This window comes from Dyella dinghuensis (assembly GCF_003977615.1).
In the GTDB taxonomy this organism is placed as follows: Bacteria; Pseudomonadota; Gammaproteobacteria; order Xanthomonadales; family Rhodanobacteraceae; genus Dyella_B; species Dyella_B dinghuensis.
Genome location: NZ_RYZR01000002.1, coordinates 345,862 through 403,532 on the forward strand (window position 1 = coordinate 345,862; position 57,671 = coordinate 403,532).

49 protein-coding genes and 3 tRNA genes (2 of these 52 only partly in view) are annotated in these 57,671 nt (G+C 59.2%); 33 read left to right on the plus strand and 19 right to left on the minus strand.

Going from position 1 to position 57,671, the window contains the following annotated elements; all coding sequences use genetic code 11:
* Both acnB and EKH79_RS02630 read left to right on the plus strand, forming a co-directional pair.
* Positions 1-2,155 carry the 3' portion of a bifunctional aconitate hydratase 2/2-methylisocitrate dehydratase gene (acnB, locus tag EKH79_RS02625; protein ID WP_126672228.1) on the plus strand. Its footprint begins 452 nt before the window's first position, so 2,155 of the gene's 2,607 nt are visible here — the last part of the coding sequence; the start codon falls outside the window, past its left edge; the stop codon is at positions 2,153-2,155.
* Positions 2,156-2,375: 220 nt separating this feature from the next.
* Positions 2,376-3,278, plus strand: coding sequence for a LysR family transcriptional regulator (locus tag EKH79_RS02630; protein WP_126672229.1), 903 nt, complete (start codon positions 2,376-2,378; stop codon positions 3,276-3,278).
* 1 nt (position 3,279) lies between these two features.
* On the opposite strand, the gene hflD is transcribed toward EKH79_RS02630, so the two are convergent.
* Genes hflD through EKH79_RS02645 form a run of 3 tightly spaced genes read right to left on the minus strand, consistent with a single transcriptional unit; the run spans position 3,280 to position 5,526 of the window.
* Positions 3,280-3,903, minus strand: a complete 624-nt coding sequence (gene hflD / locus EKH79_RS02635) for a high frequency lysogenization protein HflD (RefSeq protein WP_126672354.1) — start codon at positions 3,901-3,903, stop codon at positions 3,280-3,282.
* 10 nt (positions 3,904-3,913) lie between these two features.
* A complete protein-coding gene (mnmA, locus tag EKH79_RS02640) occupies positions 3,914-5,038 on the minus strand; it encodes a tRNA 2-thiouridine(34) synthase MnmA (protein ID WP_126672230.1) in 1,125 nt (374 codons plus the stop codon).
* Positions 5,035-5,526, minus strand: coding sequence for an NUDIX hydrolase (locus tag EKH79_RS02645; RefSeq protein ID WP_126672231.1), 492 nt, complete (start codon positions 5,524-5,526; stop codon positions 5,035-5,037). Before EKH79_RS02645 ends, mnmA begins: the two co-directional genes overlap by 4 nt.
* Before the next feature lie 127 nt (positions 5,527-5,653).
* Here EKH79_RS02645 and clpS point away from each other — a divergent pair, with 127 nt between their 5' ends.
* On the plus strand, positions 5,654-5,983 hold the full coding sequence (gene clpS / locus EKH79_RS02650; RefSeq protein WP_126672232.1) for an ATP-dependent Clp protease adapter ClpS: 330 nt from the start codon (positions 5,654-5,656) through the stop codon (positions 5,981-5,983).
* A 109-nt stretch (positions 5,984-6,092) separates the two neighbouring features.
* Entirely contained in the window at positions 6,093-8,363 is a 2,271-nt protein-coding gene (clpA, locus tag EKH79_RS02655; protein WP_126672233.1) for an ATP-dependent Clp protease ATP-binding subunit ClpA, read from the plus strand.
* A gap of 74 nt (positions 8,364-8,437) precedes the next feature.
* Here clpA and infA read toward each other — a convergent pair whose 3' ends face one another.
* Entirely contained in the window at positions 8,438-8,656 is a 219-nt protein-coding gene (gene infA, locus EKH79_RS02660) for a translation initiation factor IF-1 (protein WP_115476254.1), read from the minus strand.
* Positions 8,657-8,737: 81 nt separating this feature from the next.
* Positions 8,738-9,013 carry a polyhydroxyalkanoic acid system family protein gene (locus EKH79_RS02665; RefSeq protein ID WP_126672234.1) on the minus strand — a complete coding sequence of 92 codons (276 nt, stop codon included), beginning with the start codon at positions 9,011-9,013 and terminating at the stop codon, positions 8,738-8,740.
* Positions 9,014-9,112: 99 nt separating this feature from the next.
* Here EKH79_RS02665 and EKH79_RS02670 point away from each other — a divergent pair, with 99 nt between their 5' ends.
* The 11 genes from EKH79_RS02670 to EKH79_RS02720 all read left to right on the plus strand — a co-directional run bounded on the left by EKH79_RS02670 (position 9,113) and on the right by EKH79_RS02720 (position 17,891).
* Positions 9,113-9,883, plus strand: coding sequence for an FHA domain-containing protein (locus tag EKH79_RS02670; protein WP_126672235.1), 771 nt, complete (start codon positions 9,113-9,115; stop codon positions 9,881-9,883).
* A 90-nt stretch (positions 9,884-9,973) separates the two neighbouring features.
* The gene (gene serC / locus EKH79_RS02675; RefSeq protein ID WP_126672236.1) at positions 9,974-11,059 is read left to right on the plus strand and encodes a 3-phosphoserine/phosphohydroxythreonine transaminase; all 1,086 of its coding nucleotides are present in this window, start codon (positions 9,974-9,976) and stop codon (positions 11,057-11,059) included.
* Between the two features lie 91 nt (positions 11,060-11,150).
* Positions 11,151-12,239: a prephenate dehydratase gene (pheA, locus tag EKH79_RS02680; RefSeq protein ID WP_126672237.1), complete on the plus strand. Its 1,089-nt coding sequence runs from the start codon at positions 11,151-11,153 to the stop codon at positions 12,237-12,239.
* The gene (gene aroA, locus EKH79_RS02685) at positions 12,236-13,552 is read left to right on the plus strand and encodes a 3-phosphoshikimate 1-carboxyvinyltransferase (RefSeq protein WP_126672238.1); all 1,317 of its coding nucleotides are present in this window, start codon (positions 12,236-12,238) and stop codon (positions 13,550-13,552) included. Before pheA ends, aroA begins: the two co-directional genes overlap by 4 nt.
* Positions 13,553-13,607: 55 nt before the next feature.
* Positions 13,608-14,387 (plus strand): 3-deoxy-manno-octulosonate cytidylyltransferase, encoded by a 780-nt coding sequence (gene kdsB, locus EKH79_RS02690; protein ID WP_126672239.1) that lies wholly within the window; start codon positions 13,608-13,610, stop codon positions 14,385-14,387.
* Positions 14,384-14,848, plus strand: a complete 465-nt coding sequence (locus EKH79_RS02695) for a low molecular weight protein-tyrosine-phosphatase (RefSeq protein ID WP_233590145.1) — start codon at positions 14,384-14,386, stop codon at positions 14,846-14,848. The genes kdsB and EKH79_RS02695 overlap by 4 nt, the downstream gene beginning before the upstream one ends.
* 54 nt (positions 14,849-14,902) lie before the next feature.
* Positions 14,903-16,729 carry an excinuclease ABC subunit UvrC gene (gene uvrC / locus EKH79_RS02700; protein ID WP_126672240.1) on the plus strand — a complete coding sequence of 609 codons (1,827 nt, stop codon included), beginning with the start codon at positions 14,903-14,905 and terminating at the stop codon, positions 16,727-16,729.
* A gap of 57 nt (positions 16,730-16,786) precedes the next feature.
* On the plus strand, positions 16,787-17,401 hold the full coding sequence (pgsA, locus tag EKH79_RS02705; protein WP_126672241.1) for a CDP-diacylglycerol--glycerol-3-phosphate 3-phosphatidyltransferase: 615 nt from the start codon (positions 16,787-16,789) through the stop codon (positions 17,399-17,401).
* A 37-nt stretch (positions 17,402-17,438) separates the two neighbouring features.
* Positions 17,439-17,514, plus strand: a tRNA-Gly gene (locus EKH79_RS02710).
* Positions 17,515-17,661: 147 nt separating this feature from the next.
* A tRNA-Gly gene (locus EKH79_RS02715) sits at positions 17,662-17,737 on the plus strand.
* 80 nt (positions 17,738-17,817) lie between these two features.
* Positions 17,818-17,891 (plus strand) — tRNA-Cys (locus EKH79_RS02720).
* A gap of 63 nt (positions 17,892-17,954) precedes the next feature.
* Here the strand turns inward: EKH79_RS02720 and EKH79_RS02725 are convergent.
* Positions 17,955-18,788 (minus strand): helix-turn-helix domain-containing protein, encoded by an 834-nt coding sequence (locus tag EKH79_RS02725; protein WP_126672242.1) that lies wholly within the window; start codon positions 18,786-18,788, stop codon positions 17,955-17,957.
* A 137-nt stretch (positions 18,789-18,925) separates the two neighbouring features.
* Positions 18,926-19,483, minus strand: coding sequence for a carboxymuconolactone decarboxylase family protein (locus EKH79_RS02730; protein WP_126672243.1), 558 nt, complete (start codon positions 19,481-19,483; stop codon positions 18,926-18,928).
* A gap of 278 nt (positions 19,484-19,761) precedes the next feature.
* Here EKH79_RS02730 and EKH79_RS02735 point away from each other — a divergent pair, with 278 nt between their 5' ends.
* Both EKH79_RS02735 and EKH79_RS02740 read left to right on the plus strand, forming a co-directional pair.
* Positions 19,762-20,514 (plus strand): 3-keto-disaccharide hydrolase, encoded by a 753-nt coding sequence (locus EKH79_RS02735; protein WP_126672244.1) that lies wholly within the window; start codon positions 19,762-19,764, stop codon positions 20,512-20,514.
* A gap of 110 nt (positions 20,515-20,624) precedes the next feature.
* Positions 20,625-21,086 (plus strand): cupin domain-containing protein, encoded by a 462-nt coding sequence (locus EKH79_RS02740; RefSeq protein ID WP_199754097.1) that lies wholly within the window; start codon positions 20,625-20,627, stop codon positions 21,084-21,086.
* Between the two features lie 63 nt (positions 21,087-21,149).
* Here EKH79_RS02740 and EKH79_RS02745 read toward each other — a convergent pair whose 3' ends face one another.
* The 3 genes from EKH79_RS02745 to EKH79_RS02755 all read right to left on the minus strand — a co-directional run bounded on the left by EKH79_RS02745 (position 21,150) and on the right by EKH79_RS02755 (position 23,600).
* Positions 21,150-21,695: a cytochrome P460 family protein gene (locus EKH79_RS02745; protein ID WP_126672245.1), complete on the minus strand. Its 546-nt coding sequence runs from the start codon at positions 21,693-21,695 to the stop codon at positions 21,150-21,152.
* A 141-nt stretch (positions 21,696-21,836) separates the two neighbouring features.
* Positions 21,837-22,631 carry an SDR family NAD(P)-dependent oxidoreductase gene (locus EKH79_RS02750; RefSeq protein WP_126672246.1) on the minus strand — a complete coding sequence of 265 codons (795 nt, stop codon included), beginning with the start codon at positions 22,629-22,631 and terminating at the stop codon, positions 21,837-21,839.
* A 219-nt stretch (positions 22,632-22,850) separates the two neighbouring features.
* A complete protein-coding gene (locus EKH79_RS02755; protein ID WP_126672247.1) occupies positions 22,851-23,600 on the minus strand; it encodes an SDR family oxidoreductase in 750 nt (249 codons plus the stop codon).
* A 103-nt stretch (positions 23,601-23,703) separates the two neighbouring features.
* On the opposite strand from EKH79_RS02755, the gene EKH79_RS02760 reads away from it, so the two are divergent.
* The 5 genes from EKH79_RS02760 (at position 23,704) to EKH79_RS02780 (ending at position 31,823) form a co-directional block, all read left to right on the plus strand.
* Positions 23,704-24,621, plus strand: a complete 918-nt coding sequence (locus EKH79_RS02760) for a LysR family transcriptional regulator (RefSeq protein WP_126672248.1) — start codon at positions 23,704-23,706, stop codon at positions 24,619-24,621.
* Between the two features lie 242 nt (positions 24,622-24,863).
* Positions 24,864-26,216, plus strand: coding sequence for a TolC family protein (locus tag EKH79_RS02765; RefSeq protein WP_126672249.1), 1,353 nt, complete (start codon positions 24,864-24,866; stop codon positions 26,214-26,216).
* Complete coding sequence (locus EKH79_RS02770) at positions 26,213-27,289, plus strand: efflux RND transporter periplasmic adaptor subunit (protein ID WP_126672250.1); 1,077 nt, start codon at positions 26,213-26,215, stop codon at positions 27,287-27,289. The genes EKH79_RS02765 and EKH79_RS02770 overlap by 4 nt, the downstream gene beginning before the upstream one ends.
* Complete coding sequence (locus EKH79_RS02775; protein ID WP_126672251.1) at positions 27,286-30,339, plus strand: efflux RND transporter permease subunit; 3,054 nt, start codon at positions 27,286-27,288, stop codon at positions 30,337-30,339. Before EKH79_RS02770 ends, EKH79_RS02775 begins: the two co-directional genes overlap by 4 nt.
* A gap of 68 nt (positions 30,340-30,407) precedes the next feature.
* Positions 30,408-31,823 carry a cryptochrome/photolyase family protein gene (locus EKH79_RS02780; protein WP_126672252.1) on the plus strand — a complete coding sequence of 472 codons (1,416 nt, stop codon included), beginning with the start codon at positions 30,408-30,410 and terminating at the stop codon, positions 31,821-31,823.
* Here EKH79_RS02780 and EKH79_RS02785 read toward each other — a convergent pair.
* Together EKH79_RS02785 and EKH79_RS02790 are read right to left on the minus strand one after the other, a co-directional pair.
* A complete protein-coding gene (locus EKH79_RS02785; protein ID WP_126672253.1) occupies positions 31,805-33,004 on the minus strand; it encodes a cation:proton antiporter in 1,200 nt (399 codons plus the stop codon). The two genes, EKH79_RS02780 and EKH79_RS02785, sit on opposite strands and share 19 nt — an antisense overlap.
* Before the next feature lie 44 nt (positions 33,005-33,048).
* On the minus strand, positions 33,049-34,560 hold the full coding sequence (locus tag EKH79_RS02790) for an MFS transporter (RefSeq protein ID WP_233590147.1): 1,512 nt from the start codon (positions 34,558-34,560) through the stop codon (positions 33,049-33,051).
* Between the two features lie 118 nt (positions 34,561-34,678).
* Here EKH79_RS02790 and ligA point away from each other — a divergent pair, with 118 nt between their 5' ends.
* Entirely contained in the window at positions 34,679-37,069 is a 2,391-nt protein-coding gene (gene ligA, locus EKH79_RS02795) for an NAD-dependent DNA ligase LigA (RefSeq protein WP_126672255.1), read from the plus strand.
* Positions 37,070-37,071: 2 nt separating this feature from the next.
* Complete coding sequence (gene epmA / locus EKH79_RS02800) at positions 37,072-38,043, plus strand: EF-P lysine aminoacylase EpmA (protein ID WP_126672256.1); 972 nt, start codon at positions 37,072-37,074, stop codon at positions 38,041-38,043.
* 157 nt (positions 38,044-38,200) lie between these two features.
* On the opposite strand, the gene EKH79_RS02805 is transcribed toward epmA, so the two are convergent.
* Positions 38,201-38,851, minus strand: coding sequence for a response regulator (locus tag EKH79_RS02805; protein WP_126672257.1), 651 nt, complete (start codon positions 38,849-38,851; stop codon positions 38,201-38,203).
* A gap of 161 nt (positions 38,852-39,012) precedes the next feature.
* Here EKH79_RS02805 and EKH79_RS02810 point away from each other — a divergent pair, with 161 nt between their 5' ends.
* The 3 genes from EKH79_RS02810 (at position 39,013) to EKH79_RS02820 (ending at position 44,119) form a co-directional block, all read left to right on the plus strand.
* Complete coding sequence (locus EKH79_RS02810) at positions 39,013-39,714, plus strand: response regulator (protein ID WP_126672258.1); 702 nt, start codon at positions 39,013-39,015, stop codon at positions 39,712-39,714.
* Positions 39,715-39,840: 126 nt separating this feature from the next.
* A complete protein-coding gene (locus EKH79_RS02815; protein ID WP_126672259.1) occupies positions 39,841-40,098 on the plus strand; it encodes a hypothetical protein in 258 nt (85 codons plus the stop codon).
* Positions 40,099-40,378: 280 nt separating this feature from the next.
* A complete protein-coding gene (locus EKH79_RS02820) occupies positions 40,379-44,119 on the plus strand; it encodes an ESPR-type extended signal peptide-containing protein (protein ID WP_126672260.1) in 3,741 nt (1,246 codons plus the stop codon).
* A gap of 89 nt (positions 44,120-44,208) precedes the next feature.
* Here EKH79_RS02820 and EKH79_RS02825 read toward each other — a convergent pair whose 3' ends face one another.
* From EKH79_RS02825 to EKH79_RS02850, 6 genes are all read right to left on the minus strand, one after another.
* Complete coding sequence (locus EKH79_RS02825; RefSeq protein ID WP_233590149.1) at positions 44,209-45,216, minus strand: NAD(P)H-quinone oxidoreductase; 1,008 nt, start codon at positions 45,214-45,216, stop codon at positions 44,209-44,211.
* Positions 45,217-45,236: 20 nt separating this feature from the next.
* The gene (locus EKH79_RS02830; protein WP_126672261.1) at positions 45,237-45,938 is read right to left on the minus strand and encodes a pirin family protein; all 702 of its coding nucleotides are present in this window, start codon (positions 45,936-45,938) and stop codon (positions 45,237-45,239) included.
* A 97-nt stretch (positions 45,939-46,035) separates the two neighbouring features.
* Positions 46,036-47,439 carry an MFS transporter gene (locus tag EKH79_RS02835; RefSeq protein ID WP_126672358.1) on the minus strand — a complete coding sequence of 468 codons (1,404 nt, stop codon included), beginning with the start codon at positions 47,437-47,439 and terminating at the stop codon, positions 46,036-46,038.
* Positions 47,440-47,755: 316 nt separating this feature from the next.
* Positions 47,756-48,961: an acetyl-CoA C-acyltransferase gene (locus tag EKH79_RS02840; RefSeq protein WP_126672262.1), complete on the minus strand. Its 1,206-nt coding sequence runs from the start codon at positions 48,959-48,961 to the stop codon at positions 47,756-47,758.
* A gap of 159 nt (positions 48,962-49,120) precedes the next feature.
* Positions 49,121-51,508: a 3-hydroxyacyl-CoA dehydrogenase/enoyl-CoA hydratase family protein gene (locus tag EKH79_RS02845; RefSeq protein WP_126672263.1), complete on the minus strand. Its 2,388-nt coding sequence runs from the start codon at positions 51,506-51,508 to the stop codon at positions 49,121-49,123.
* 79 nt (positions 51,509-51,587) lie between these two features.
* A complete protein-coding gene (locus EKH79_RS02850) occupies positions 51,588-52,202 on the minus strand; it encodes a TetR/AcrR family transcriptional regulator (RefSeq protein ID WP_126672264.1) in 615 nt (204 codons plus the stop codon).
* 231 nt (positions 52,203-52,433) lie between these two features.
* Between EKH79_RS02850 and ndk the strand changes: the two genes are divergently transcribed.
* From ndk to bamB, 6 genes are all read left to right on the plus strand, one after another.
* On the plus strand, positions 52,434-52,859 hold the full coding sequence (ndk, locus tag EKH79_RS02855; protein WP_126672265.1) for a nucleoside-diphosphate kinase: 426 nt from the start codon (positions 52,434-52,436) through the stop codon (positions 52,857-52,859).
* A gap of 12 nt (positions 52,860-52,871) precedes the next feature.
* Positions 52,872-53,990, plus strand: a complete 1,119-nt coding sequence (gene rlmN, locus EKH79_RS02860; RefSeq protein WP_126672266.1) for a dual-specificity RNA methyltransferase RlmN — start codon at positions 52,872-52,874, stop codon at positions 53,988-53,990.
* The gene (gene pilW, locus EKH79_RS02865) at positions 53,980-54,780 is read left to right on the plus strand and encodes a type IV pilus biogenesis/stability protein PilW (protein ID WP_233590150.1); all 801 of its coding nucleotides are present in this window, start codon (positions 53,980-53,982) and stop codon (positions 54,778-54,780) included. The genes rlmN and pilW overlap by 11 nt, the downstream gene beginning before the upstream one ends.
* Before the next feature lie 71 nt (positions 54,781-54,851).
* A complete protein-coding gene (locus EKH79_RS02870; protein WP_126672267.1) occupies positions 54,852-55,832 on the plus strand; it encodes a RodZ domain-containing protein in 981 nt (326 codons plus the stop codon).
* 153 nt (positions 55,833-55,985) lie between these two features.
* Positions 55,986-56,636 carry a YfgM family protein gene (locus EKH79_RS02875; protein ID WP_126672268.1) on the plus strand — a complete coding sequence of 217 codons (651 nt, stop codon included), beginning with the start codon at positions 55,986-55,988 and terminating at the stop codon, positions 56,634-56,636.
* Positions 56,633-57,671, plus strand: the 5' portion of a protein-coding gene (gene bamB / locus EKH79_RS02880) for an outer membrane protein assembly factor BamB (protein WP_126672269.1). The gene runs 161 nt beyond the window's last position; the window shows 1,039 of its 1,200 coding nt (coding positions 1-1,039); its start codon is at positions 56,633-56,635; the stop codon falls past the right edge of the window. The genes EKH79_RS02875 and bamB overlap by 4 nt, the downstream gene beginning before the upstream one ends.

Below are 57,671 nucleotides of genomic sequence, written 5' to 3' on the forward strand. Positions count from 1 at the left end.
GCTGCAAAGCTGGGCCGATGCCGAATGGTTCACCAGCCGTCCGGAAGTGCCGCAGAGCCTCACCGTCACCGTGTTCAAGGTGCCGGGCGAAACCAACACCGACGATCTGTCTCCGGCGCCCGACGCCACCACGCGCCCGGACATTCCGCTGCACGCCTTGGCCATGCTGAAGAACAAGCGCGACGGCGCGCCGTTCCAGCCGGAAGAAGACGGCAAGCGCGGCCCGATCCAGCAGATTCTCGATCTGAAGAACGCCGGTCACCTCGTTGCCTATGTGGGCGACGTCGTCGGCACCGGCTCCAGCCGCAAGTCCGCCACCAACTCCGTGCTGTGGTGGACGGGCGAAGATATTCCGTTCATTCCGAACAAGCGCTTCGGCGGCGTCTGTCTGGGCAGCAAGATCGCGCCGATCTTCTACAACACGATGGAGGATGCCGGTGCGCTGCCGATCGAACTCGACGTTTCCGCGATGGAAATGGGCGACGTGATCGAATTGCGCCCATACGAAGGCAAGGCACTGAAGAACGGCAAGGTCGTCGCCGAATTCCAGGTGAAGTCCGACGTGCTGTTCGACGAAGTGCGTGCCGGTGGCCGCATTCCGTTGATCATCGGCCGTGGTCTGACGGGCAAGGCGCGTGAAGCGCTCGGTTTGCCGCCGTCGAATCTGTTCCGCCTGCCGCAGAGTCCGGCCGATACCGGCAAGGGCTACACACTGGCGCAGAAGATGGTCGGCCGCGCATGCGGTCTGCCGGAAGGCAAGGGCGTTCGCCCGGGCACGTATTGCGAACCGAAGATGACGTCGGTGGGTTCGCAGGATACGACTGGCCCGATGACGCGCGATGAGCTGAAGGATCTCGCATGCCTTGGCTTTTCCGCCGATCTCGTCATGCAGTCGTTCTGCCACACCGCTGCTTATCCGAAGCCGGTGGACGTGAAGACGCATCACGATTTGCCTGCGTTTATCTCTACGCGCGGCGGTATCAGCCTGCGCCCGGGTGACGGCGTGATCCACTCGTGGCTTAACCGCATGCTGCTGCCCGATACCGTCGGTACCGGCGGCGATAGCCATACGCGTTTCCCGATCGGCATTTCGTTCCCGGCCGGTTCCGGTCTGGTGGCGTTTGCCGCTGCTACGGGTGTGATGCCGCTGGATATGCCCGAGTCGGTGCTGGTTCGCTTCAAGGGCGAATTGCAGCCGGGCGTCACGCTGCGCGATCTCGTCAATGCGATTCCGCTCTACGCGATCAAGCAGGATCTGCTCACCGTTGCGAAGCAAGGCAAGAAGAACATCTTCTCCGGCCGCATTCTGGAAATCGAAGGCTTGCCGAATCTGAAGGTGGAGCAGGCATTCGAACTTTCCGATGCGTCTGCGGAACGCTCGGCGGCCGGTTGCACCGTGCATCTCAACAAGGAACCGATCATCGAGTACCTCAACTCGAACATCACCTTGCTGAAATACATGATCGCGCAGGGCTATCAGGATGCACGCAGCCTGCATCGCCGCATCAAGGCGATGGAAGCATGGCTCGCCAGCCCGCAATTGATGGAGCGCGATGCGGATGCCGAATACGCCGCCGTGATCGAGATCGATCTGGCCGACGTGCATGAGCCGATCGTGGCCTGCCCGAACGATCCGGACGACGTGAAGACGCTGTCAGACGTCGCCGGTGCGGCGATCGACGAAGTGTTCATCGGTTCGTGCATGACCAACATCGGTCACTTCCGCGCCGCGTCGAAACTGCTGGAAGGCAAGCGCGATATCCCGACGCGCCTGTGGGTGGCTCCGCCGACCAAGATGGACCAGAAGCAGCTTACCGAGGAAGGTCATTACGGCGTACTCGGTACGGCCGGTGCGCGGATGGAAATGCCGGGCTGCTCGCTGTGCATGGGCAACCAGGCGCAGGCGCGCGAAGGTGCGACGGTGTTCTCGACCTCGACCCGCAACTTCCCGAACCGTCTGGGCAAGAACACCAACGTGTACCTGGGTTCGGCCGAACTGGCTGCCATCTGCTCGCGTCTTGGCCGCATTCCGAGCAAGCAGGAGTACATGACCGACATCGGCGTGATCAATGCCAATGGCGACAAGATTTATCAGTACATGAACTTCGACAAGATCCAGGACTTCAAGCAAGTCGCCGATACCGTCGAAGCATAAGCACGCGCCTTTTCCCCTCTCCCGTTGGGAGAGGGGTAGAGGTGAGGGTTCGGGCGAAGCGCGATGTTGAGTTCTCACGCAAGCTTGTGTTGGTACGCTCCGATCGTACCCTCACCCCAAACCCCGCTCCCAATGGGAGAGGGGCTTAAAAAACGAAGCCCGGCCTTGTGCCGGGCTTCGTCGTTTATGCTTGGCGAAAGCGGCAATGGCAGGCACACGGATGATTTCCACCCACTTATCGGTAGTTTCGCTACGCGACCTGATTTTGGTGCAGGCCGTGCGCCGGTATGGGAGCTTCAACAGTGCGGCGCGGGCGATGCATATCAGTCCGTCGGGTTTGTCGCATCAAGTGCAGAAAGTGGAGCAGGCGCTCGGCGCACCTTTGTTCGAGCGCGGCGGCCGCCGCGTTGTACCGACGGCGGGCGGTCAGCGTTTGCTGGAACAGATCGATGCCGTGCTGCTGGCTGCCGAACATCTGCAGCAAGCGGCGCGTGCCGGCGAAACGGCGTTTGGCGGCGAGTTGCGATTAGGCGTGCTCGCGACGTTGGGCCCTTATCTCTTGCCTCATCTCATTGCACCGTTCCCGCAGCATTTTCCCGGTGCGAAGCTGAGTCTTTCCGAAGGAAAGCCACGCGGCTTGTTGCGCCGTCTGCAGGAAGGCGAGCTCGATGCGGTGCTCGCACCGCCAACGACTGCAGTCAGCGGCATCGCCGTGCGCCCGTTGTTCTTTGAACCTTGGGAAGTCATGTTGCGTGCAGATCATCCACTCGCCGGTAAACGCACGATTTCGCTGGATCAGCTCGACGATGGCGAAGCCATTCTCATGGCGGAAAGTCACGCCGATGAAAAAGGCTATGTGCAGGACGTGAGTCTGGAAAGTCTCGCCGCGCTGGTGACGCTGCGCGGCGGCCACGCGTTATTTCCCGCGCTTGCGCATGACCGGCTCGCCTCGATGCCGAATATCGTGCTCGCAAAGGTCAAAGGCGAAGCAACCGGGCGCGAGATCGCGCTCTATTGGCGCGAGGCGTCACCTTGGCACGTCGAGCTGCAGGCTTTTGCCGATCTGCTGCGCCGCCTGGCACGCCAACGGCCGGGCCTGCGTGTGATCGACGTGGGAAAGTAAATCAGCGATTGTCGAGCGTGGTGCCAGTGAGCAATCCGCGCGCCAGCATGCTGCATTGACGACGATGCATCAGCAGTTGCCACTGACGGCCACCGACCTGTCGCCACAACACGGCAGAGCGCACCGCCGCCAACAACGCGGTGCGCACGCGTTCCACGAGTGCCGGTTGCTGCAACCATTGCGGATTGCCCGTCACCATCACGCGCGGGCGCAATGTCGAGAGCGTGCCCGCATAAAGTTCAGCCATGCGACTAAAGACTTGTGGTGAGTTTTGACCGAAGTGGTCTACCTGACGCTTCGCAGCCACGATGCCTTGCTGCAATTCTTCAAGCAGGTCCTTGTGGCGCCCCAAGCTACGCTCCAGGCGCATCACCGTTACAACCATGCGTGTTATCGCCATGTCGCGGCTGTTCTCGTCCAGTTGCGCGATCAGCGTGCGCAGGCCCAGGCGGACGCCGGAGACGCTGCCGTACACGCCTACGACCGATGGTGAGTCGATGCGAAACACGCTCGCCATGCTGGCGTCGAGCGCCAACTCATCGCAGCGCCCTTCGTTGGCAAGCTGATGGGCCAGGGCGGATGCCTGGAACAATCCGGCGAGTGCCAGAACGCGTTCTTCATTGATCGCAAAAGCTTCAAACACGTGCTGTCACTCTAGTTGCCTCGTTGTGTAAACCGCCAAAGGCGGCATCGGTCGCGGAGATCACGGCACCGCCGAGACACTCCTGTCCGTCGTAGAACACGACGGACTGTCCCGGCGTCACCGCGCGCTGCGGATCGTCAAACCGCACTTCTACCTGATCTTTGTGTAAGGAGACCACGCAAGCCTGATCGGGCTGGCGATAACGGGTCTTGGCGGTACAGCGGAATTCTGTGGCTGGCGCCTTTCCGCTGATCCACGTGGACGATTCGGCGACCAGCCGCTGCGAATGCAGCCATTGGTTCTCGCCGCCCTGCGCAACATACAGCACGTTAGTGGCGACATCCTTCCCCACCACGTACCACGGTTCGCCGCCTGCGTCCGTACGACCGCCGATGCCGAGCCCGTTGCGCTGGCCCAGCGTGTAATACATCACGCCCTGATGCTCACCGATCAAACGGCCATCGGGACTGCGCATGTCGCCCGGCCGGGCAGGGATGTACTGCGACAGAAATTCCCGGAAATCGCGCTCACCGATGAAGCAGATGCCGGTGGAATCTTTTTTCGCATGCGTCGGCAATGCTGCGTCACGCGCGATCTCGCGCACGCGTGTTTTTTCGATTTCGCCGACCGGAAACAGCGTGGATGCAAGCTGCTGCTGACCGATCGCGTGCAGGAAATAGGTTTGATCCTTGCTCGTGTCGACAGCACGAAGCAGGCGGAAGCGTCCATCGAACTCGTCCACGCGCGCGTAATGACCGGTGGCGATTTTCTCCGCACCCAGCGCGCGGGCTTCATCCAGAAATGTCTTGAACTTGATCTCGCGATTGCACAGCACATCCGGATTAGGCGTGCGGCCAGCGCGATATTCGGCGAGGAAGTGCTCGAACACACCATCCCAGTACTCAGCCGCGAAGTTGCGGGAGTAGAACGGAATGCCCAGCCGGCCGCAGACGGCCACGGCATCTTTGCGGTCCGTGTCGGTCGTGCAGGGGCCGCTGCGGTCGTCCTCCTCCCAGTTCTGCATGAACAGGCCTTCGACCTCATGACCGGCCTGCTGCAGGAGCAGGGCGGCGACCGAGGAGTCGACGCCCCCGGAAACGCCCAGCATCACTTTCATGGCACGCCGCCGTCCGGCATCAGGTTGCCGACGATCGACAGCGGCAGCCGTTGGCCGGCCAGCCAGTCGTCGATGCTCATCAGCACCATGGGGCTGCGCAGGCGCTCGCCCAGGTCCGCAATCTCGCGGCGAGTGAGCCAGAGCGCCCGGCGAACGCCCGAATCCAGCGGTTGGCCCGGATCGTGGCTGACCGGATTCGCGGCGTAGGTAAAGCGGACCACCACGTCGCCATGTTCGCTGCTGCGCCACTGGTGCACGCCCACCAGGTGGGTCAGGGCCACCGTCCAGCCGGTCTCCTCGCGCGTTTCGCGCACGGCGGCATGTTCCAGGCTTTCCAGGTCATCCAGGTGCCCGGCTGGCTGGTTGTAGGCGAGGCGGCCGCTGACCTCCTCTTCAACCATGAGGTAACGGTCGCCGTCGGCGACCACACACGCCACGGTGACGTGCGGGCGCCAAACATCATTCTTGGAGTCGGAAGCTTTTGTCATGAAACGATCACGGCCCGGGGTTGGGCACTGGAAATGGCGGTATTGTGCCATTACCTCAAGCGCAGCCGCCCGAGAGCCGAATCTGCCTCGGCGTATAATCAAGTTGAACGAGCGCGAAACGGAACGCATGGCGAACGAAAACGAACAAGAACAGCACGGCGGTGGACATGGTCTAACCGTCGAAGTATCCAAGCCTGAAGTGGCACGGCCGCCGCTATTTCAGGTTTTGTTGCTAAATGACGATTTCACACCTATGGACTTCGTGGTCGAGGTATTGCGTAGTTTCTTCGGCATGGACCAGGAGAAAGCCGTACAGATCATGTTGCACGTACATACCCGCGGTAAGGGCGTGTGCGGGGTGTTTACCCGGGAAGTGGCCGAGACAAAGGTCACCCAGGTAAACGAATATTCACGTGCCCACCAGCATCCTCTGTTATGCACGATGGAAAAGGTTTGAAGAGTCTGCTAAACGCTATATCGCAAGGAGATATTGATCAGACTTTTTTGGCCCCCATCTTGCATTCAACGCGGTAAGCCGCCCAACAATTGCAGTGGAGTAGGTCCGGATGTTCAGCAAGGATCTCGAAGTCACCATAGGCCAGTGCTACAAGCAGGCCCGAGAACAACGCCATGAGTTCATGACGGTCGAGCATTTGTTGCTCGCCCTCACCGAGAACCAGTCGGCGCTTGGAGCCCTGCGAGCCTGCGGAGCGGATCTTCCGCGTCTGACGCATGAGCTGGAAAAAATCATCGCCGAAACCGTGCCGGTACTTCCGCACGGCGACGAGCGCGATACCCAGCCAACTCTAGGTTTCCAGCGCGTGCTTCAACGCGCCGTGTATCACGTACAGTCTTCCGGTCGCAAAGAAGTGACGGGCGCGAACGTGCTTGTCGCGATCTTCGGCGAAAAGGATTCACACGCCGTGTATTTCCTGCATCAGCAGGAGATCACGCGCCTGGACGTGGTCAATTACATCTCCCATGGCATCGCCAAGATCGGCGATGAACCTTCGTCTGGCATTTCCGGCGGCGACCGCGAGTCGGAAGAGAGCGGCGAAGGCAAGGGCAATCCGCTCAGCGAATACGCCTCCAACCTCAACGAACTCGCCCTCGAGGGCAAGATCGATCCGCTGATCGGCCGCCAGGACGAAATCGAACGCACCATCCAGGTGCTCTGCCGCCGTCGCAAGAACAATCCGCTCTATGTCGGTGAAGCAGGCGTCGGTAAAACGGCGCTGGCTGAAGGCTTGGCGAAGCGCATTGTTGACGGTGAAGTGCCTGAAGTGCTGGAAAACGCGACGATCTGGGCGCTCGATCTGGGTGCGCTGGTCGCCGGTACCAAATATCGCGGCGACTTCGAGAAGCGCCTCAAAGCAGTGATCGGGCAGCTGAAGAAGCAGCCTGGCGCGATTCTGTTTATCGACGAGATCCACACCATCATCGGTGCGGGTTCTGCATCGGGCGGCACAATGGATGCCAGCAACCTCATCAAGCCGATGCTCGCATCGGGTGAGTTGCGCTGCATCGGCTCCACCACGTTCCAGGAATTCCGCGGCATCTTCGAGAAGGATCGCGCGCTGGCTCGCCGCTTCCAGAAGATCGACGTCGTCGAGCCGACCGTGGCCGAGAGTTTCGAGATTCTCAAAGGCCTGAAGTCGCGCTTCGAAGAGCATCACAGTGTCATCTACACATCCGAAGCCTTGAAGGCTGCGGTGGATCTGTCGGTGAAGCACATTCCCGATCGTCTGCTGCCCGACAAGGCTATCGACGTGATCGACGAAGCGGGCGCGCGTCAGCGTCTGCTGCCTGTCGATCAGCGCACCGGCAAGGTCGACGTGCCGGAAGTGGAATACATCGTCGCCAAGATGGCGCGTATTCCGGCCAAGCAGGTGTCGGCGTCGGACCGCGATGTGCTCAAGAATCTGGAGCGCAACCTCAAGATGGTGGTGTTCGGTCAGGACGCGGCCATCGAGGCGCTCGCGGCGTCGATCAAGATGGCGCGTTCGGGTCTTGCCGATCCGTCCAAGCCGATCGGCTGCTTCCTGCTTGCCGGCCCCACGGGCGTGGGCAAGACGGAAGTCACCAAGCAGCTTGGGATGCAGCTGGGTATCGAGATGATTCGCTTCGACATGTCCGAGTACATGGAAGCGCATTCGGTCTCGCGTCTGGTTGGCGCACCTCCGGGCTATGTCGGTTTCGATCAGGGTGGGCTGCTGACGGAAGCGGTCACCAAGCATCCGCATGCGGTACTGCTGCTGGATGAAATCGAAAAAGCGCACCCGGATGTGTTCAACATCCTGCTGCAGGTGATGGATCGCGGTGTGCTTACCGATACCAATGGCCGCGAAGCCAACTTCAAGAACGTGGTGGTAGTGATGACTACCAACGCGGGCGCGCAGCAGGCATCGCGTCGCGGTATCGGCTTCGTGAAGCAGAATCATCAGATGGACGCGATGGAAGTGATCCGCCGTTCCTTCACACCGGAGTTTCGCAACCGTCTGGACGCAATCATCCAGTTCAACGCGCTGGACTTCGACCACATTCTCCGCGTGGTGGACAAGTTCCTGATCGAGCTGGAATCGCAGCTCAGCGAGAAGCATGTGGCGCTGGATGTCCACGCCGATGCTCGCCGCTGGCTGGCCGAGCATGGTTTCGATCCGCAGATGGGTGCGCGTCCCATGGCTCGCGTCATCCAGGAGAAGGTGAAGCGTGTGCTGGCCGACGAGTTGCTGTTCGGCAAGCTGGCCGATGGTGGCAAGGTCATGCTGACCGTCCGCGAAGGCGAGCTGCAGGTCGATACCGAGGCTGCCGAGCCGGTGCCGGCGGCGGTCTCCTGAGCTCGCCAGGGAGTGAGCAAACAAAAAGCCGCGCTTGAAGCGCGGCTTTTTTCATACCTTACACGCGAGGCAATTTACTTCATGCGGTAGGTGATGCGGCCCTTGGTCAGGTCGTAAGGCGTCATCTCCACCTTGACCTTGTCGCCGGTGAGAATACGGATGTAGTGCTTGCGCATGCGGCCCGAAATATGGGCAATCACAATGTGGCCGTTTTCCAGCTGCACGCGAAACATGGTGTTAGGCAGGGTCTCGACCACCGTGCCTTCCATTTCAATGACGTCGTCTTTGGCCATGCGATCCGGGTTAGCGCGCAAGCCACCATGGCCGCGTAAGCCCTCGATTATGCCACGGATTGGGGTGGGGTCAAAGAAAAGTTAAGCGAAGTGCTCGTCCAGCTTGCGTCGAATTTCCTGTTCGATCATGCCCTTGAGCGGGGAAAACAGCATTCCGAGCTGGGCTGTGACGTGAATTTCATCGGGTCCCACGGCGATCTTTCCGCTGATTCCCGGCCGTTCGAAGGCCAGCGTCTCGTTCTGCCACTCTGTCTTCACCTCGAACTTTTCGCGCATGCGCGCGGCGACCCGATCGATCAGGGCATGTGCCTGGTCATGGGAAAGTTGATGAGGGCGGCGGATATCGATGCTCGGCATGGTCGAACTCGTGCGGCGGGCTGAACATGATAAAGCCTTACTGCTGCCGATAGTTCCTGCGCTCTGTTAGAGTCGCGCCGTCACGTCGTCGGTCACTACATGCGCATCGAGTTTCCCCAATCCAGCCGCGCGGGTTTCCCATGGAACCAGGCGCAGTTGCGCGTTGGAAGCGAGCCCGATAACGACTTGGTACTCGCTGCGGGACAGGCTGCTGCCCATCACCTTCGCATCGCGATCGATCGTCGCGGTTGGGTGCTTGAAGTATTGCCAGATGCTACGCGCGTCTACGTCAACGCACGGCCCGTGCGTGAGCGAGCGATTCTGCGTCCGGGCGACATGCTCAGCGTTGGCGATTGCCGCATGTTGCTGTGCGCGGACGAGGCGCCAGAAGGCCGCTCGTCTCCGGAAATGCCTGAGCAGGAGCGTTGCACGGTCGCGTTGCGTGCGGTCGCTGGCCCGCTTTCGGGGCATGTGCTGTCGATTGCCGATCGTCTCGAACTGGGTCCTCACGGGCGCATGCCGCTTGATTTACCGCAAGGTGAGACGGCGACACTCGCCATCGTCTGGCGCGATGGAAAACTCTGCCTGGAAACCGATCAAACGATCGATGCGCGTTATCCGGCGCGCGTCAACGGAACGGTGGTGCAGCAAACGGTGCTGTTACCTGGCGATCAGATCGGCATCGGCATCCACCGTTTCCTCATCGATGCCCCGGGACTCGAACCCGAGCCCGAATTCGTTATGCCAGAACCGCCACCCGAGCCGTTGCCGGAAGATGCTGCCGGTCCGCGCGGCGAAGTATGGTGGCTGATTGCCACGGCTGCTGTGCTGGCGCTGGGTATTGCCGTGCTCCTGTTCGTGCATTTCTGACAAATACGAGGCAATCGTTTTGCATCCCGTTGACGATGTGTTGCTGCGGCGCGGCATAATGCATCGGTCATCCAAGATGGGAAGCGGCGCGTGAGCAGGGTATGGAATTTCAGCGCAGGTCCGGCGGCACTTCCGTTGCCGGTGCTTGAACGTGCGCAGCGCGAGCTGCTCGACTGGAACGGCAGCGGTGCCTCGGTGATGGAGCAATCGCATCGCGGCAAGCGATTTATCGCGATGGCCGCGCAAGTCGAAGCGGATTTGCGCGAGCTGATGAACATTCCATCCGATTACGCCGTGCTGTTCGAGCAGGGCGGGGCGACGCAGCACTTCGCACAAATACCCATGAATCTTGCGGGCGAGGGCGACACCGCCGATTACATCGTCACCGGGCACTGGAGTGAAAAAGCCGCAAGCGAAGCCGCAACGTATGTGGGCGTGAACATCGCCGCCAACAGCAAATCCGAAAACTATCTGCGCATGCCGCCGCGCGAGTGGTGGAAGCTGAATCCCGGCGCGGCTTATGTGCATATCGCTACAAATGAAACCATCCACGGCGTGGAGTTTCAGGACGCGCCCGATGTCGGCAGCGTCCCGCTGGTCGCGGACATGTCGTCCGACATTCTTTCTTGTCCTATCGATGTCAGCCGCTTTGGTTTGATTTACGCCGGCGCGCAGAAAAATATCGGGCCGTCCGGCTTGGTGCTGATCATCATCCGCCGAGACTTACTTGAACGGCCCGTTCGGCCAATGGCTCGCATCTTTCGTTACGCCGAACACGCGGCGAACGATTCCATGCTCAACACACCCAATACGTGGGGTTGGTATCTCGCCGGCCTCACGTTCGAATGGTTGAAGGAGCGTGGCGGCTTGAGCGCCATGGCTGAGGAAAACCGCAAGAAATCCAGCGCGCTGTATGCGGCTATCGATAACTCCGGCGGCTTCTACAGTAATCCCATCGATACTCCCGTACGTTCGCGTATGAATGTGCCGTTTACACTGCATGACAGCGCTCTCGATGCCGCGTTTTTGCAGGAATCGGAAGCCGCCGGCCTGATGGCATTGAAAGGGCACAAGGCAATCGGTGGCATGCGGGCCTCGCTCTACAACGCCGTACCTTACGAAGCCGTCGAAGCGCTTATTGCATTCATGCGCGACTTTTCCCAGCGACACGGCTGACCCGCAACTCCCGCCAGATACGGACTTTCTGGCCGATTTCAGGCACTATGCCGTTTGAAATCAGACTTCTTTACGCTTGGACATCCAAATCATGAACGACCCCAAGTCATCGCTGACGCAGGTGCGTGACCGCATCGACAGCATCGACCGGCAGATCCAGGAACTGATCTCCGAACGCGCCAACTGGGCACGCGAAGTGGCCCGCGTGAAAGGCGAGGGGCTTTCAGCCATCGATTACTATCGACCCGAGCGCGAAGCACATGTGCTTCGCATGGTGGTCGACCGCAACCACGGTCCGCTTTCGGATACGGAAATGGTGCGATTGTTCCGCGAAATCATGTCGTCCTGTCTCGCGCAAGAAGATCCACTCAAGGTCGGTTACCTCGGTCCGGAAGGCACGTTCAGCGAGCAGGCCGTGCGCAAGCACTTCGGTCATGCCGCTTATGGCTTGCCTCTTGGCAGCATCGAAGAAGTGTTTCAGGAAGTCGCTGCAGGTCACGCCGACTTTGGCGTCGTGCCGGTGGAAAATTCCGGACAAGGCATGATCCAGATCACGCTGGATTTGTTCCTTACCTCCGAAGCGCGCATCTGCGGCGAAGTAGAGCTGCGCGTCCATCAATGCCTGCTATCGCAGCGCGAATCGCTGGAAGGCATCAAGCGCGTCTATGGTCACGCGCAATCGCTGCAACAGTGCAAGACATGGCTGCGCGTCAATTTGCCGAGTGCCGAATGCATTGCGGTAAGCAGCAATGCGGAAGGTGCACGTCTGGCGCGTCATACCGATGATGCCGCCGCTATTGCAGGCGCCGCTGCCGGAAAGGTCTACGGCCTTAAGACTGTGGCTGATGCGATTGAAGATCGCGCCGATAATACGACGCGCTTTCTCGTCATCGGGCGCTCGCTGTTCCCGCCTTCGGGCAACGATCGCACATCGTTGCTGATCACCGTGAACGACAAACCTGGCGCGCTTTACGATGTGTTGAGTCCCTTTGCCAAACGCAATGTCAGCATGAACCGCATCGAATCGCGCCCTGCGCACACCGGTAAGTGGCAGTACGCGTTCTTTATCGATGTCTCCGGCCATATCGACGATGAGTCGCTGCAGGCCGCGCTGAAAGACATGGGGCCTGTCGCAGAGCAAGTGCGTGTTCTCGGTTCCTACCCGGTAGCTTTGCCGTGAGCGGTGTGCAACGTTTGGATTGGATCAGCCACCCCGCCGGTGCGCTTCATGGCGATGTCGTCGTGCCGGGCGACAAGTCGGTGTCCCATCGTTCGATGATGCTGTCGGCTATCGCCGAAGGCACGTCGCACATCCGCGGATTTCTTGAAGGCGAAGACACTCGCGCAACGGCTGCCGTGCTCGCGCAGTTAGGCGTTTCCATCGAATCGCCCTCGGCCGGTGAACGCGTGGTACGTGGTGTCGGTTTGCATGGCTTGCGCGGCTCTTCCAAGCCGCTCGATTGTGGCAACGCGGGAACGGGCATGCGCTTGCTTACCGGCTTGCTTGCAGGTCAGGCATTTGACAGCACCCTGATTGGCGACGAATCGCTATCCAAGCGTCCGATGCGCCGCGTTACCGATCCGCTGACCAAGATGGGCGCGCAGATCGACACGCTCGATGGCTTGCCACCGCTGCACGTCCATGGCGGCAAGACATTGCATGGCATCCGCTATGAATTGCCAGTGGCCAGCGCGCAGATCAAATCGGCGTTGCTGCTCGCGGGCTTGTACGCAAAAGGCATTACCGAAGTCATCGAGCCTCATCCCACTCGCGATTACACCGAACGCATGCTCGCGGCATTTGGCTGGCCGATCGAGTTTTCACCCGGACGTGCGAAGCTGGAAGGCGGTCATCGTCTGAAGGCGACAGGCGTAGTGGTGCCGGCCGACTTTTCCTCGGCGGCATTTTTTCTGGTCGCAGCTAGCATCGTTCCCGGCTCGATCGTGCGTCTGCCCGCAGTCGGTCTCAATCCACGGCGTACGGGATTGCTTGAGGCCCTGCGTTTGATGGGCGCCGATATCCAGATCGAAAAGCAAAGCGAGAGCGGCGGCGAGAAGGTGGGCGACATCGTCGTGCGTCACGCGCCATTGCACGGCATCGAATTGCCCGAAACGCTGGTGCCGGACATGATCGATGAATTTCCCGCGCTGTTCGTCGCAGCGGCTATCGCCAAGGGGCGCACGATCGTCCGCGGTGCAGCGGAGCTGCGCGTCAAGGAGTCCGATCGCATCGCCACGATGGCAGCAGGCCTTCGGGCGTTGGGGGTGCGTATCGAAGAAACGCCGGATGGCGCGATCATCGACGGCGGCGCGATCGAGGCCGGAGCGGTCGATAGCCACGGCGATCACCGTATCGCCATGAGCTTCGCCGCCGCTGGGTTAGTCGCCAAAGGCGAGGTGGTTATTCGCGATTGCGCCAACGTCGCGACATCCTTTCCAGGGTTCCTGGAACTGGCCAATAGCTGCGGATTTGCGTTAGGGCTGGCACCCTGACTCGTCTGCGGACGCCGTAACAGGTACGCTTGCGCGCGTCCGCATCGAGGCCGCCATGTCAGCCACTCCGCCCAGTTTCATCGTCGCCATTCCCGCGCGTTACGGTTCGACGCGTCTGCCTGCCAAGCCGTTGCGTTCCATCGGCGGCATTCCGATGGTCGTGCGTGTCGCGCAGCGAGCGTTGATGGCAGGAGCGTCGCAAGTGGTGGTGGCGGTCGACGATCAGCGCATTGCCGATGCCTTGCAGGGGCAGGGCGTCGACGTGTGCATGACGCGCGGCGATCACGCATCCGGCAGCGATCGTCTCGCCGAATGCGCCGCGCACTACGGCTGGGCCGCCGATGCCATCGTCGTCAACCTGCAAGGTGACGAACCCTTTGCTCCGCCTGCAGGCATTCGCGAAGTCGCACGCGCGCTGGCTGAGGACGATGCGCCCATGGCGACACTCGCCACACCGATCACCGATGCATACGAACTCTTCGACCCCAACGTCGTGAAGCTTGTGCGTGCATCGAACGGTCGCGCACTATATTTCAGCCGCTCGCCACTCCCTTGGGCGCGCGATGCATTCGCTACCAGCAAAGACGCGCTGCCTGCAGGGCTGCCGTTTCTTCGGCACATCGGCATCTATGCCTATCGCGCGGGATTCCTGCAGACCTACACCGGTTTGTCGCGCACGCCACTGGAACAAGCCGAATCGCTCGAACAACTGCGCGTGCTGGAACACGGCTATCCCATTGCCGCGCGCCTCACACCCGAGCCTTTCCCGCCAGGCATCGATACCGAAGACGATGTTCACCGCGCCGAAGCTTGGTTGAATCAGCAGCACCTATGATTCAGACCATTTTGTTCGTGTGCATGGGCAATATCTGCCGCTCGCCATTGGTCGAGGCGGTGGCGCGCAAGCATCTCGCTGATGCGGGATTGCAGGTCGAGGTTGCATCATGCGGCACGGGTGGCTGGCATGCGGGTGAAGCGGCCGATCCACGCATGCGGGAGGCCGCCGCATCCGCGGGTTACAACCTCGATCGTCATCGCGCCCGACAACTGCGGTCGACGGATTTTGACCGCTACGATCTTCTGCTCGCCATGGATCGGGACAATCTCAGCGAGATGCAGCGTGTATCCGGCTCGGCTTCCAGCGACCGCTCGGCCTTGTTTCTGGAATGGTCCGGTCTGCCGTCGCCGCTGGAATTTCCCGATCCATACTATGGCGAACGCGCCGGTTTCGCCGATTCGGTCATCCTCGCGGAGCAGGGCGTGCAGGGCTTGATCGAACGCCTGCGCCACGGCTGAATACGCGCCCGCCCAAGGGCATAAGAATCGCACCAAACGGGCTAGAATTACCTCATGCAGCCCGCTCCTTCGCAGGCCTTCGATGGCAAGGCCTTTGTTCGCACACTCACCACGTCGCCTGGCGTCTATCGTTACTTCGACGAGGCCGGCGAGTTGTTGTACGTCGGCAAGGCCGGCAATCTAAAAAAGCGCGTCAGCAGTTATTTCCTCAAGCCCCGCATGGAGCCGCGCATTGCGGCCATGGTGGCGCAGATTGCGCGCTGCGAGATCACCATCACGCGTACCGAAGGTGAGGCGCTGCTGCTGGAATCGCAGCTCATCAAGGCGCTCAAGCCGCGCTACAACATTCTGCTGCGCGACGACAAAAGCTATCCGTACATTTACCTCTCGGGTAACGAAGAATATCCGCGGCTCGCCTTTCATCGCGGCGCCCGCAATCAGCCGGGGCGTTACTTCGGGCCATTCCCTAGCGCCTTTGCCGTGCGTGAAAGCCTCAATCTCATGCAGAAGCTCTTTAAGGTGCGGCAGTGCGAGGACAGCTTTTTTCGCAATCGCTCGCGTCCGTGCCTGCAATACCAGATCGGCCGCTGCACGGGACCCTGTGTCGGATTGATCACGACGGACGATTATCGTAGTGACGTGCGCCATGTCGAGATGTTTCTGGAAGGCCGCAGCGGCGCAGTGATCGATGAGCTCGTCACATCGATGGAGCAGGCCAGCGCATCGCTGAATTTCGAACGCGCCGCGGCCGTGCGCGATCAGGTGGCGACGTTGCGCAAGCTGCACGCGCAAAACCACGTGCAGGGCGCCACGGCAGATATGGACGTCGTCGCGTGCCGCATCGAATCGGGCATCGCGTGCGTCAGCGTGCTGTTCTTCCGCAACGGCATCAGTCTGGGTACACGCGATTTCTTCCCGCGTCTTCCGCTCGACGCCGAGCCTGCCGACGTACTCGCGCAGTTCATCGCGCAGTACTACCTTGATCGCCCCGTGCCGCGCGAAATCATTCTCGGCGAAGACATTGCCGATATGGGCATTCTCGGCGAAATGCTCGCGCAGCAATCGGGCCACGCCGTCGATATCAAAACCCGAGTACGCGGTGAGCGTGCACAGTTCCTGCAGATGGCTGAGCGCAACGCGCAGGCGTCGCTGACATCGCGCATTGCCAGCCGTCAAACCTTGGGCACGCGCTTTGAGGATCTGCAAAACCTGCTGGGCCTCGACGAACCGCCGCGCCGCATCGAATGCTTCGACATCAGCCACACCCGCGGTGAAGCTACTGTGGCCTCATGCGTGGTCTTCGGTCCGGAAGGTCCGGAAAAATCGCACTACCGCCGCTTCAATATCGCGGGCATCACGCCCGGCGACGATTACGCAGCGATGCATCAGGCGCTCACTCGCCGTTTCCGCAAGGTGGCGGAAGGCGAGGGCGTACGCCCGGATGTTCTGCTCATTGATGGTGGCACCGGCCAAGTTAATCAGGCGCTCGATGTGCTGCGCGATCTGGGTATCACGGGCATCGAAATAATTGGCGTCGCCAAGGGCCCGGGGCGTCGCGCCGGCGAAGAAACGCTGATCCTGGTCAGCGCCGGTCGCGAGATACATCCCGGATCCACCTCCCCGGCATTGCATCTGGTGGCTGCCGTTCGCGACGAATCGCACCGGTTCGCCATCAGCGGTCACCGCAAGCGCCGCGAAAAGGCCCGTGAGCGCAGTGTGCTGGAAGACGTGCAGGGCGTTGGCGCGCGTCGCCGCACGGCACTCCTCAAGGCATTCGGCGGTTTGGCCGGGGTCGAGGCTGCGGGTGTCGAAGAATTAATGCAGGTCAAAGGGATTGATCGCGGGCTGGCCGAACGCATCTATGACGCACTGCACGCCTGATCGCGATTGATCAGAACATCCCTTCTCATGCGACACTGACGAAAACGGAAGAGGTTCATGCGCCGTATCAACCTGCCCACGTGGCTGACGCTGTTCCGCGTAGCGTTGCTGCCGGTGATGGTGCTGGTTTTCTACTTGCCGTTCAAAGGCCATAACCTCACCGCTGCCGTGGTGTTTGCCCTTGCTGGCGTCACCGACTGGCTCGATGGTTATCTGGCCCGCCGCCTGAACCTGACCTCAAAATTCGGCGCCTTTCTCGATCCGGTCGCGGACAAGCTGATGGTGGCCGTGACGCTCTTCATGCTGGTGGCCGATCACAAGGGGGATTGGTCGGGCATCGTTATGGCCATCACGTCGGCAGTCATTGTCGGACGTGAAATCAGCATTTCCGCGCTGCGCGAGTGGATGGCCGAAATCGGAATGCGCGCCACCGTGCGCGTGGCCTTTCTCGGCAAACTGAAAACGGGAATGCAGATCTTTGCCCTCATCGTGCTGATTCTTCAGCACGAAAAAGACGCCGAAGCGTTGCGGCTCTATCACATCGGCGAAGGGCTGCTGGTGATCGCCGGCATCCTCACCATCTGGTCGGGCCTGTACTACCTGCGTGCCGCGTGGCCCGCATTGCATGGGGACGACCCGGTTCTCACGCCCCAGCAGGATCGAAACGCTTGACGATCCCGTTACACACGTTAAAATGCGCGGCTCCGATGCGGGAATAGCTCAGTTGGTAGAGCACGACCTTGCCAAGGTCGGGGTCGCGAGTTCGAGTCTCGTTTCCCGCTCCAGATTCCAGACAGGCCCCAGGCGAAAGCCCGGGGCCTTGTCGTATATAAAGCTTTAAGAAAGTGCGGCAACTCGCTTAATTTGCTGGAAAAATAGCCAAGAAGGCTATTCACATCCCAGGCGATTCTGCTATAGTTACACGCTCCGATGCGGGAATAGCTCAGTTGGTAGAGCACGACCTTGCCAAGGTCGGGGTCGCGAGTTCGAGTCTCGTTTCCCGCTCCAGTTTCACGCAAAGCCTCGGCGCAACCGGGGTTTTGTTTTTAGGGGACGCGTGATCCGCTAAGATCGTGAATCCTAGCAATGGCCGGGTGGCAGAGTGGTCATGCAGCGGCCTGCAAAGCCGTGTACGCCGGTTCGATTCCGACCTCGGCCTCCATTGCGAACGTTGAAAAAGCGCCCTTGCGGCGCTTTTTCTTTGTGTATCAGGGACAGTCCGTGCCTAACTACGTGACATCCACTTTCCATGGAAGACTTCGGTTTCCTCATCCGCAGGAAACATCGATTCGACGCGAAGCTCTTGTGCGGCGACACTTTGTGGTGCGCCAACACTGGTCACCATCGAAAAATAGCTAAGAATCGTGCCGTCTTTATTAAACGCCATGGGAATCATCGGCAGATTCGGAGCCGATCCGACCGATCCGTGCAGCCGCCACGACGCATCAACACCGGGGTAGGCGAACAATTCATCGAGTAACGCATTGGTTTGTTCGTCGAGCACGCGCCCAACGGTTTCGCGATAGACGCGCTGGATGAGGCTTCTGGCTACCGTTTCCCAATCCACGACGAATGGCCGCATGCCGTCGGGATCAAACATGAGATGCAGCATATTGCGCGGCTCGGTACGCGCGGCCATGTCGATGAATGATCCAAAAAAACGTGGCGATGATTCGTTCGTGTTCAGTACGTTCCAATAGCGATCCATGACGATGGCGGGAAATGGATCGTGCTGGCGAAGCATGCGATCGAGTGCGCGGGTAATACCCTGCATCTCCTGCGCATTCCACGGCGCCTCCGAATAGACTGGCGCATATCCGGCGGCGAGGAAGATCGCGTTTCGCTCGCGTAGCGGAACATCCAGCGACTGCGCGATGCTGGACAGTGTCTGGCGGCTTGGCGCACTTCGGCCGCTTTCAATAAAGCTCAGGTGCCGCTGCGAAATGCCGGCATCCAGCGACAAACCCAACTGACTGGCGCCACGTACCTCGCGCCAGTGACGCAGGAGTGCCCCCAATTCATCGGGGAGATGTTTCTGGTTCGTACGAACAGTGCCCATTTGACTCTCCATTGCACGTGCATCGCACGATATCAACGATGGTCGTCGTGTATATGAGATGCGCCTGTTGCCCAGAGATCAACTGTCCCGAGCGGCCGCTTGTAATAGCGGCCTCCCGGTGACGATCAGTCAAGGGCTCAGGCTGCCGGTGCTTGCCAACGATAAGCCTGAAATGCTGCTTCCAGCGGCGGGTTGGTGACACTGCCCGTGTAGTTGGTGATGGTGGATGCGGCGACGATGCCGACAACCTCCAGAAGGTGATCCTTGCCGAAACCGGCGTCGAGGAATGCCGACATATCCTTATCGTTGAGATGCCCACGCTTTTCGATGAGCGTCCGTGCAAGCGTGGACAGGGCGGCATTCTTCGCATTCTTGGGAGTGCGCCGTTCGCGAATGGCGTCGACATCCGCCTCATCAACACCTTCTTTCACAGCCAGGAAGGAATGAAATGCCACGGCCCAGGAAGATGCATTGGTGACGGCATTGGTAAGCAAGACGATTTGAACTTGCTCTTCGGTAAAGCTGCCGCCGTGAACCTTGCCGAACAGTCCGACCAGGCTGCCAATCAGGACAGGCGACGTAGCCATGGCACCGACAAGATTCGGGATGATGCCAAACGTATTCTCCAGCGCATCGAGCGACGGCTTGGATTGTGCGGGGGCGGATTCGATGGTGTGAACGGGGAAGGCTGACATGGGGATGTCCTCGATGAATGAGCGCATCGGAATTGATGGCGTATACGAAAGATATTCATGCGAGTACCGCGCGCCAATTACCTGAGAGGTAATAAGCCGGCCGATTCCGGGCTCGGCTACTTCAGCGCTGATCCGGGCTCTAGCGCCAACATCAAGTAAGCACCCATTTGGCACACTTTTTTTTCCGCGGATTGGGGTAACTCACAAAAGTTGCTATGTTCTCTGCCGATAATCGAAGCAACCGCAAAAACTGACGAATATAGCCAAGGACATGCAACATGCTGGAAAAATTATGCGCGAGCGTGATCGCTGTTGTTCTGATTGGCGGCATCGTTCCGTCGCTGGCCCACGCGCAAGAAGCCAATACGTTGACTGCGCAGGAAAAGGCACAAGGTTGGCAGTTGTTATTCAACGGAAAGAATTTCGACGGCTGGCATTCCTACCTCCAGAAATCGCCCGGCAAAGATTGGAGGATCGACGATGGCGCCATCATGCTGGAACGCTCGCGCACCGGTGACGAGAAAGATTTTGCCGACCTGGTGACGGATGCCGAATACAGCAATTTCGATTTGAAGCTGGAGTGGAAGATGACACCCTGTGCAGACAGTGGCGTGATGTTCTACGTGCACGAGTCGCCCAAGTATCGAGAGACGTACGAAACAGGCCCGGAGATGCAGATTGCCGATCTGGTCTGCACCAAGCCCGACAGTCAGGTTCTTTACGAACGCTCGGGTGATCTGTTCGATCTCATGTCATCGGATGTCGAACGCGTGCATGAGGCGGGCAATTGGAATCAGTTCGAGATCATCGCCGATCACGGGCACATCCAGTTCTTCCAGAATGGGCACAAGGTGATCGACACCTATTTCTGGAACGACGACTGGCGAAAACTGATTACTCGTACCAAGTTTGCCCAATGGCCGGATTTCGGCACTTTCAAGACGGGGCATATTTCGTTGCAGGGAACCGAAGACAAAGGTGATCTGCCGATTCGCCTCTGGTTCCGGAATATCAAGTTGCGGCAGCTGTGACGAATACGGTTACCGGAAATAACAGGTTTTAGCTCAAGCCGTATTCTATGTTTGCAGCTTAAGTTGTTCGTGCAACGCCCGTGTATCAAATGAGAAGTGGAGTCTGCTAGGTGAAGCAACCCAAAGAGCTATTGAAAGCCGCCGATATCGAGGCGATGAGCGTCACACGTGCGGTCCATACCTTGAATCCCAACGCCATTCGACTCAGAAAGTCAGTGGGTGATGTCGTTGGTTTGACGCAACTCGGGGCTCACATCATCACCCTGATGCCTGGCCATGACTCCTCCGAATATCACCGGCATCTCTATGAGGAGGAATGTTTATACATTCTTTCCGGAAATGGCGAGGCACTTATCGACGAACAAGTTTGCAACGTAAGTGCTGGCGACTTTCTGGGCTTTCCCCGCAGAGGGGCTGCCCACGTCATTACCAACGCAGGCAGCGAACCTCTCGTGTTCCTAGTTGTTGGGCAACGGCTGGAACACGATGTCTGTGATTACCCACATAAGGGGGTGAGGCTTTACACGGCGGGCAAGGACGAGGCGTACACAAAACTCAAGGATAGTGATTGACGATAAAGCTCGCGAGCGGCTCACGCGAGGAACCCCGAGCTTATCGCCCGCCGGTATTGCGCTTTACCTCGGTGGATATGCCGTGAAGATGTAATCCTGCGAAGCAACGGCTGTGTGACATGCATACCCGCATTCCGGGCCGCTCACCGCCGGCTTGAGCATTTGCGTAGTTGGATCGTTCGAGAACTTCGCATAGGCCCATCCGTGGGTGTTCGGGAATCTCTTCGAGTCCTTCTCGATAAATGAAAGCGTCGCCAGGGTGTCCGGCACTTCAACGAAATAAGGCGACTTCGGATTCACCTTCTTGAGCCACTCGATTTTGACGATCTTGGACCCTTCGGGAAAAGGCTTTCCGTTACCTGGAATGCCGTCCTTATAGGCCTGAATCATGATGTCGTTTGCCAGAATCGCCTTGACGCTGGTTTTTGTTTCACTCACCGCAACGTCTTGCCACGACTCATAGCCCTTGAAGTCGGAGAACGCGAGTCCTCCGTTAGGTATCTTGAGTGTGGATCTGTCTTGCTCATCGTGCGCTGCAATCGTGACGCCTCCAACGATGCCTAACAATGCAACAAGCAATACGGCTATTCGAACGCTCTTGGGCCTCATCACAACTATCTCCTATCTGGTTCGCAAAGGTCGAACGATGGAGCGTACGCAGCGAGGCGGCGTCGATGCGCGGACGTTGGCTATAACACGCTAAGAGTTAACGACATGTCGCAGCGAGTGAAAAGGCTATTAAGTGCGATCTCAAATAATCGATCGCACAACACCACCATCGACGCGCACAGCAGCACCGGTAGTGGCTGATGCTTGTTCCGACGCAAGATACACACTCAGATTGGCTACTTCCTCCACCGTTGCCAGACGCTTGATCAACGATGTCGGTCGATGCGTCGCGATGAAGTCGCGTTCGACGTCTGCTTGTGTCACGCGTTTCTCGGCGGCGATTTTGCCGAAAAAGTCACCGACGCCTTCCGAACGCGTGGGACCAGGCAGGATTGCGTTGACTGTGACGCCGGTTCCAGCCAGCGTTTCTGCAAGACCGCGTGAAACGGCCAGTTGTGCAGTCTTGGTAGTGCCGTAATGCACCATCTCCGGTGGAATCTGCACGCCCGATTCACTGGATATGAACTGGATACGGCCCCAGCCGCGCTTGGCCATACCTTGTGCGTAATGACGCGACAGTCGAACGCCGCTCAGCACATTTACTTCGAAGAAGCGAAGCCATTCTTCATCAGGGATGTCGAAGAAGGCCTTCGGTTCGAAAATTCCCAGGTTGTTGACGAGGATATCGGTATCCGGCACCGCAGCGATCAATTGCTCGGCGCCTTCGCGTGTTCCAAGGTCGCCGGCTATACCTGACACTTTCGCATTCGGTACATCCTTCGCAATGGTTGCGAGTGCGGTATCGACGCGAGCCTGAGTGCGGCCAGTAACGACGACATGCGCGCCGCTGGCTGCCAGTCCGCTTGCAATGGCAAGACCAATGCCGGCTGTAGAGCCGGTGACGATGGCCGTTTTGTTGTGGAGTTCGATTCGCATAGAAAATTCCAATCTGCGTGATGGAAAAAAAGAGGCCGAACGTGTTTCAGATAGTGATCGTTCGGCCTAATTAAAGTGGGTGCGAGTTGCTGCGCGGTTTTGTCCGGAACATCACGAGGACTCAAATGGCTCGGTTGGACGCTTCTTCATCGGCTAGTGTCCGCTACCCGGAATGATCACAGCGTCTAAATCGGAGGCACTCAGAACAATGGTTCCAGTTCAAAGCTGGCTCATGCCGCCGTCGACAATCACTTCGGTGCCGACGATGAACGCCGACTCCAGCGCCGTCATATGCAATACCGTGGTTGCCAGCTCCTCGGGGGTGCCAAACCGGCCTAGTGGTACCTGGGCCTGTATCTGCTTGGCAGTGGCGTCCAGCGAAGTTTCATCCAGACCCAACTTGCCATAGATCGGCGTGCTGATCGGGCCAGGACTTACGACGTTCACGCGAACGCCTTGCGGCAACAGCTCAGCCGACAACGTTTTGGCGAGCGAAATCAATGCCGCTTTGCTTGCGGCATACACACTCGACGCCGGCATGCCAATGTGCGCGTTGATCGAACCGTTGATGACGATTGCTGCGCCTTTGTTGAGGATGGGCAATAGCGCCTGGATCTGGAAGTACGCGCCCTTCGTGTTGATGTCGAAGATCTGATCCCACAGTGCTTCATCCACATCAGCGAATGGGGCAAATTTCGCGATTCCGGCGTTGATGAAAACGGCATCGAGGCGGATACCTTTCTGGTTCAACACCTCAGCCAGATGCTTGGCGTCATGCAATGACGCCGCATCGCTGCGCAGTGCGACGACGTCGGTCGCGATCTCTGCAGCTGCCTTTTCCAGGGTTGCGGTATCACGGCCGGTGATGACGACGCGTGCACCTTCGGCCGCATAGGCCTTTGCAGCTGCCAGGCCGATGCCACTGTTGCCGCCGGTAACGAGTACGGTTTTGCCGTTGAAGCGATTCATGGTGTGCCCCTTTGAGGGAAGTGGTTGGGATGGACGTATCCTGCGCGCTCATTCCCGACTTGCCGTACCATCGCTTCGACGCACTCGTTCGAAGGTATCGAACATGTTATCCGACGAAGAATTGGCCTTGATTCAGGCGATTAGCGATAGCGGAAGCCTCACTCGGGCTGCCAATGCCTTAGGCAAAGCGCCATCAACCGTTTCGCACGCCGCCCGGCAGTTGGAGGCGCGCTTCGATGCGTTGCTGTTCGACCGTCGACGCTACCGATTGCAACTCACGCCGGCCGGCCAGTTGTTGGCACAGGAAGCGCAGCGATTGGCCCTGGATGTCTCGCGGCTCACTCGCCGCGTCAAGCAAGTGGCCAGCGGCTGGGAAGACCGGTTATGGATCGTGACGGACGAAATCCTGGAATTCGATACCTTCGTGCCGGTGATCCGCGCATTCGATACGTTGCAATCGGGTGTCGCGCTGCGCATCACGCATGAAGTTTTGAACGGCACGTGGGAGGCTCTACGCGATGGGCGTGCGGATCTGGTGATCGGCGCCACCAACGAACCTCCAGCCATCCCGAAGTTGCGATGGTTCGAACTGGGCGTTATGGAATGGGTGTTCGCGGTGTCACCGCGTCACCCTCTGGCGAAAGTCCGCGAACCACTGCAACAGGAACAACTGCTTCCTTATCGCGCCGTGGTCGTGGCCGACTCATCGCGCACCGTCGACCGTCGCGGATACGGTTGGTTGTCAGGCCAGCAGACCATGGCCGTACCCAGCATGCATGCCAAGATACGTTTACAGTGCGAGGGCCTGGGGATCGGCTGGCTGCCGCGCCGGCGCGTGCAGTCGTTACTCAAACAAGGGGAGCTGGTCGAAAAACGCGTCGCCGATGAGCGCGAACCCAATGTGCTTTATGTCGCCTGGCGCAGCGATCATGTAGGCCGCGCGATGGAATGGTGGCTATCACAGCTGCGGCAACCGCGACTTGCACAACGCTTGGTTCACGGTATAGATCGGCTGCAATAACAGCCGTAAAGGGGGCTTCGATGTGGCTCGAATTGCGCTAGGTGAATGCTACGCAACTCTATGATTTTAAATATTAAATGAATGCTTCTATCAGCCCTTCGAGCGCAAGGTTACCAAACCGCAACAAAGTATCCGCTAAGCCAACGCCGCTAGCCTTTAGGCGATACGGCAATAGGGCTATAGGCGTGCAGGTACGGTTGGTCAAGGCTTGGCTACATCGCGAGATAATTTTGAACGCACGCATGGCCTGCGCGATAGTGAGCGCGATGCTGGTTGCCGGCTGCGCAACGTATTCGCCGTTGCCGTTGGGTGACGGGCGGGGCGCGCAGGACGTTTCGCATCTTTCGGTCAATGTGGCCGACATGCCGTTGCCCGCGTTGCGCGAACATCGTTTCGACCCGTCGATGGGGCTCGATTCGACTGATGTCGCCATGCTCGCCGTCGCCAATAATCCCGACCTTCGCACTCAGCGCGATCAGTTGGGTATCGCTCGTGCGCAGGTATTTGAAGCCGGCTTGTTGCCCGACCCGCAGATTTCCGCAGGCAAGGATTTTCTGGCACATAAGCAGCCGGGGTTCACGAGTGCCTACAACCTCGGCATCAGCGAAGACATAACCAGTTTGCTGCTGCGTTCCACCCGCAAGGCCGCTGCAAAAGGGCAGGCCGAACAGGTTAATCTGGATCTGTTATGGGCCGAGTGGCAGACGGTGGCGCAATCGCGTCTGCTATTCAATCAGGTCATGTCGCTGCGCGCGCAGTACACGCAGTTGGCCGCTGAGCAGAACGCTTTGGCGCCGGTGGATGCGGATGTGCGCAAGGCGTTGCAACAGGGAAACCTGACGTACGACAGCGCGAGTGCTGGACTGAATGCTTATGCCGATGCCAGCAAGCGGTTGTCCGATTGCACCATTCAGTTGCATCAGGCGGAACATGATTTGCGCGTATTGCTGGGTTTGGCGCCGAATGCGCCACTCGATCTGGTCGGCGAACCTTACGTGACGTCGGCAACGCCGGAACAGGTGCAGCAAGCACTGGATGATCTGCCGCGTCGGCGTCCGGATCTTCTGGCCTTGCAAGCAGGATACAAGGCGCAGGAAGACACCTTGCGTGGCGCCATACGTGCACAGTTTCCGGCCTTGACGCTTGGTGTCGATCGTCAGCGCGATACGAGCGATGTGCTCACCAACGGTTTCACTCTAGGTTTGACATTGCCGTTGTTCGATCGCAATCGTGGCAACATCGCCATAGAGAAAGCGACGCGCCAACAGCTCAAGGATGATTACGAGGGCCGCGTACTCACCACGCGCAACGACATTCAACAATTGATGGCAGATGAGGAAACGCTGCAACGTCAACGCGACCTGCTGGATTCGCAGTCCAAGCGCCTGGACGAGGCACGCCGCGCCGCAGAAGTTGCGTGGCAAAAAGGCTTGCTGGACTGGCCGACGTATCTTTCCATTCGTGCAAATGCACTTTCCGCCGACATGGACTTCATCGCCGTACGCGATCAGCAATCGCAACAGGCGATCGCATTAGAAACCTTGCTCGGAAGTACCGAGCTGCAAACACCCAACGCCACAGCATCCACGCCATGATTCGATCCTTTCCCACGCGTATCGCGCTCGTCACGCTGTGTCTTTGGCTGTCCGGATGTGCAGCCGGTGGTGCTGGCGATGACGACGACAAGCCCGACGTCAGCGGTCAAGTGCTCGTGACCACAGCGGCGCCGGTAAACCAGACATTTCATGACACGATCGAGGCGTGGGGGACGGCGGCGGGTGATCCGCACCGCGCCACGGTGATCAGTCTCGGCCACGGCGGTCAGGTGACGGGTCTGGACGTAGCGGCCGGTCAAACCGTGCAGCGCGGTCAGGCACTGATTCATATTGCGCCCGATCCGGCAGCGCGTAACGCCTATCGGCAGGCGCAAAGCGCCATGGATCTTGCGAGCGGCGAATTGAAGCGCACCGAGCAGTTGGTGTCCCAGCATCTAGCAACGCAGTCGCAGCTGGCAACCGCACGCAAAGCATTGGACGATGCGCAGGCCGGGCTTGAAGCGCAGCGCGCATTGGGTGGCGGTTCTACGGACGAAGTGATCAGTGCACCAGCCGACGGCGTCGTTGTTGCGCTGAATGTGAATCTTGGCGATCGCTTCCAGGCTGATGCCGCGCTGTTGTCCTTTACTCCTTCTCACGGATTGATCGCGCGCTTGAGTGTGCAGCCTGACGATGCCGCAAAACTTAAAACAGGCATGCCGGTGCAGGTCGAAGGCGTGTATGGGGACGCCGATGCGTTGACCGGCCATGTCACGATGGTTGGACGCGCCGTCGATGCACAAACGCATCTGTTGCCACTCCAGGCCGATCTGCCGTCCAATGCGGGCGAAAGCCTCGTCGCAGGCTCCGCAGTGCGCGCAACGATTGAGACTGCCAGTTACAGCGCCTGGGCATTGCCGCGCGAAGCGGTATTGCATGACGACAAGGGTGATTATGTTTTTGCCGCGGATCACGATCACGCTAAACGTATCGACGTCACCGTAAAGCATCCCGAGGGAGACACGGTGGGTGTAGTAGGTCAGCTCGACGGCAAGACGCGCGTGATTGTGCTTGGCAGCTACGAACTTGACGACGGCGATGCCATCCGGGAGCAGCAGGAGTCGTCCAAGTGAGTGTCACTGCATGGATGCAACGCCATCGGCGTTCGCTGTTGTTTCTGGTTTTGATGTTGGCGATAGGCGGCATCGCAAGTGCCGTTTACATGCCGGTGGCATTGTTTCCGAACGTCGCCTTTCCGCGTGTGCAATTGACGATCGATGCTGGCGACCGTCCAGCCGATCAGATGGCGATTGCAGTCACCACGCCTATCGAAGATGCATTGCGACGCGTGCCCGGTGTGCGCGACGTGCGTTCCACCACCAGCCGCGGCAGTGCCGATATCGAAGTCACCTTCGATTGGGGCACGGACATGAGCCGTGCGTTGGGCGATGTGAATGCGGCGGCCAGTCAGGTTCTGCCCGAGCTTCCCGCGGGTACGCAGCTCAGCAGCCGGCGCATGGACCCGACCACGTACCCGATGCTTGCGTACAGCTTGCGCTCGCATACGGTGTCACCGAGCGCGCTGTACGATTTGGCGCAGTATCAGTTGCGCCCGTTGCTCAGCAGTATCCCTGGTGTTGCGCACGTCGGCGTGCAAGGTGGCGAAGTCGCCGAGTTTCACGCTGACGTCGATCCAGATCGCCTGCGTGCGCAGGACCTGAGCCTGACCGATGTCGCCAACGCCGTCAGTCACGCGGCGACTATCGAGGCGATGGGTCACGTATCTGATCACTACAAGCTGTATTTGCTGCTGGCTGAAAATCAGCCTTCCACTATTGCCGCGTTACGCGGCATCGTGGTTCGCGCGGATAGTCATGGCGTTGTACGGCTTGGCGATATTGCCGATGTGACGCTCAGCCACGTTCCACAGTGGATTCGCGTCACGGCCGACGGTCAGGACGCCGTGCTGATGCAGATCTTTCAGCAGCCTGATGGCAACAGCGTACAGATCGCGAGCGACGTCAAGCAGCGCCTGCACGATTATGCGGCGCAGATGCCCGCTGGCGTGCAGGTCGCCAACTGGTATGACCAGTCGCAGCTGGTGACGGGCGCGGCCGGAAGTGTGCGAGACGCGATTCTCGTCGGTATCGTGCTGGCCGGTCTGGTGCTTTTTGTCTTCTTGCGCAATACGCGCGTGATCATCGTTGCGATGCTCGTCGTGCCAGCAGTGCTGGCCATCACCGTCTTGCTGCTTCATGTGCTCGGCATGAGCTTCAACATGATGACGCTGGGTGGCATGGCGGCCGCGGTTGGCTTGATCATCGACGACGTCATCGTGATGCTTGAGCACATCATGCGGCGCCTGCGTGATGTGCGAGGCGAAGTCAGTGAACGTATCGCGCATGCGGCATGGGAATTCACACGGCCGCTGACGGGTTCCAGCGCTGCGACGGTCGTGATCTTTCTGCCGTTGGCATTTCTCACCGGTGTCACCGGTGCGTTCTTCAAGGCGCTGTCGTTGACGATGGCGAGTGCGCTGGTTATTTCGTATCTGCTGACATGGGTGGTCGTGCCCCTGCTTTCCGAGCGATTGCTTGACCGCAAGCATGTCGCCGATCATGCGCCAGGCAAATTCTCACAGCGTGCGATGACGCGGTATCAAGGCACCTTGCAACGTTGGCTCAAGCAACCGGTGTGGGTGTTGGTGATTGTCATTCCCTTGCTGGTTGTCGGTGTACTTGCATACAACCGTGTCGGTACCGGCTTTATGCCTGCAATGGACGAAGGCGGTTTCACCTTCGACTACATTTCCAAGCCCGGTACATCGCTGGAAGAAACCGGGCGTTTGCTCAATCAGGTCGAAGCGATCATTCGCGCCAACCCGTATGTGGACACCTATTCGCGTCGTACCGGCTTGCAGTTGGGCGATGGCCTGACCGAGGCCAACACAGGCGATATCTTCGTGCGCCTGAAAAATGGCTCGCGTCCGTCTACCGAAGATGTGATGAACGATATTCGCAAGGAGGCCGAGCAAAAGGTGCCGGGTCTCGATGTGGATGTATCGCAGCTGATGGAAGACATGATCGGCGACTTGGTTGCCGTGCCCGAGCCGATCGAAATTCAGCTCTACAGCGACAACGCAGATGAACTGAATGACACGGCACAGCATGTGGCCGACGCGCTTGGCAAGATCAATGGCGTGAATGGTGTGCTCAACGGCATCAATCCCGCAGGCGATGCGTTGACGATGACCGTCGATCCCGCCAAGGCAGCGTTGCAAGGTCTCGATCCTGCAGCGGTCACTGATCAGGTGACCGCCGCTATCGACGGTACGGTTGCGGCGCAATTGCCTGCCGAAGGCAAAGTCGTCGGCGTGCGCGTGCGATTGCCGGTGTCGTCATCCAAGCATCTGGAAGACGTGTCTGCATTGCCGATTCGCGCGGCCGATGGCCATCTGTTGCCGCTATCGCAAGTGGCGACGCTGCAAGTGGTGCAAGGCCAGCCGGAGATCACCCGCAACAACCTCAAACGCATGGTGGCGGTTACGGGTCGCATTGCGGGTCGCAGTATGGGCGCGACCATTGATGATGTGAAAGCCATGCTCGCCAAGCCGGGATTGTTGCCTAAAGGCATGTATTACCAGCTTGGCGGTTTGTACCAACAGCAGCAGGAAGCCTTTCGAGGGCTGACGGTTGTGCTGCTTGCCGCTATTGCGCTGGTATTTGCATTGCTTCTGTTTTTGTATGAAAGCTTTCGCATTGCGCTGGCCATCCTCGCCATGCCGTTGTTGGCGATGGGTGCCGTGTTTATCGGCCTATGGGTGACCGGGATAGAACTCAATATTTCCGCGATGATGGGCATGACCATGATTGTCGGCATCGTGACGGAAGTGGCGATCTTCTATTTCTCGGAGCTGGAAGAAACATCCGGAAAACTGCCGCTTCACGATGCATTGCTCGCCGCCGCACAGTTCCGCACGCGCCCGATCCTGATGTCGACACTCGCGGCCATTCTTACGCTGTCGCCGTTAGCATTAGCGCTGGGCAGCGGATCGCAGATGCAACAGCCGCTGGCTGTGGCCATCATCGCGGGCATGCTGGTACAGGTGCCGTTGGTCTTGCTGGTGATGCCCGTGCTGTATGCGACGCTTATGCGCCGGGGAAAATCCAGTCAGCCGGTGTGATGGTCTCGTGAGCACATCGGCCAGAGATAAAGCTTTGCCTTCTACGCAAAAATCATCACACTGATGGCATGAGTACTGCCATTGTCTGGTTCCGACGCGATCTTCGTCTAAGCGACAATCCCGCGCTTCATCAGGCGTGCGCCCATCATGCCGAGGTGGTGCCGCTTTATATCCATGCGCCGGATGAGGAGGGTGACTGGGCGCCAGGAGCAGCTAGCCGCTGGTGGCTGCATCACGCGTTGCAGGCGTTGGATGCTGAGTTGCGCGAACGCCACGGTTCCCTTCATATCCGCACGGGCGACAGTCTTAAGTCGCTCATTGAAATCGTAAAGCAAAGCGGTGCCGATACGGTTTATTGGAACCGCTTGTACGAACCGGCGTTTATTGAACGTGACAAGCGCATCAAAGCCGCGTTGCGAGAGCAGAGCATTGAGGTTCACAGCTTCAACGGCGCGTTATGGCAAGAGCCGTGGCAGTTGCTGACGAATGAAGAGCAACCTTATCGGGTCTTTACGCCTTACTGGCGTAAATTGCGCACCATGCTTGAAGAGACGGAACCTTTACCGGTTCCGTCTCCGCTTCGTGTTGCGTCAATCAAGAACGGCGTATCGCTTTCATCGCTTGAACTATCGCCGAAGATTGCCTGGGACCAAGGCATGCTCGAAGCGTGGACGCCTGGCGAGTCAGGCGCGCGCAGCATGCTGGAATTGTTCGCCGATGACGCCGTGAGTGACTACGCAACGGCGCGCGACCTGCCGGCACGGCACGGTACGTCTAGGTTGTCGCCGCATCTGCATTTTGGCGAGATATCGCCGCGGCAGATTCATCACGGCTTATCTAATCTGCTGCGAAAGCGCGATCCGAAAAAGCGGCCGGACATCGAGCCGTACCTGCGCGAATTGGGTTGGCGCGAATTTGCGCATTACCTGTTGTATCACTTTCCGAAGACACCCACGGAAAACTTCAATCCGAAATTCGAGCGCTTCAAATGGGCGCCTGCAAACAAGGTGCGACTCGAGCGTTGGCAACAGGGTAGAACAGGCATTCCGCTGGTCGATGCGGGTATGCGCGAGCTTTGGCATACCGGCTGGATGCACAATCGCGTGCGCATGGTAGTGGCCAGTTTCCTGACCAAGAATTTGCGCATCCATTGGCATCACGGCGCGCGTTGGTTTTGGGACACGCTGGTCGATGCCGACTTGGCCAATAACACGCTAGGTTGGCAATGGGTCGCCGGATGCGGAGCTGATGCGGCCCCGTATTTTCGTATCTTCAACCCGGTCACGCAGGCGCAGAAGTTCGATGCCAAAGGTGTTTATTTGCGCCGGTGGTTGCCGGAACTTCGCGACTTACCCGATGCATTGCTGCATGAGCCCTGGAAAGACGGTGAGTTGCTTAAACGCAGAGGTTATCCATCGCCGATGATCGATCTTGGCGAATCGCGCCAGGCGGCGCTGTACGCTTATCAAGCGTCGCGCGGTTGAACGTTGGTTTCGCTGACCGTTCGTCGTAGCAGCCACGCGAGAATCGGCGGCGTAACCATGGCTGTCAGTAACGACATTGCGACGATGATCGCGTACATCTGATCGTTGAATACACCAGCGGCAAGACCAAGGCTGGCAATCACCACGCCGACTTCACCACGCGGCACCATCCCGAAGCCAACAATGGCTGCGCCCATCCGGCCCAGTGACAGTGCGCCGAGAAAGCCACCCAGCAGTTTGGAGATGATCGCAATGACGGTGACCACGGCCAGTGCGATCAATGCATCCGCATTGGCAAGCTGATGTAGATCGATCTTGCTGCCCGTCAGGACGAAGAAGAATGGCGTGAGTAGTGCAAGCAACGGTTGAATCTGCTGTTCCAGCGTATGTTGCTGACGTGTCTCCGAAGCAATCATGCCGGCGAGGAAGGCGCCGATGATCGCCGCCAATCCGAACAGCGTGGATACGTAGGCGAGCCCCAGGCACAGCGCTAGCACGATCAATAAGGGCGAATACACACTGCGGGGCTTTTCAAGCCACGTCGAGTTCCAGCGCATGACGCGTGTGCCGCCCCAGCCGATGACGGCGATAAAGCCGATGGCGCCAGCGAGTACGGCGACTAGATGGAAAAGGTCGAAGCCTTCGCCGCCTTGCAACGACACGACAACGCCTAACAGCAACATCGCAAGGATGTCATCGATGACCGCCGCGCCAAGAATGACCTTGCTTTCTACGCGCTGCAGCACGCCCAGTTCCTGCAATACGCGGGCTGTAATGCCGGCCGACGTTGCGACAAATGCGGCAGCGACAAAAAGCGATTTGCCCCAGGGATATCCGCTTGCGTGCGCCCAGAAACCGCCCATGCCAAATGGCAGCAGCACGCCAAGTATCCCAACAAGCATCGCAGACTTGCCAACCTTCTTAAGATCTTCCAGCCGCGTTTCGAGACCGACGGAGAAGAGCAGCAGCACCACGCCAATCTCGGACAGCACATCCAGGGGCGTTCCGGAAGCAATCTGCTCCGGGGTAATCCAGCCAAGTAACGATGGGCCAATGACACAACCCGCAGCGATTTCACCCACCACGCCCGGCAATTTCAGTCGTTGCGCAATCTCGGCACCGAGCTGTGCCGCCACGAAGACGATAAACAGCGAGAGTAGAATTTCATTGGCATGGTGCATGGTCGGCATCCATCGATCATGAGCATTTGGGCCATGCTACTCGCTCAAGGGGTGGATGGGGCAGGCGTTTTCGGTGTCTTGTCGAGTCGGGCAAACACGCGGCTGGCGACAGCCGTGACGACAGCCAGCACGATGACGGTCCAGCGGAATGCGACCACGTAGGCATGACTACCCTGACCATGCAGGAATGCTTGCATCAGCAGGGTGGCCATCGCAATGCCGAAGCTCATCGAGAGGTATTGCGTAGTCGATGCCATGGACGACGCCATCGAGGCATATTTGACGTCCAGGTCCGTATAGATAAGCGTGTTCATGACCGTGTATTGCATGCCCATGAAACCGCCGTAGACGTACACCAGCAACGCAATCAGCGCCATCGGTGTTTCGGGGCCAAGCAGCGCGAACATCGCAATCGATAGCGCGACGATCAGCGTATTGGCGAACAGCAGGCGTCGATAGCCAAAACGGATAAGCATGCGATTGACCAGCCACTTCGCACTGATCGAGCCCAGCGCCTGCGGCACCATCATCAGGCCCGCCATAAGTGGCGACCATCCGCAGCCCACCTGCAGGAACAACACGATCAGCAGAAACATGCCGCTGACGCCCAGCCGTGTGAGCAAGTTGCCCGACAGCGCAACCCATACGCTGCGTACCCGCAGCAAGCGCAGATCCGCCACCGGATGATCCGTGCGGCGGCTATGCCAGACATAGGCGAATCCAAACAGGACAGCCATCACGACGAGCGAACCCATTTCAACCCAGCGGATGTTTTCGTCCGCTGCAAATTCCGACGCAGCCAGCAGCAATGCGGAGGCTGCCGCAAACAGCAGAAATCCGAACAGATCGAAACGATTGGCTGTATCCAGCCGGTATTCCGGCATTTCGCGGTGATTGAGCCACATTCCCACAATGCTTACCGGCACATTGATCAGAAAGATCAAACGCCAGCTCGTGTATTGCACCAGCACGCCGCCGAGCAGCGGCCCAAGCACCGAGCCAAGTAAGCCGAACGTTGCGACCGTGCTCATCACTTGGACGAAGTCGCGTTTGTCGATACTGCGAACCAGGACGTAACGACCCACCGGCATGAGCGCGGCGCCGCCACAACCTTGCAGCACACGCGCTAATACCAGTTCGGGAAGTGTCTGGGAGAGGCCGCATAACAACGAGCCGATGGCAAAGGTGCCGATGGCTACGCCAAATACGCGTCGCGTGCCGAAGCGGTCGCACAGCCAGGGGCTGGCCGGGATGAGGATCGCCAGCGTCAGCACATAACTGGTGAGCGCGCTGCGCATGTTCAGCGGCGTTTCGTTCAACGCGCTGGCGATGGCAGGGACGGCCGTGTTGACGATCGTGGAGTCCAGCGCCTGCATAAAGAATGCGGCAGACACCAGCCAGATCAGGCCAATGTAACGCTCCCGGGAGGCTCGCGTACCGATATCCGCGAGAGCCGCATCAGCGGTGGCGGTGGATACGGCAGGGGACGGCGGCATAGGCGTTATGATACCTGCTATGGCAGCTAATTGCTTGAACGCAGCCTTTCTGGCAACCATGGAACCCTGCAGAAAGGCACGCGTCTGACGTCGCTAACGGGCTGTACCTTGTTCGCCGCACGCTGATGTTCCAGGCACGACTTTCATCCGCAAACTCACGAATCGTTACACTTCGGGCATGAGCAAATCGTCAGCATCTTCGCCAGCACAGCGCGCGGACGAACTCCGCCAGCTTATTGAACACGCCAATTACCGCTACCACGTGCTCGACGATCCGGAGATTCCAGACGCCGACTACGACAAACTCATGCGCGAGCTGGAAGCGCTGGAGGCGAGTCATCCGGATTTGATCACACCCGACTCGCCCACGCGCCGCGTCGGAGCGCGCGCTGCCGGCGGCTTTGCGGAAGTGCGCCATGCATTGCCGATGCTGTCCTTGAGCAACGCGTTCGAGCTCGAAGGCGACAATGATCGGGAGCGCTATCGCGAGATCGCTGATTTCGAGCGCCGCATCGAGCAGACTTTGGGTCGCAGCAATCCGGTGTTCTCGGTCGAACCCAAGCTGGATGGCCTGGCGATCAGCCTGCGCTACGAGAAAGGCGTGTTCGTGCAAGGTGCCACACGTGGCGATGGCGAAACAGGTGAAGACGTCACCAACAACCTTCGTACCGTGCGCGCAGTGCCATTGCGCTTGCGCGGTGACGATTGGCCGCGTGTGCTGGAAGTGCGCGGCGAAATCATTATGTTGCGCAGGGATTTCGAAGCCTTCAATGCGTACGCACGCGAGCATGACGAGAAGCCTCTGGCCAATCCGCGCAATGGCGCGGCAGGTTCGTTACGACAACTTGATCCTGCGATCACGGCCAAGCGCAAGCTCAGCTTCTTTGCCTATGCCGTGGGCGCCGTGGAAGGTGGCGAGCTTCCGTCGACGCATTCGAAAACCTTGCAGAAATTACGCGAGTGGGGTTTTCCTGTTTCGCCGGAGGTTGGTGTTGCGAAAGGTTTCGATGGCCTTATCGAGTATTACAAACGCATCGGCGCCAAGCGCGACAAACTGCCTTATGACATCGATGGTGTTGTGTACAAGCTGGACGATTACGCCGGTCAGCGCGAAATGGGTTTCGTCGCGCGCGCACCGCGCTGGGCGATTGCGCACAAATTCCCGGCGCAGGAACAAAGCACGATCGTGGATGCGATTGAAATCCAGATAGGTCGTACGGGTGCGGCAACCCCCGTTGCGCGCCTGACGCCGGTGCAAGTCGCGGGAGTTACCGTCACCAACGCGACGTTGCACAACGCCGATCAGGTGGCGCGACTGGATGTCCGCGTCGGCGATACCGTTATCGTGCGTCGTGCGGGCGACGTCATTCCTGAAGTCGTGCGCGTGGTACTCGATCAGCGGCCAGCCAAAACCAAGCCCTGGCATATGCCCACGCATTGTCCGGTGTGCGGCTCCGCGTTGGTGAGAGAGGAGGGTGAAGCTGCATGGCGTTGCTCCGGTGGGCTGATTTGCGCTGCGCAACGCAAGGAGGCATTGATTCATTTCGCATCGCGCCGTGCGATGGATATCGAAGGTATCGGCGAACGCTTTGTCGATGCACTCGTGGATTTCGGTTACGTGCACACGCCCGCCGATCTCTATAAGTTAAAGCTCGATGATTTTCTTGAAATGAAACAACGTGCCGACGAGCGCGATGGAACTACGCCCGAAACGGTCAAGGCCGGCAAGATCGCCACCAAGTGGGCTGAAAACCTTATCGACGCTATTGAAGACAGCAAGAAGACAACCCTTGCGCGTTTTCTTTATGGACTGGGCATCGTGCACATCGGCGAGAGCACTGCAAAGACGCTCGCCACCTGGCTCGGTAGCCTCAAGTGGGTACGCAGCATGCCTGCGGGTGTATTGCGTGAGCTGCCCGACATCGGCAACGAGGTCGCGGGTTCCATCGCCGCGTTCTTCAAACAGGATGGCAATCGCACTGTCGTGGACGCGCTGCTGAAAGCCGGCATCACGTTGACGGATGAATCGGACCCGTCGCCCAAGCTGCACCAGAAACTGAGCTTGGCGACCCTGCTCGAAAATGCCGGCATTAATGGCGTCGGCCGGCGTAACGCCGAACTGTTAGCAGAACATTTTTCTACCGTAAGCAAATTGCATAGCGGTGGCAGCAAGCACTGGATACCGGCGGGTCTTCCGCAGAACGCGGCATCCAGTCTTGAGGAATACCTAGCCGACGAAGACAACCGCAAGGCATTGCATGAGGCCGAGCAGGCGATGAACCATTTGCTTGCAGCGACGTCTCAAAAGGCGGCCTCATCGGGAAAACTGCCCCTGGAAGGTCAGACGGCGGTTCTCACAGGCACGCTGGGGAGCATGGGGCGCGACGAAGCCAAGGAGAAACTCGAAGCGCTAGGCGCAAAGGTTGCCGGCAGCGTATCGAAGAAAACCAGTTTCGTGGTGGCAGGTGCAGAGGCAGGTTCGAAGCTCGACAAAGCTCAAGAGCTCGGTATCGAGGTATGGGACGAAGATCGGCTGCTCAAACTTTTCAAGACGCACGGGACATCATAGCCATGGACGCCAATTTGGTCGTCACGCCATTTCGCCGGCGCTTGCAGGGACGCGCGCAACTGTACGCGCTGATTCGTGCGTTCTTTGCCGAGCGCAACGTGCTGGAAGTGGAAACGCCGATACTTTCCGCAGCAGGTAACACGGACCCGAACATCGAAAGTTTTACCGCGCCTTTCAGTGGTCACATCGATGCCGGTGCGCGCGAACGCTGGCTGCGCACATCACCGGAGCATCCGCTCAAACGTTTGCTCGCCGATGGCGTGGGCGATTGCTACGAGCTGGGCCGCGTTTTTCGCAACGGTGAAGCCGGCGAGCGGCATAACCCCGAATTCACCATGTTGGAGTGGTACCGCGTTGGTTGGAGCCACCGGCAACTGATGGAAGAGACGATTACGCTGGTCGAATCCGCGCTGGCCATGGTTGGGCGTCGAGCGGAAGTCTTGATCGAAGGCTATCGTCAATTTTTTATCGATGAGTTATTGCTTGATCCATTGCATGCCGAGATTGACGAGTTGCGTGCACCGCTTGCCGAATACAACATCGAGCCGTCGGGACTCACGCGTGATGATTGGCTGGATTTGCTAATCACGCACAAATTGCAACCGGCGTTTCCGCTCGATCGCATCACCGTCATTCACGACTTTCCGGCGAGCCAGGCGGCACTGGCTCGTATACGTCCGGGCGATCCGCCGATGGCAGAACGCTTCGAGCTGTATCTTGGGCCTTACGAGCTGGCGAACGGTTATCAGGAACTCAACGATCCATCGGAACAGCGCGCGCGTTTTCAGCGCGATAACGCGCGCCGGCGCGAGCGTGGTTTGCGGGAGATGCCGATTGATGAGCAACTGCTTGCAGTGCTTGGCAAGATGCCTGAATGTGCGGGTGTCGCGCTCGGTATTGAGCGCTTGCTGATGTGCTTGGCGGGGACGGACAAGATTGGTGACGTACTGGCCTTCCCATTTTCCCAGGCTTAAATGCCCCGAGGCTCTTTTGCTCGTCATTCCGGCGCAGGCCGGAATCCAGTGTCGAAAAGCTGCATAACTGCGTTTACATATTATGCGTTGCCGTTACTGGATTCCGGCCTACGCCGGAATGACGAGCAACCAAGCGACCTTCTCGCAAATTACATTTCTATTCCGCCGGCGACTTACGTGTCAGCCCAAGCTCAATCGCATATTTGAAAAGATCAGCATCGGTCTCGATACCAAGCTTGCGCATCGCGCTGACTTTTTGCGTGCTGATGGTCTGCTTGCTTCGCTGCAATTTTTCGGCAATGACGTTGATACTGTCGCCCCCGACATATAGCGCGATAACTTCCGATTCCCGTTGCGACAGACGTGCAGAGCCTGTCGCCGGCAATGCTTTGAGCATGCTGGAAATGCGTGGCGAGTAGTAACGGCGACCCGTACGCGTAGCTTGTATAGCCGCGCGCAAATGCGACATATCGTCGGTCTTGCTGAGAATGGCGTTGACCCCATGCGTCATCAGGCTGCGAATCAACGCCAGCTTTTCCATGCCGGTCAGCACAATGATGCGCAAATCGGGATAACGCTGACGGATGAAGGTAATCAGCTCCATGCCATCACCGTAATCACCGCCCGGCATGGCGTAATCGGTTACCAGGACGTCGCATGGCTGAGAGTCCAGCAGTGCAACAAGCTGCGTCGAATCGGCAGCCGAGCCAATCCGTTCGAGGGAAGATATATCGTCGAGCAACGCCTCGATGCCCATCCGTATCACCGGATGGTCGTCGGCCACTACGACTCGAATGTGAGTGTCCATTCCGGTGGCGCCTATTCATCGCATAGCCTGAGGATATTAGCGCTTGCCCAGTGGGATAATCGTAGTACTAGACGTCAGCTTCAGTCAGGCCGCGCATACAGGGGCTGTGCTAGTTTAGACAATGCCGTGCCGCGGGTTTGTGACATTGCGAGGACCAGGGATTGACCATACGGGTTGCCGTAGCCGATGACCATCCGACCTTACTGGCCGGCATGGAGCATTTGTTGACCGGACTCAACGGTATCTCCCTTATTGGAGCGGTTACCAGCTCAACAGACTTGGTGGCCTTGCTGACCGGATCGGCCTGCGATGTTGTAGTAACGGATTTTTCGATGCCTGGCGGGCGTTATGGCGATGGTTTGTCGTTATTGCGCTTCCTCAAGCGCCGTTTTCCTGCTACGCGCCTCGTCGTGCTCACCGGTATCGAGAACGACGCAGTGATGCAAGGAATTCGTGACTTGGGTGCCGTTGGGATCGTCAGTAAATCCGACGATCTTCAACATCTTGAATCCGCCATTGGTACGGCTTTTGCCGGGGGCAGCTATGTCTCGCCACGGGTAGCACAAATTCTTGAGCGAGCTGTTTCTGATGCAGACACGGCCAATCCGTCGCCGCAACTGAGCAAGCGAGAAACCGAAGTGCTGCGCCTTTATGCAGAGGGATTGTCGGTATCCGAAATCGGCGCGCGCGCCGGCCGCAGCAGCAAAACCATCAGCGCACAAAAAATGGCGGCCATGAAGAAACTTGGTCTTCAGCGCGATGCAGATGTATTCAAATACGCCGTTGCACACGGCCTTGTTTCCGCGTCGCAAACATCGCGGCAAAAAGCACGTCAATCCGACGAAGATGTAAGTAACGACTGACGTCGTGTGCGTGCGCATGCTGTGTGTGATCGGCGCTGTCCGATAGCATGCCTTCAATCACGTGGATAGCCTTTGTGTACTTCAGGACCGATTCGGGGCGGCCCTCCTTGCACAGAGGCATGCATCGTGGACGACTCGTACGATACGGAAGTATCAACCGTACTACTCGGGTTCGGCCTGCTCGACAGGGCGCAACGTCTTGCATTTTCCGAGCAATTCAACAATTTCATGTACGGCTCGCCGCAGCGGCAACGGTCGTTGATGGAGTATTGGTCCAGCCAGTGCCGCGAATCTGAAAATCCGACGGCGCGAATGATTGCCGAATCCGCCGCCGATTATGTCGTCAGCAAAAAAAAGCGGCGTAAAGGTAAGCGTAGCAAGTAAGCGCTAAGACGCATTGCCTGTATCGACGCCCCCGGAAAGGAGCGTTTTATCTCAGTGGGCGCAAATTTAAGACTAGTACTAGCGCAAATTAGGTCTGGTCCGATAGGTCCGAGAAGGCCTCTTTCCTAGCATTCCTGGTGTGGCCTCGCGACATCACCGCGATGCCGGCGCATCTAACGGAATCGTCTCTTCTTCATCGAATGGAATCGTTGCGTGATCAAACGATCGGGCAACAAAAGGTGCGTCCGAATCTCATCCAAACTCACCAGGAAACCATCGTATGAACACCATCTATCGCATCGTCTGGAACGCCGCCACCGGTAAGTGGGTAGTGGCATCCGAATTGGCCAAAGGCCGCAAGAAAAAGTCGACCCGCTCGATGGCGTCATTGATTGCACTGACAGCCGCTGTCGCGGGTGTGGGCTTTACCGGTTATGCAAGCGCGCAGACCCTGGGCAACAACGTGACCCAGGGCAATGCCGGCAATGTCGTGTTGGGTGATAACGCAGCCGGTGCATCGGCTTGTACTGCCGATCCCAGCTTGCCCGCCGGCGCTTATGGCTGCAGCGTGGTCATTGGTAATACCGCTTCGGCCGCCACGGGAAATACGGTTGTCATCGGTGATCATGCATCGACGACGGCCAACGCCAGCGTCGCGATTGGTGCTTATTCAACCGCTGGCAAATATTCACAAGCCATCGGCGCGGGTGCTCAAGCAACCGGTGGTTGGGCTACAGCCATTGGTCAGAGCGCACAGGCAACGAGTACCAACGCGACCGCGATCGGTACAAACAGTACGGCAACGGGCGATGCCGCTACGGCCATTGGCGGCGGCGCTCATGCTAGTGCGGACAAGAGCTTTGCCATGGGGTGGAGTTCCAACGCCACTGGCACCGGCTCCATGGCCTTCGGATACCAAGTCACGGCAGCTGGCGAAAATGCCATCGCCATGGGTCTCAGTTCGCAAGCCAATGCGGACAATGCCGTTGCTTTGGGCTCAGGTGCTCACGCCAACACCACCAACTCTGTCGCACTGGGTACGAATTCGGACGTGGGTACGCGTACCGGTGTCGTCTCTGTCGGCGCAGTGGGCAGCGAGCGCCAAATCATCAACGTCGCAGCCGGCACGGCCGACACCGACGCGGTGAATGTATCGCAGATGAAAGCAAGCGGCCTGATCGACGGCAGCGGCAACGCTGTCGCTGCGGTGACCTACGATCAGAACGCCGACGGCTCGCCGAACTACAACAGCGTGACCATGGGCAACGGTCAGTCGACCGGTCCGGTGGCGATCCATAACGTGGCAGCTGGCACATTGTCTGCCACAAGTACGGATGCTGTGAACGGTTCGCAGCTGTACACGACCAATCAGCAAGTGGGTCAGAACACCTCTGACATCACCAACCTTGGCAACCGTGTAACCATCAACGAAGGCGACATCACTACGCTGCAAGGTCAGATGGCCGATGCCGTCATGTACGACGACAGCTCGCATGGCAGTGTGACGCTGGGTGGTGCTACAGCGACTGCGCCAGTGGCGTTGCACAATGTCGCTGCGGGCGAATTGTCGAGTACGAGCACGGATGCTGTGAACGGTTCGCAGTTGTACGCGACCAATCAGCAGGTGAGCCAGAACACCACGGACATCACCAATGTGCAGAATAGCGTCGCTGCCAGCACGCGTTATTTCCAGGCCAATGGCAAGAACGATGGTACGGATGATGCGTCTGCAACGGGTCAAAACGCGGTGGCTGTGGGTGCCAGTGCGTTGGCCTCTGCTACTCAAGCTACCGCGTTGGGCGCTAACACTGTTGCAACCCAGGCGAATGCAACGGCGATCGGTGCCGGCGCTCAGGCACCTGCGCAAAACTCTACGGCGATCGGCGCCAACAGTGTGGCCGCCGTTGTCGGCGCAACGGCGATTGGTAACAGCGCTCAGGCAACGGCGCAAAACGCGACGGCGATCGGCCCCAACAGCGTGGCCAACGTTGCCAACACCATTTCCGTAGGTAGCGCCAGCAACCAGCGTCGGATCACCAACGTCGCCGCGGGTACCGGCGACACCGATGCGGTCAACGTGGCCCAGCTGAAGTCATCCGGCCTGATCAACAACGATGGCAATGCCGTTGCAGCGGTGACCTATGACGAGAACGCCGATGGCACGCCGAACTACGGTAGCGTCACGATGGGTGGCCCTGTCTCGACCGATGGCGGCCTGACGGGTGGCACCAAGATCACTAATGTGGCCCAGGGCAGCCTGTCCGCGACTAGTACTGATGCGGTGAACGGTTCGCAGTTGTACGCGACCAATCAGCAGGTGAGCCAGAACACCACCGACATCACCAATCTGCAAAACGGCGTTGCCGCCAGCACGCGTTACTTCCAGGCTAATGGCAAGAACGATGGCACAGACGACGCTTCGGCAGGTGGTCAAAACTCGGTGGCTGTAGGTGCTAGTGCCTCGGCCTCTGCCGAACGCTCGGTTGCCGTGGGTCAAGGTGCCACCGCATCGCTTAGCGAAGGCCGTGTGGCCGGCGCGAATATTCCGGGATATGCCGGTACTCCGATCACCAACACCGCGATTGGTGCGAACACGCAAGCCAGCACCGGCGGTACGGCGCTGGGTGATAGCGCGCAGGCCACGGGTTTGGCCAGTGCCGCCGTCGGTGCTTACGCCAACTCGACGGGCGACTTTGGTACGGCTGTGGGCTTCGGTGCTCAGGCAACAGGTTCATCGAGTACGGCGCTGGGTGTGAATGCACAAGCTACTGCAAACAATTCGGTTGCCTTGGGTGTCAGCTCCGTCGCCGATCGTGCCAACACGGTCTCTGTGGGGAGTGCCGGCAAGGAGCGTCAGATCACCAATGTCGCGGCGGGTACGGAAGATACCGATGCTGTGAACGTGGCGCAGCTGAAGTCGGCGGGCCTGGTCGATGACAACGGCAACACGATGGACGCTGTGGTTTACGACCCTGGCACCAACCGTGGTCAGGTAACGCTGGGTGGTATGGGTGCAGCGGCTCCGGTGGTGCTCACCAACGTTGCGAATGGCGTTAATCAGTATGACGCGGTGAACTTCGGTCAGCTGTCCGGTTTGCAGACCGACCTGCAGAATCAGATCAACACCGTCAACGGTCAGGTGACGAATATCGACAACCGCGTGACTACGCTGGAGAACGATGGCGGCAGCGGCGGTGGTACTCCGGATTACGTAGCGGCCAACGCCAGTGCACAGCCGTCGGCAGCCGCTAATGTGGGCGACACCACAGGCGTCGCGCTGGGTTACAACACGGCGGCCACGGGTGATAACGCTTCCGCAGTGGGCGACAGTGCACAAGCGACGGGCGACAACAGCACGGCGGTCGGTAGCAATGCCGTTGCCAGCAACACCGGCGGTACGGCATTGGGTTCCAGCGCTAGTGTGAATGCCAGCAACGGCGTGGCCGTGGGCAACAATGCGACAGTGGCGTCGTCGGCCTCGAACGGCACAGCGGTCGGGTCGGGCAGCAGCGTCAACGCGGCGTCGGGCACGGCGGTGGGTCAGGGTGCTTCGGTGGCCTCCAACGCGACTAACTCGGTCGCATTGGGTGCCGGATCGGTCGCCACGCAGGCCAACAGCGTGTCGGTGGGTTCGGCGGGTAACGAGCGCACGATCACCAACGTGGCGGCAGGCGTGAATGCAACGGACGCCGTGAATGTGTCGCAGCTGCAGTCATCACAGAACTGGGCGCAGAGCTACGTCGACCAGAAGGCCAGTCAGTTGAATAGCCGTATCACCAGCGTTGGTCGGCATGCGGATGCGGGTACGGCAGGCGCCATCGCCATGACGAACATCCCGCAGGCGTATCAGCCGAATCAAAGCTCGGTCGGTGCTGGTGTCGGTGCGTTCAATGGTCAGGCGGCGATCGCGGTGGGTATGTCCACCATTACGCCGGGCGGCCGCTGGGTGTTGAAGGGTAGCCTCACCGGTACCACGCAGGGTGATGTGGGTGTGGGCTTCGGTGCTTCGATGGTGTGGTAACCGAAATCATGGGTCAGCGGTGAAGGTGCCTTTCCTGGTGAGCCTTCGCTGCATTGACACGGGCGCTTCGGCGCCCGTTTTTTTGTGCACTACCAGCGTAAGAGGATCTTGCCGATGTGCGCACTGCTTTCCATCAATGCATGCGCGCGCGGCGCTTCATGTGCAGGAAATATTTCGTGGATAACCGGGTGCAGACGTTTTTCCGCAAAGAGCGGCCAGACATGTTCGTACAGATTCGCTGCAATGGCCGCCTTGTAAGCCACGGATCGTGGGCGCAACGTGGAACCGGTAATGCTGATTCGACGCTGCATCAACTTGTGAACATCGATGGTCGTCTTCGCGCCGCCGAGTGTGGCGATGAGTACAAGTCGACCGTTGTCGGCGAGCGCGTCCATTTCGCGCGGAATGTAATCGCCCGCGACCATGTCGAGAATCACATCCACGCCGCAACGGTCGGTCAACGTCTTGATGCGTTCGACAAAATCTTCCGTGCGGTAATTGATGGCTTCGGCGCCGAGCGATTCGCAAGCGCGGCATTTGTCGTCGCTGCCTGCGGTGGCAAAGACACGATGGCCTAACGCATGAGCCAGCTGAATCGCGGTGACGCCAATGCCGCTGGACCCGCCTTGCACAAGCAGGCTCTCCGGCAAACCATCTTCGTTGAGCCCCAGGCGGCCGCGGTCGAAGACGTTGGTCCAGACGGTGAAGTAATTTTCAGGCAACGACGCCGCTTCGAGCGGGTTTAATCCTTCAGGAAGCGGCAAACATTGAGCGAGCGGTGCCACCGCGTATTGCGCGTAACCGCCACCTGTCAGCAACACGCAGACGAAATCGCCCGGCTTCAACCCGAACGGGTTGTAGCCACTGAAGTCGCCGTCAATCAACTCGCCACCCACCTCCAACCCGGGCAAGTCCGAAGCGCCCGGCGGCGGGTCGTACTTGCCCATGCGCTGAAATACATCAGGGCGGTTGACGCCCGATGCCGCCACCTTGATCAGTACTTCGCCGGGACCGGGTTGCGGAACAGGCCGCTGCGTAAGACGCAGCACATCCGGCCCACCGGGATGACTGATTTCGATGGCGTGCATCGTCGGCATGCATGCAACTCCTTGTGGTTTTATCGACTCGAATCCACCAGCACGAGTTCGGTATCTTCAAGCGCTTTCACTTCCAGTACCGCTTCATCGCGAATTGCCGCGCCATCACGAGCATTCAGTCGGGTGCCGTTGATGTCAACCGAGCCTTTTGCGGGAACGAGATAAGCGTAACGATCTTTCGCCAGCGAATAGCTCGTCGTTTCCCCGGCCTTGAGCGTTGCGCCCAGCACGCGTGCGTCGGTGCGCAAGGGCAGGGCCTCACCGTCTTCCTTGAAGCCGCTGGCGAGTGGCACAAAGCGCCCCGAGCGCTCGCCAGCCGGAAACGGTTTGGTGCCCCACGATGGCGGCAAACCACGACCATCCGGAATGATCCAGATCTGAAAGATGCGCGTGTCACCGGGCTCCAGGTTGTACTCGGCGTGGGTGATGCCGCTGCCTGCGCTCATCACCTGCACATCGCCCGCGACCGTGCGGCCTTCATTGCCGAGGCTGTCGCGATGCGTGATGGCGCCTTCGCGCACATAGGTGATGATTTCCATGTCCGCATGCGGATGCGGAGGGAAACCGGTTTGCGACGCGATGATGTCGTCGTTCCACACGCGCAAAGCACCCCAGCCCATACGCTTGGGGTCGTTGTAGCTGGCGAACGAAAAATGATGCTTGGCCTTGAGCCAGCCGTGGTCGGCTCCACCAAGGCTTTCAAAGGGGCGATGTTCGATCATGGGGACACCTTAGGTTTCATGGCAGATGCAGGCAAACATAAGGGCGGTCGCGACAGTGTAGAACTGTCGCCGGGGAAACAGTGTGTTGCGGCGTTCGTCAGCGTTGACGATGGCCGCTCATCTCATGCCCCGCATCGTGGGCGAACGCCCGATGCCAGCGGGTGGAACTGAGCGATATCAAGGTAACAATCAGGAAGGCGGCTGAAAAATTGAGCCGGCTGGGCTCGGCGTTATTCGCCAGCGCCATCGTGAATTTCAGGATCAGGGCACCGAAACACACGCCGATGGAGAGCATCAGCTGCTGCAGCGTGGAATAGAAGCTGTTGGCGACGCTCACCCGTTCCGTGGGGACGGCTTCATAGGCCACCGTGTTGTACGCAGCGAACTGGAACGACATAAACGCGCCGCAACACACCAACAGCCCGAACATCAGCCAGAACGGCCAGTTAGGCTGGAAGAACGCGCAGACCGCATACCCCAGGCTTGCGAGCACGCCGTTGTAAACCATGGCACGGCGATAGCCGACCCAGCGCAGAATGCGTGTGGTGAACCCGCGTGCCAGCAGCGCGCCCAACGAGGTCGCCAGAATCAGCTGGCCGCTGCGTACCGCGGAGAAACCGAAGCCGATCTGGAACAGCAACGGCAACAGGAACGGCTGCGCACCTTGCGTGATGCGCATCAGCGAACCGGAAATGACCGACAAGCGGAACGAGTCGATGCGAAGCAGCGTCAGATCCATCACCGGATTGACGCGGCGCTTGGCGTACCAGACGTATGTCATCAGCGACGCGGTGCCCAGCGATATCAAGGTCAACGCGTGAAACAGGTTGGTGTTCTCGCCGATCAGCTCCAGTCCGAACAGCAAGCAACCAAGCCCGATACTGCACAACGCAAAGCCGGGCCAATCAAACCGCGAAGGCCGCACGGCGCATTCCACCACCGGGATGTATCGCCGAACCAGCCAGTAGCCAAGAACGCCGATCGGCACGTTGATGTAGAAGATCCAGCGCCAATCGAGATATTCGACGATAAAACCGCCGAGCGGCGGACCGGCGAGTGTGCCGAGAATCGCGGGCATCAATGTCCATGTCATCGATGAAATCAGATGGCGGCGTTCGACGGTGCGCAGAATCACCAGGCGTCCTACTGGCGCCATCATCGCGCCACCCGTGCCCTGCAGTAGCCGCGACGCGACCATCATCGGCAGGCTGTGCGTGAGCGAGCAGAGGATCGAGCCGATGATGAAAACGACAATCGACGAATTGAATACGCGCTTGGCACCGAAGCGGTCTGCAATTGTGCCGCTGACGGGAATGAGGATCGCCAGCGCAAGCAGGTAACTGGTCACGGCAACGCTCATCGCCGGTGCCGACACCTGAAAATCGCGTGCCATGGTGGGCAGAGCGGTGGCGAGGACGGTGCCGTCGACCTGCTCGAGAAAAATTGCACAGCCGACGATCAGGGAAATGACGCGGTAATCAGGGAACACCGGCTGCAGCATCGCCGGTGCGTCGACCTTTTCCTCACTCAAGACGGTCACGAATGCGTTCCTGGGGCGTGCGCAACCGTACTACACCGAGGCGCGGCGAAGTCTGGAAAGTGCACGCAAAATGCGGCGCCCGGGGTTGTGCGTCGCAGCACGTTTATTATTCGCCTGTTCGTTTTCAGCAGCAAGGGTAAGACGGCCTATCGGCAGGCGTTTTGGATCAGGGTTTATCTCGCCGACATGAAAGAGGGCGCTTTCTTGTGGACGCTTCAAAAAAACATGGCGCCCTTGAGGGCGCCATGTCGGGTGCTGCAGCGTTTTATGAAGATCTTCAGAGGGCTTCGAAAATACCCGCCGCGCCCATACCGGTGCCGATGCACATCGTCACCATGCCGTACTTCTGCTTGCGGCGGCGCATACCGTGCAGCAGCGTGGCAACGCGAATCGCACCCGTCGCACCGAGCGGATGACCCAGCGCAATCGCGCCACCGAGCGGGTTGACCTTTGACTTGTCCAGGCCGAGGTCGCCGATGACCGCGAGCGCCTGCGCAGCGAACGCTTCGTTGAGTTCGATCCAGTCGAGCTGATCCTGCTTGATGCCGGACTGCTTGAGTACCTTCGGAATCGCTTCCTTCGGACCGATACCCATGATGTCCGGACGTACACCGGCGACGGAGTAACCGACAAAGCGTGCGAGCGGCTGCAGGTTGTATTCCCTTACCGCCTGTTCGCTGGCGAGCAGCACCGCACCGGCGCCGTCCGACGTTTGCGACGAGTTACCTGCCGTCACCGTGCCGCCGAACTGGCCGTTGCGGAAGACCGTCTTCAGCTTCGACAGCACTTCCATCGTGGTGCCCGCGCGCGGACCTTCATCGATGCTGATCGTACGGCTGTCGGTCTTGATACCGCGCGATGCGAGATCCGGGTAGTGATCATCTAGCTGGAACGGTGTGATTTCTTCCTTGAATTCACCGGCTGCGATGGCGGCAAGCGCACGGCGGTGACTTTCCACCGAGAACTCGTCCTGCTGTTCGCGCGAGACTTTCCATTGCTTAGCGACGTTCTCGGCCGTGATGCCCATGCCATAAGCGATGCCGATGTGTTCGTTGTCGAAGATCGCCGGATTCATCGCGATCTTGTTGCCCATCATCGGCACCATGCTCATGCTTTCGGTACCGCCAGCAATCATGATGTCGGCTTCGCCCAGGCGAATGCGGTCGGCGGCCATCGCGACAGCCTGCAGACCGGACGAGCAGAAGCGGTTGATGGTGACGCCCGGCACGGTGTCCGGCAGGTCGGCCAGCAGCAGGCCGATGCGCGCTACGTTCATGCCTTGCTCGGCTTCAGGCATCGCACAGCCGATGATCACGTCGCCGATGCGACGCGGATCGATGCCCGGCGCCTGCGCCATCACGGCGCGGATCACGTGAGCGAGCATGTCGTCAGGACGGGTGTTGCGGAATACGCCGCGCGGCGCCTTGCCGACCGGGGTGCGGGTGGCGGCGACGATGTAGGCGTCTTGCACTTGCTTGGTCATGGTCTTTACTCCGTGGCGTCGCGCACCTTGCAGCGACGCGCTTTGGTTTTTTGTTCGTCATCCCAGTGAGGTGCTTCATAACAGCGAAGCTGGTCAAGCTGGGCTAACTGATGCGTGCGAAAGTCGCTGGACCCCAGCTTGCGCTGGGGTGACGAGTGTTTAGTTCCTCAGCGGTTTGCCGGTGGTCATCGTGTGAGCGATGCGCGCCTGCGTCTTCTCGGTTTGGGCGAGTTCGACGAAGTGCTTGCGCTCCAGATCGAGCAACCATTCTTCATCGACCAGCGATCCGCGTTCGATCACGCCGCCGCACAGCGTGTCGGCGATTCGCGTTGCGATCTCGACATCGTGCTCGGAGGCGAAATAACCGGCCTGCAAGTTGGCAAGCGATGCCCTGAACGTGGCCGTGCCCACATCGCCAGCCACCGGAATGTTGCGAGCGTAGAGCGGTGCGCGCCAGCCGCTTTCGGCGAGTGAGATGGCCACTTGCTTGGCGACGTAGAGCAATTCGTAGGCGTTGAACACCACGACGTCGCTGTCGCGCAAAATGCCTGATTGCTTGGCTTCGAGCGCGCTGCCCGAGACCTTCGCCATCGCGACGGTTTCGAAGATTTTCTTCAGCGCTTCGAACGGATCGGTTGGGTTGCTTTGCGCCGCGCGGACCGCGAGTTCATGCAAACCGCCGCCGGCCGGCAGCAGGCCAACGCCGGCTTCGACCAGCCCGATGTAGCTCTCCAGCGCAGCAACCGTACGTGCCGAGTGCATCTGGAATTCGCAGCCGCCGCCGAGCGCGAGACCGCGCACCGCCGACACCACCGGCACCAGCGAATGCTTGATACGCATGCTGGTGCGCTGGAAGTTCTCGACCATCTTGCGGAAGTCGTCGATCTTGCCAGCCTGCAGCAGACCCAGCGCACCCTTTAGATCGGCGCCAGCAGAGAAGGGCTCGCCGGTTTGCCAGATCACCACCGCCTTGAGCTGCTCTTCGGCGATGCCGATCGCATGCTGGATACCATCGAGCACGAAATCGTTGACGGTGTTCATCTTCGTCTTGAACGAGATGATGCCGACGCCGTCGTCACCAAGCGTCCAGAGGCGAACGCCGTCGTTTTCCCAAACGGTCGTGCCTTGATCGAACTTCTCGCCAAGGATCGGATCGGGGAACAGCTGACGCTTATAGACCGGGTGCTGCGAGCGCGGCTTGTCGGTGTTGGATGCCGCCGAATAGGAGCCGCTCTTGCCGTGCACGCCGGTGCGACCGTCAGTCACCCACTTCGGCAGCGGTGCCTTGCTCATGGTCTTGCCGGCGTCGATGTCTTCCTGAATCCACGTCGCCACCTGCTGCCAGCCGGCGGCCTGCCAGGTTTCGAACGGGCCGAGCTTCCAGCCGTAACCCCAGCGAATGGCGAAGTCGACGTCGCGCGCGGTGTCGGCGATATCGGCCAGGTGATAGGCGGTGTAATGGAACAGGTCGCGGAACGTAGCCCACAGGAATTGCGCCTGCGGATCGTTCGATGCGCGCAGCTTGCCGAACTTCTCGGCCGGATCCTTGATGGCAAGAATGGCGACGACGTCATCCGACGCTTTTTGCTCGGAAGCACGATAGTCGCGCTTGGCGACATCCAGCACGACGATGTCTTTGCCGGCCTTCTTGTAGAAACCGGCACCGGTCTTCTGACCCAGTGCGCCTTGTTCGATCAAGCCGCTTAACCATGCCGGCGCCTTGAAGTAGTCGTGCCACGGATCATCGGGCAGCGTGTCGTTCATCGTCTTGATGACGTGCGCCATGGTGTCCAGGCCAACGACGTCGGCGGTGCGGTACGTTGCACTCTTCGGACGGCCGACGGCAGGGCCGGTCAGCGCATCGACGGTGTCGAAGCCAAGTTTGAACTGCTCGGTGTGATACATCGTCGCCAGCATCGAGAAGACGCCGATACGGTTGCCGATGAAGTTCGGTGTGTCCTTGGCGTAGACGACGCCCTTGCCGACGGTGGTCGTGAGGAATGCTTCCAGACCTTCCAGCACGTTCTTGTCGGTGAGCCTGGTCGGAATCAATTCGACCAAATGCATGTAGCGCGGCGGATTGAAGAAGTGCACACCGGTGAAGCGATGGCGCATGTCTTCCGGCAACGCTTCGGCCAGGCCGTTGATGGAAAGGCCCGAGGTGTTGCTCGCCAGGATCGCGGTCTTCGAAACGTGCGGGGCGATCTTCTTATAGAGATCGAGCTTCCAGTCCATCCGTTCGGCAATCGCTTCGATCACCAGATCGACGTCCTTCAGGTGCTCGAGATCTTCTTCGTAGTTGGCCGGAATGATGGCGGCCGCACGCGTGCTGTCGGCCAGCGGAGCAGGCGAGAGCTTTTTCAGGTTTTCGATGGCCTTGATGGCGATACCGCTCTTCGGACCTTCCTTGGCAGGCAGGTCGAACAGGACGGTTTCGACGTTGGCATTGGTCAGGTGCGCGGCGATCTGCGCGCCCATGACACCGGCACCGAGCACCGCGGCCTTACGGATGCGCAGCGCTGGCTTCGATGAAGATGGAGCGGTCATTGGCTTCTCCGAGGGTACGAAAGCGAAAAACGAGGGAACGAAACGGTTGGGGGTGGCCACGAGGGCCGGTGGTACGAATTCAGGGGGCGCTGAGGCCTGCCGCGGCAAAACGGATCAGATGGGCCGCAGTCTGCTCGCGATGTGTGACTTCACTGACATCGCTTTTGCGCTGGATGATGCCGAAGCCGGACATGGCGTGGGTCAGGGCGCCCGTCACCAGGTCGATGCGCCAGTAAAGCTCTTCCTTGCTCAGATGCGGCAGCATCCGGGCGAATTCGGTGGTGAACTGGCGCATCACGTGGCCGTAGTTGTCCGACAGGAACTTGCGAAGAGAGTCGTCATGTTCGGCGAAGGCACGAGCCAATACGCGCATGAAAAGGCCGCCGCCGCCGTCGTGGGACAGGTCCAGGGCGGGGCGGATAAAGGCCCCCAGGACGTCTTCCAGTGTGGCGTCAGGCTGGCCGGAGATCAGTCTCAAGGCAGCCAGGCGGCGCGCATTGAGCTGGTCCAGGCGCCGTTTAAAGACCTCCTCGACGAGGTTGTCCTTGGAGCCAAAGTGGTAGTTCACCGCGGCCAGATTCACCCCTGCGGCGGCGGTCAGTTGCCTGAGGGACGCACCTTCAAAACCACGCTGGGCGAACAGTGCTTCGGCAGCGGTGAGAATGCGTTCCTTGGTGTTCGCTGAGCTATTCACGAGGGTGCGGCCTGTCGTGTGAAATCAAACGATCGTTTGAGCATACGCGCGATGCCCGGGACCAGTCAAACGAACGTTTGGAAGGGCGGCTTATCGGGGTTGCTTATGGGCTAGAATCTGTCAAACTTTCGTGAGCTAAATCCGCATTTCGTGACGCATTTAGTTCTAAATTCATCTGACTGAACCGTCAGACCGCCCTCTAAAAATAATCCGAATACCCGGAGCAGACGTATGGCGCTGGAGCGCACCCTTTCCATCATCAAACCCGACGCTGTCGTCAAGAACGTTGTCGGTGAAATCTACGCTCGTTTCGAAAAAGCGGGCTTGAAGGTTGTTGCAGCAAAAATGAAGCATCTTTCGCGTAAAGAAGCGGAAGGCTTTTATGCCGTGCATCGCGAGCGTCCGTTCTTCAATGCGCTGGTCGAATTCATGATCTCCGGTCCGGTCATGATCCAGGTGCTGCAGGGCGAGAACGCGATTCTCAAGAATCGCGAATTGATGGGCGCCACCAATCCGAAGGACGCGGCCAAGGGCACCATTCGTGCCGACTTCGCCGATTCCATCGATGCGAATGCCGTGCATGGTTCGGATGCTGCAGAAACCGCCGCTGTCGAAATCGCGTACTTCTTCGCAGCGACCGAAGTTTTCCCGCGTTGAGGTCGTGATGTCGTGAGCCAGGTGGAAAAAGTCAATCTGCTCGACTTCGATCGCCAAGGGCTGCGCGAATTTTTCGCGCAGCTCGGCGAGAAGCCTTATCGTGCCGAGCAGGTGATGAAGTGGATGTATCACCACCTGGAAGACAACTTCGAAAACATGACCGATGTGGGCAAGGCGCTGCGCGCCAAGCTCGAAGCTTCGTGCTACATCGGTCCGCCGAAGACGCTGTTCGACAAGGCTGCCGCAGACGGCACCCATAAATGGCTGCTCGGCATGGACGGCGGAAACGCCGTCGAAGCCGTTTATATCCCGGAGCCGACACGCGGCACGCTCTGCGTTTCCTCGCAAGTGGGTTGCGGTTTGAACTGCCAGTTCTGTTCGACCGCCACGCAGGGCTTCAACCGCAATCTGGCTACTTCCGAAATCATTGGCCAGATGTGGGTGGCGGCGAAGTATCTCGGCAACGTCACGCATCAGAACCGTCGTATCACCAACGTGGTGATGATGGGCATGGGCGAGCCGCTGTTGAACTTCGACAACGTCGTGAAGGCGATGAGCCTGATGCGCGACGATCTTGGTTTCGGCCTTGCCTCCAAGCGCGTGACGCTGTCGACGGCGGGTCTGGTTCCGATGATCGACAAGTTGTCCGAAAGCATCGACGTCTCGCTCGCTGTCTCACTGCATGCCGCCAACGATGAGCTACGCACGGAACTGGTGCCACTCAATAAGCGCTTTCCGCTTGCCGAACTTACGGCCGCTTGCCAGCGCTGGATCGCGCGCAAGCCGCGCACTTCGATCACGTTCGAATACACGTTGATGAAGGGCGTGAACGATCAACCCGAGCACGCGCGCCAGTTGATCAAGTTCATGCGTCGTCTGCCGACGTGCAAGGTCAATCTGATTCCGTTCAATCCGTTCCCTGGTACACGCTTCGAACGTTCCGATAAGGAAGTGATTCACGCGTTCCAGACACAACTGTTGAACGCAAACATTCTCACCATGCTGCGTCGTACGCGCGGTGACGACATCGACGCCGCTTGTGGTCAGCTCAAAGGGCAGGTGCTCGATCGCACTCGCCGTCAGGCCGAATTCCGTAAACGTTTGGAAGAGGATGCAGCGCATGCGGCATAAGGGGATGCTGGTCGGCTTGGGTGTGGCGATGTTGTTGGCGGGTTGCCATCGGCAGGGCGTCGTGAATCCCGTGCCGCCGCCTAGCGACCCCAAGTTGCCGCAGGAAACCAAGGCCGAAAAGGCCCAGGGCGCTGCGGATGTGCATACGCGCCTCGCGCAGCACTACATCGATATCGGCAATCTGCAAGGCGCCCTCGAGAAAATAAAGATCGCCGTCACCGACGATCCGACCTATGTGCCGGCGCAGACGGTGATGGCGTACATCTACGAGCGCATCGACGATATGCCGAACGCGGAGATTCATTACCGCAGGGCCGTCGAGCTCAAACCCAATCAGGGCGACGTCAACAACAATCTGGGCCAGTTTCTGTGCAGAACGGGCAAGGTGCAGGAATCCTTGTCGTATTTCTCCAGGGCTGTTGCCGATCCTTTTTATCAGACGCCTGATGTTGCGCTCGTCAATCAGGGTGTCTGTCAGCTGAAGTTGAACGATCGTGCGGGTGCCGAAGTCAGCCTTCGTCAGGCCATACAGCGCAATCCCAACAATGCCAATGCATTGCTGCAACTCACCGATGTGCTTTACCTCAATAATGACCTGTTCCACGCCAGCGCCTTCATGCAGCGCTTTGATTCGGTAGGCCAGCCGAGCGCCGATTCCTTGAAACTTGGTTATGACATTGAATCCCGTTTGGGCAATACGGAAGCAGCCCAGAATTACAGTAAACGGCTAATCAGTCAGTTCCCGGATTCGGAACAGGCACAAGCCCTCAATCAAACAACACGCCCATGATTTCCGAGCCGTCCAATCCGGCAGGCCAGGAGGAGTCAACCTCCCCGGCACCTGCTACGACCGCAGTGAACATGGAACACAACACTGCCGAATTCCGCTTCAACGAAGCACCTGGCTTTGGTTCGCGTCTGCGCGCTGTGCGTGAGGCGAAAGGCCTTGATCTGGAAACGTGCGGTCACGCGTTGCGCCTTCCGTTGCGCGTTCTCAAGCAGTTGGAGAACAGCGAGTTCACCGGCAACGATTACCAGGTTTATATCGGCGGTTATATCCGCAAATACGGCCGTTACCTCGACATCGACGATAGCGAAATTGAAGAAGCGGTCGCACGCCTCAAGCCTGAGGAGCCGCCGCTGGTGGCGACGGGCGGCATTTCGCATTCGCGTTACCTGCTTGATCGCTATGCGACAGCGGCGACCTATGTCGTGCTGACGTTGGTCATCGCCGTGCCCACGGTATGGCTTGGCATGCGTGGCACGCTGACGCACGACATGAGCCATCTGGCACCACTCGATGCGGCACCGGTTGCACAACAGGATGCGCCGGCACCGGTTGCTCCGGCTGCTTCGTCAAGCGCTGCAGCAAAGGTTGCAAGCAGTGCAACGCTCGCGCAGCAAACAACGTCCGTCGCACCCGCCACCGCGCCAGCACCGACGTCGTCTGCTGCCGCGCATACTTCCGAGCAGCCGTTGCTGGCTTCGATGGTGCCGGTGCCGAACCTCGACAGCGATGCGAACGTTACGCCGCCGGATACCAATATCAATCCTGCGACGGTCGGCAGTGGCAGTCATAGTCTGACGCTCAACCTGTCCAACAGCAGCTGGGTGGAAGTGATCGGTAAAGACGGTTCGAAGATGGAATACGGTCTGCTGCCCGCGGGCACCGTGAAGACCTATCGCAGCGATCAACCGTTCGAAGTGCGTATTGGCAATGCCACCGGCGCACAGGTAAATCTCGACGGCCAGCCGATGACACTGGACCCCTACCGCCACTCCAACGTAGCGCACTTCCGCGTCGATATTCAGGATGGCAAAGCGGCGCCGGCTGGCGCTTAAGGGCACGCCCGGCGCCCCTAGACCGATCCCTGATCGGTTATGCTTGCGCATTGCCCACCCGCAAAGTGGGCCATGCCGCCTGTTGCCGGATGATGGCGGCCGAAGAACACCCCAACTGGCGCCTGACGGCGTCTCTCGCGATACGGTGATTGCATGGCATTTGATGCATACGACGACTACGAACAGAGCGAACGCGTACAAAAATGGCTACGGCAGAATGGCCTGTCGATCGTCGTGGGTATTGTCATTGGTTTGATCGGCATCTTCGGCTATCAGCAGTGGCGCAATCACCAGGCCTCCCATCAGGCCGCCGCATCGGGTCTCTATCAGCAGCTTCAGGCCGTTATTGATAACGGCAACACCGCTGCATCGGACGCTCTTGTTCAGCAGCTGATGAACGATTACGCCGAATCGCCGTACGCCTTGTTCGCCGTCAGTGATCGTGCGCGCCGCCAGGTGGAAGCAAAAGATTACGATAAGGCACTCGATTCGCTCGCCTGGGCCGAACAGCATGCGTCCAGCCCGTCTTTGAAAGCGCTGGTGGAACTGCGTATGGCGCACGTGCAGTTCGCCAAGGGTGATGCAAAAGAAGCGTTGGCAGCGCTCGATCGCATGCCGCCGGACAGCTATACCATCGTGAGCCAGGAACTACGCGGCGATGTGCTGGTCAAGCTTGGAAGGCCAGACGATGCCCTCAAGGCGTATCAGGCCGCCGTCAAGGCGATGGGCCCGGAAGCGCAGCAGGGTAATGAAGTGCAAATGAAAATCGACGATCTGGCCACGGCCGGGAAGCAGGGTGCATGAAACGTTTTTGGCTGATCGTAGCGGCAGGTTCGCTGGTAGCTCTTGCGGGCTGCCACTCCTTCAAGAAAGAAAACATCCAGCCGCCGACGCCGCTGGACAAGAATTTCAAGCCGACGGTTCAAGTGACCAAGGTGTGGTCGACGCGAGTCGGTCATGGCGCGGCTGAGAGTGGTGTGCGCATGGAGCCCGCCGTGGTGGATGGCGTGGTCTATGCCGCCAGCACAGACGGTGCGATCGGTGCCTACGATGCCGCCACCGGCAAGACCATCTGGGAAAAGAAGCAGCGTACGCATGGCTGGTTCGGCTGGGGCGACAAGAATCGTCCGGACGCCGTCTACGCCGGCGGTCCGTCCGTCTCTGGTGACCTTCTGGTCGTCGGCACGCTTAACGGCCACGTCTACGGCTTGAACACGAAGGATGGCAGCGAGCGCTGGCACGTCGCGTTGCCTTCCGAAGTAATCGATGGCCCGACGCTCGCCGGCGACCTGATCATCGTGCGCACGCAGGATGGTCGCGTTTACGGTCTGGATAGCAGCAATGGCGATCGTCGTTGGGTGAACGACCAAGGCAACGTTCCGCTGCTCAGCCTGCGCGGCAATGGTCCGATGCTGGCTGCCAACGGTGTGGTGTTCTTCGGTAGCGACGACGGCAAGCTGATCGCGTTGCGCCAGGACAACGGCGACAAGCTGTGGGAACAGAAACTCGCCAGCGGTGAAGGCCGTACCGACATCGAACGCATGAACGATGCCGATGGCGCCGTGATCCTCGATGGCACCAGCCTCTACGCCGCTGCCTACCACGGCAGCCTGACTTCGATTGATGGTCCCAGCGGCCGTCCGTTGTGGGCACGCCCGTTCTCCACGTACACGTCACTGGCCATCACCGGCAATAGCCTTTTCGCCGCCAATGAGGAATCCCAGATCTGGGCGTTCGACAAGAGCAGCGGCGCCGACATGTGGAAGAACGACGCGCTGCGTTATCGCTGGGTGTCGGCACCGGCCGTGCAGGGCAACTACGTCGTCCTTGGCGACATCG

Bases quoted from the DNA above. Each gene is read 5' to 3' on its own strand.
- EKH79_RS02830 (WP_126672261.1), bottom strand. From the start codon at position 45,938: ATGATCGAACATCGCCCCTTTGAAAGCCTTGGTGGAGCCGACCACGGC.
- EKH79_RS02765 (WP_126672249.1), top strand. From the start codon at position 24,864: ATGGCCTGCGCGATAGTGAGCGCGATGCTGGTTGCCGGCTGCGCAACG.
- EKH79_RS02825 (WP_233590149.1), bottom strand. From the start codon at position 45,216: ATGCCGACGATGCACGCCATCGAAATCAGTCATCCCGGTGGGCCGGAT.
- clpA (WP_126672233.1), top strand. From the start codon at position 6,093: ATGTTCAGCAAGGATCTCGAAGTCACCATAGGCCAGTGCTACAAGCAG.
- EKH79_RS02755 (WP_126672247.1), bottom strand. From the start codon at position 23,600: ATGAATCGCTTCAACGGCAAAACCGTACTCGTTACCGGCGGCAACAGT.
- uvrC (WP_126672240.1), top strand. From the start codon at position 14,903: ATGCAGCCCGCTCCTTCGCAGGCCTTCGATGGCAAGGCCTTTGTTCGC.
- kdsB (WP_126672239.1), top strand. From the start codon at position 13,608: ATGTCAGCCACTCCGCCCAGTTTCATCGTCGCCATTCCCGCGCGTTAC.
- EKH79_RS02630 (WP_126672229.1), top strand. From the start codon at position 2,376: ATGATTTCCACCCACTTATCGGTAGTTTCGCTACGCGACCTGATTTTG.
- EKH79_RS02670 (WP_126672235.1), top strand. From the start codon at position 9,113: ATGCGCATCGAGTTTCCCCAATCCAGCCGCGCGGGTTTCCCATGGAAC.
- ndk (WP_126672265.1), top strand. From the start codon at position 52,434: ATGGCGCTGGAGCGCACCCTTTCCATCATCAAACCCGACGCTGTCGTC.
- infA (WP_115476254.1), bottom strand. From the start codon at position 8,656: ATGGCCAAAGACGACGTCATTGAAATGGAAGGCACGGTGGTCGAGACC.
- EKH79_RS02725 (WP_126672242.1), bottom strand. From the start codon at position 18,788: ATGGGCACTGTTCGTACGAACCAGAAACATCTCCCCGATGAATTGGGG.
- EKH79_RS02780 (WP_126672252.1), top strand. From the start codon at position 30,408: ATGAGTACTGCCATTGTCTGGTTCCGACGCGATCTTCGTCTAAGCGAC.
- EKH79_RS02870 (WP_126672267.1), top strand. From the start codon at position 54,852: ATGGAACACAACACTGCCGAATTCCGCTTCAACGAAGCACCTGGCTTT.
- EKH79_RS02735 (WP_126672244.1), top strand. From the start codon at position 19,762: ATGCTGGAAAAATTATGCGCGAGCGTGATCGCTGTTGTTCTGATTGGC.
- ligA (WP_126672255.1), top strand. From the start codon at position 34,679: ATGAGCAAATCGTCAGCATCTTCGCCAGCACAGCGCGCGGACGAACTC.
- clpS (WP_126672232.1), top strand. From the start codon at position 5,654: ATGGCGAACGAAAACGAACAAGAACAGCACGGCGGTGGACATGGTCTA.
- mnmA (WP_126672230.1), bottom strand. From the start codon at position 5,038: ATGAAAGTGATGCTGGGCGTTTCCGGGGGCGTCGACTCCTCGGTCGCC.
- EKH79_RS02805 (WP_126672257.1), bottom strand. From the start codon at position 38,851: ATGGACACTCACATTCGAGTCGTAGTGGCCGACGACCATCCGGTGATA.
- EKH79_RS02645 (WP_126672231.1), bottom strand. From the start codon at position 5,526: ATGACAAAAGCTTCCGACTCCAAGAATGATGTTTGGCGCCCGCACGTC.
- EKH79_RS02785 (WP_126672253.1), bottom strand. From the start codon at position 33,004: ATGCACCATGCCAATGAAATTCTACTCTCGCTGTTTATCGTCTTCGTG.
- EKH79_RS02770 (WP_126672250.1), top strand. From the start codon at position 26,213: ATGATTCGATCCTTTCCCACGCGTATCGCGCTCGTCACGCTGTGTCTT.
- EKH79_RS02820 (WP_126672260.1), top strand. From the start codon at position 40,379: ATGAACACCATCTATCGCATCGTCTGGAACGCCGCCACCGGTAAGTGG.
- EKH79_RS02840 (WP_126672262.1), bottom strand. From the start codon at position 48,961: ATGACCAAGCAAGTGCAAGACGCCTACATCGTCGCCGCCACCCGCACC.
- EKH79_RS02695 (WP_233590145.1), top strand. From the start codon at position 14,384: ATGATTCAGACCATTTTGTTCGTGTGCATGGGCAATATCTGCCGCTCG.
- EKH79_RS02790 (WP_233590147.1), bottom strand. From the start codon at position 34,560: ATGGTTGCCAGAAAGGCTGCGTTCAAGCAATTAGCTGCCATAGCAGGT.
- pheA (WP_126672237.1), top strand. From the start codon at position 11,151: ATGAACGACCCCAAGTCATCGCTGACGCAGGTGCGTGACCGCATCGAC.
- EKH79_RS02875 (WP_126672268.1), top strand. From the start codon at position 55,986: ATGGCATTTGATGCATACGACGACTACGAACAGAGCGAACGCGTACAA.
- pilW (WP_233590150.1), top strand. From the start codon at position 53,980: ATGCGGCATAAGGGGATGCTGGTCGGCTTGGGTGTGGCGATGTTGTTG.
- EKH79_RS02730 (WP_126672243.1), bottom strand. From the start codon at position 19,483: ATGTCAGCCTTCCCCGTTCACACCATCGAATCCGCCCCCGCACAATCC.
- EKH79_RS02665 (WP_126672234.1), bottom strand. From the start codon at position 9,013: ATGCCGAGCATCGATATCCGCCGCCCTCATCAACTTTCCCATGACCAG.
- epmA (WP_126672256.1), top strand. From the start codon at position 37,072: ATGGACGCCAATTTGGTCGTCACGCCATTTCGCCGGCGCTTGCAGGGA.
- EKH79_RS02835 (WP_126672358.1), bottom strand. From the start codon at position 47,439: ATGCTGCAGCCGGTGTTCCCTGATTACCGCGTCATTTCCCTGATCGTC.
- EKH79_RS02760 (WP_126672248.1), top strand. From the start codon at position 23,704: ATGTTATCCGACGAAGAATTGGCCTTGATTCAGGCGATTAGCGATAGC.
- EKH79_RS02745 (WP_126672245.1), bottom strand. From the start codon at position 21,695: ATGAGGCCCAAGAGCGTTCGAATAGCCGTATTGCTTGTTGCATTGTTA.
- EKH79_RS02750 (WP_126672246.1), bottom strand. From the start codon at position 22,631: ATGCGAATCGAACTCCACAACAAAACGGCCATCGTCACCGGCTCTACA.
- pgsA (WP_126672241.1), top strand. From the start codon at position 16,787: ATGCGCCGTATCAACCTGCCCACGTGGCTGACGCTGTTCCGCGTAGCG.
- EKH79_RS02845 (WP_126672263.1), bottom strand. From the start codon at position 51,508: ATGACCGCTCCATCTTCATCGAAGCCAGCGCTGCGCATCCGTAAGGCC.